The sequence below is a fragment of the Bifidobacterium phasiani genome (assembly GCF_019331775.1).
Lineage (GTDB): Bacteria > Actinomycetota > Actinomycetes > Actinomycetales > Bifidobacteriaceae > Bifidobacterium > Bifidobacterium phasiani.
In genome coordinates this window covers 1-57,536 of the sequence record NZ_JAHBBD010000019.1, presented here as the reverse complement: position 1 = coordinate 57,536, position 57,536 = coordinate 1, and the positions used below count along the sequence as shown (strand labels likewise).

Here is a 57,536-nt window from a genome sequence, read left to right as displayed (position 1 = left end):
GTCGGTCAGGTAGCGGAAGTCCTGCAGCAGATAGAACGCGAAGCGCTCGCGCGCCAGCGTGCCCGCGCCGAGCTCGCGCAGGAACGGCTGCCGGTAGCCCTGCTCCCAGACCAGGTCGGCGGCGTCGCGCATGCGGCGGGCGAACGGCGGCACGTGGTCGGGCGTCATCGACGCGACGTCGAACGGTTCGGCGACGCCGGACGCGCCGGGACGGGATGCGGTGGACGGGGATACGGTGATGTCAGCCATGGATGTCTCCCTACGATGGTGTTAGCCAACAGGTTCAAAGGGTCAGGCGGCGCCTATCTCAACCCGGCCGCGCGCGGTGGCCGGGTACCCCTGCATTACGGTGACGATTATCGCATCACTCGGCGACCGGGCCGCCCGCCCGCCGCCGACACGTGACGCCGGCGCGATTCTCCCGGCCTTCACGTACCGTAGAGAGGTTGATTTCAGGAAAGCGAGAGGCATCATGGCGTTGACGAAGAAGCAGATCAAGCAGCTCAAGGCGATGGCCCACCATCTCAATCCGCTGATCCAGGTCGGCAAGAACGACCTGACCGACGCGGCCGTCAGGCAGGCGGACGAGACCATCGAGAAGCGCGAGCTGGTCAAATGCCAGGTCATGGACGGCTCCGGCCTCACCGCCAAGGAGGCGGGCGAGGAGCTGGCCGGCCGTCTGCACGCCGAACTGGTGCAGGTGATCGGCAACCGCTTCGTGCTCTACCGCGCCTCGCACCGCGACGACATCGAGAGGATCAGGCTCGTCCGGGGCTGACGCCCAGCCGGTCCAGCTCCGCGCGGATCGCGTGCATCTTGGCGTAGGCCTCGTTGCGCCGCTCGGTCGTCCTGGCCCGCGCGTGGGCGGCCTGCAGCTTCTCGTATTCGGCGGTCAGCGCCTTGGCCCGGTTCATCGCCGCGATGCGCCCATCGACGTCCGCGCCGTCCGTCTCTCCCAGGATCGTCTGCGCGCACAGCGAGTCCCACAGCTCGTCCATCGTCGCCCCGGACAGCGCGATCCGCGCCTGCGACGCGGGCTTCCACTCCCCCGCGTACACCTTGGTCACCGGCGTGTGGCCGGCGCGGACCGGCACGTTGCGGCGGACCGCGAACGCGCACTGCTCGCCGCCCTCCCCGGCCGAGGCGGCGCCGCCGCCCTCCCCCGATTCCGACGCCGCCGCGTCGCGCACACAGACGAACAGGATGCCCGACGCGCGCTGCGCCGCGATGTGGTCGATCACCTCCACCGGCACCGCGACGCCCGGCGCCACGTGGATGCCCAGCACCAGGATCTCCCGGCATGCCCGGCCCTCGGCAAGGCCGGTGTTGGCGGGCCGCAGGATCGCCATCATCGCGATGGACTCGACGTCGTGCGCGAACCGCTGCCTGAGCTTCGACGAGATCGGCGCGCGCCCGACGAACATCTGCTTGGGCAGCGTCCCCTTCGCCGCCGGCACGGTCACGCCGAGCGGCAGGCCCAGCCCCGGCGCGGTCACGGAACCGCAGGATGTGGCAGTCGCCATCGACCATCCCTCCTTCGTTTCTGGGATACGTACTACCCGCCATCGTAGCGCGGCGGCGGCTCCGCCGGCGCGCACGCCCGCATGATGGGCCGGCAGGGCGCCGGGAGCCGTCCGCACCCGCTGCTTCGCGCGCCGCGACCGGACGGCATCGGCCCCTCCTGACACTCCCCCCGAACGCGCCGCCGTGTCCGCTCGGCATGGCGCGGTCGTTTTGGCTAAGCTGATGACAGACCCGGGCTGCGAATCGCCCGTACCGCACGTGAAGGAGTTCACCCATGGGCGTTGGGCGCGCACCGAAAGGCTTCGCCGTCGTCGATTTCGAGACCACGGGCATCAACCCGGCGCGGGGCGACCGCGCCATCGAGGTCGGCATCGTGCACGTGGCGCCGGACGGCACGCTCGAGGACGAGGCGGAGACGCTGATCCGCGTCCAGGGCGACCTGGGCGCGCAGTCGCTGCACCACATCCACGCCGCCGACCTGATCGACGCGCCGGACTTCGCCGGCATCGCCGCCGAGCTGCGCGACCGGCTGGACGGCTACGTGTTCGTCGCGCACAACGCGGTGTTCGACTCGCGGTTCCTCAACGCCGAGTACGGCCGTCTCGGCTACGTGACGCCGGTCGACCGGTCGACGTCGATCTGCACGCTGCGGCTGAGCAGCCGGTATCTGGGGCTGCGCAGCCTCGACGACTGCTGCCACGAGCTCGGCATCCGCAATCCCGACGCCCACAGCGCGCTGGGCGACGCGCACGCGACCGCGCTGCTGCTCAGCGGCTTCCTCGCCGGACTGCCCGACTGGGAGGGCTGGCGCCCGGCGTTGCAGAGCGCCGCCGACCATGAGTGGCCGCGGATCGACGAGAGGCGGCACGCATGGATGCCGCGGCAGACGCATGCCGCCGCGAAGCGCCCCGCGTCGGCGTTCCTCGACCGGCTGCAGTCGCGCAACCCCGCCGCGCAGGAGGTCGGCGACGCCGACGGCACGATGCGGGACGCGGCCTCGGAGTACGTCGGGCTGCTGGACATGTGCCTGGTGGACGCGCGGCTCACCGACCACGAGAAGACGGCGCTGTCCGACATGGCCGAGGCGCTGCGCCTGTCCGATGAGGACCGCCGCGCCATCCAAGAGAACTACTTCGCCGACATCGCCGAGGAGGCGTGGATCGACGGCGCGCTCAGCGCCGAGGAGGAGCGCGAGCTGCGCCAGGTCGGCGACCTGCTGTCCATCGATCCGGCGATGGTCGAGTACGCGCTCACCGACCGGGGGCATGCGGAGTCCGGCGCCCGGCACGCGCGCAGGGGCGACGGCGCCGTCGCCGCGTTCGACGGCCGACGGCTGGACATGGGACCGGACGGCGCGATTCCGGCGGGAATCGGCGACGGCGGCGCCCGTCCCGACGACGCCGGTGTCGCCGACTCCGGCAGCGAAACCGACGACGATGGAACCGGTGCCGGCGGAACCGGCGACGGCGTGAAGAAAGGCAAAGGCGGCGGCAAGACGAAGGACGCCAAGGGCAGGAAGAAGCACAAGAAGCACGGCAAACATGACGACGATCCGAACGGCGTGACGCTCGGCAGGACCATCAAACGGGTCAAGCACGATCGCAAGCGTCTGGAGCGCAACCCGCACGCCGACGACATGGCGGGGTTCCGTCTCAGGCGCGGCGATCGGGTCGTGGTCGCCGGTCCGCTGCGCCGGCCGGTCGACGAATGGATCTACCGGCTCGAGGGGCTCGGGCTGGTCGCCTGGCCGACCGTGACCGAGCAGGTCCGGCTGGTCGTCGCCCCGGAGCCGGACGGCGATTCGCCGATCACGCGGCAGGCGCGGGAGTTCGGCGTGCCCGTGGTCGACGAGCAGTGGCTCGACGCGGCGGTCGGGGCCGGCCTGGTCGACAGCTGATGCCCGTCCGTCCAACGGACGCCGCCGTTTCCGCCATCGGCCGAAACGGCGCGGCGCAGGACAACGGCATGCGATAGTGTCGCTTTCGCGAATCACCGACCGACGGGCTAGGGGGAACGCGATGAAGCCACAAGCGACGCAACCGGCACCGCAGACGCCCAAGCGGCCTCGGGGCGCGGCCGGCGGGCGGCCGCGGCTCGGCGAGCGGCTGCGCGGCCTCGGCGAGGCGATGCGCGTGGAGATCCGCGAGCACCGCAGCACATTCGTCGTGTACATGCTGCTGCGGGTGCTGGTGCTCGTCATGATGGTGCTGCAGTGCTTCAACGGCAACTACGAGAACGTCTTCCTGTGCCTGCTGACGCTGGTGCTGTTCGCGATGCCCGCCTTCATCCAGGTCACGTTCCAGGTCGAGCTGCCGTCGACGCTGGAGATCATCGTGCTGCTGTTCATCTTCGCCGCCGAAGCGCTGGGCGAAATCAGCGAGTTCTACGTGCTCTTCCCGTTCTGGGACACGGTGCTGCACACGCTCAACGGGTTCCTCGCCGCCGCGATCGGGTTGTCGATGGCCGACCTGCTCAACCGCAGCGAGACGGTCAAGTTCCAGCTGTCGCCGCTGTTCCTGGCGTTCAGCTCCTTCACGTTCTCGATGACCATCGGCGTGCTGTGGGAGTTCTTCGAATTCGGCATGGACCGCCTGTTCGGGCTGGACATGCAGAAGGACGCCGTCGTCCACTCGATCCATTCGGTGCTGCTCGACCCGACGAACAGCAACATCACCGTGTCCATCAACGGCATCACCACCACGTCGGTGAACGGCGCCGACCTGGGCGTGGACGGCTATCTGGACATCGGGCTGATCGACACGATGAACGACCTGCTCGTCAACTTCGTCGGGGCGCTGGTGTTCTCGGTCATCGGCTTCGTCTATCTGCGCAACCGGGGACGCAGCTCCTTCCTGCGGCGGCTGGTCCCCCGGCGCAAGCGCAGGCCCGCGCAGGCGGAGCAGGCGTAGACGATCAGGGCTTGGCGGGGCGACGACCACGGGCGCGCCGGCCGCTGGCGCCTGCCGGGGGGCCACAGGGGATGGTTGCCGCGGACTTCGGATGACGGTACGCCGTCGAAGCCGCGCATGGCCTCCGGCATGACAGCTGCCGCGGACTTCGGGCGGTGGCGCGCGGAGAACGGCGGAAAATCGCCGAGGTCCGCGGACCATCTGCCGAAGTCCGCGGCCTGGCCGTGCCCGCCACGGCCGGATCGACCGGTCGGGCACGGCCATCAGGGACGAGGCATGCCTTGCCAAGAACGGGTGCGCGATCCGTCAGGGTACGAGGCACCGCCCGTCAGAATATAAGGCACCACCCAGTCGGAGACGGGGCCGGCCCCACCAAGGACGGGGCACGGTCCGTCGGGAGGCAAGGCGTGCCCGCCAGGGTACGGTACCGAAGGCCGCATCTTCCGGTGCCGCCGTGCACCCGGGTCACGACCCGCTAAGGGCACGGCACGGCCCGTCAGGCGTCCTTGGAATGGCGCGCGCCGACCTGGAAGTCATCCGCGTGCTCGAACATGTACCTCACCGTGATCGGCTCGTCGCCGGTGAGCCTGACGAAGTCGTCGGTCTTCACCGCCATCTTGCCCTCGCGGATGGCCTGTGCGAACGTGACCATGCCGTCGGACGAGAACGGGGCCTCCGAGCCCTCCTGGAACACGCCGTCGGTGGTGCGCGGCACGCCCATCGCGTCGAAGACCTGGTAGTTCTCCTCGTCGGTGATCTCCTGATAGGTGACGTGGTTGCCGGTGGCCTCGTTGCCGATCTCGACGAACCGCGAGATCGTCATCAGCTCGGCGCCGTTGATGTCGAGGATCGCATGGTGCAGGTCCTCGGCGACCAGCGCGTGCGACACCGCCTTCGCGCAGTCCCTGCGGGAGATGTAGGCCATCAGGCCGTCGCCCTGGCTGTTCTTGAGCACGCCGTCGCCGTGCACGTACGTGAAGTAGTTCGTGATCATGGCCTCGGCGTACTGGGAGTTGCGCAGGAACACGTAGTCGAGGCCGGCGGCCTTGATGTACTCCTCGGTCCAGATGTGGTCCTTCTTCTCCACGCTCGGATTGGTCGGATCGGCCGCGTTCACCAGCGACGTGTACACGATCCTGGCGACGCCGGCGGCCTTGGCCGCGTCCACCGCGTTGCCGTGCGCGCGCTGGCGCTTGGCGCCCACGAACGGCATCGAGATCAGAGCCAGCACGTCGCCGCCGGCGAACGCCTCCTTGAGGCCCTCGGAATCGTTGAAGTCGGCGACGCGGGTCTCGACGCCCTTGGCCGCGTACTTCTCCAGCGAAGCCGGGTCGTAGCCGGTGAAGATCAGCCGGTCGGGCTCGGTCAGCTCCAGCAGATAGTCCGCCGCCTGCCCGCCGAGGTTGCCGTCGACACCGGTGAGAATGAGTTTGCCCATAAGAATCCTCCTTGATCGCCGCAGATGCCGGAACATCCGCATGGTTACGGGACGGTTCCATTATATTGGGAGCGTTCACATGCCGCGTCGAGACCGCCGTATGCGAATACGCCCGCCCTGTCTTGGAGCTCGCCGAGCATATATGAAAAACGCATCGCCATGCCGACGGCCGACCAGCCAAGTCCGTCCCGGGCGACCGCCGGCCGCGCATGGAAGCGCATCATCATGCCGGCGGCCCGCCGAACCCGCTCATCGGGCCGCCGGATGCGAACGGTAGGCACATGTTCGCTTCCGTAGGCAGGTGCCGTCCGGTCCGCGTCGACGGTCTCCCGCGGCATTCCTGTCATTCCGCCACGCCGCCATGCGGCGATCGGCATGCATGGTGCCTACGGAAGCGAACATGTGCCTACCGAAGCGGGCATGTGCTCGACGATGCGCGACACCAGTCGATCGACGCTCGGCATCGCCCCGGTCGTGGGCGTGCCGCGCCATGAAGTCCGGCCGCCCCACGTGCTTGGGTGAATCTGTTCGCCGATTTACCGTTTGCTGGGTTCAGCCCGCCCGTCCCACGTGTTTGGGCGAATCGGCCGCGTGGTGCGTCCGTCACGCATTCGTATGCCGACCGCCACACGCGCGTGGGCGAATCGGCTCAGTGCGTGGGCATGCCGCGCGCACGGCATATCATCCGTCGGCCATCCGCCTACCGTCGTGCGGACCGGTCGCCTCGTCGCCGGATGCCGCAGGTCGGGCGGCGGCGATCAGCCGTGCGACGTTCTCGGCGGTGCGTTCCAGGTTCGCGGCGGCATGCTCCACAGCCTCGCTCATCGTGGCGACGCCGGGCATGATGCCGAAGATCGCGTCGAATCCCAGATCGTACAGTCCTTCGCTTCCCTCGCCGACGGTCCCGGCCAGCGCCACGACCCGGCATCCGGGAGCCGCCTCGCGCACCGCCCTGGCCACGCCCAGCGGCGTCTTGCCGTATCGGGTCTGCGCGTCGATGCCGCCCTCGCCGGTGATGCACCAGTCCGCGCCGGCCGCCTTGGCCTTCAGCCCGGTCGCCTCCGTGACGATGTCGATGCCCGAGGCCATCGTGGCGTCGGTGAACGCCAGGAATCCGGCGCCGAGCCCGCCGGCCGCGCCCGAGCCGGGCACGGCGTCGATCTTACGCCCGAGACGGTCGCGCACCACCGCGGCGTAATGAGCCAGGGCGCGGTCGAGCCGTTCGACCATCACAGGCGTCGCGCCCTTCTGCGGGCCGAACACCGCCGACGCCCCGCGCGGACCGGTCAGCGGATTGGTCACGTCGCAGGCGAGCCGGACGTCCGTTCCCGCCAGTCGCGGGTCCATGCCGGAGCAGTCGATGTCGGCGAGCTCCGCCAGCGCCGCCCCGCCGAACGGCAGGTCGCGGCCGGCGCCGTCGAGCAGCCGGACGCCGAGCGCCTGGGCCATGCCCGCGCCGCCGTCGTTGGTGGCGCTGCCGCCGAGCCCGACGATGATGCGGTCCGCACCGTGGTCGAGCGCGTCGCGGATGAGCTCGCCGGTGCCGTAGGTGGTGGCGGTCAACGGGTCGCGGTCGGCGGCGCCGACATGCTGGATGCCGCTGGCGGCGGCCATCTCGATGACCGCGGTGCGCCCGTCGCCGAGCATGCCGTAGACGGCGTCGACGGGCGTGCCGAGCGGACCGGTGACGCGGGCGGTGACGAACGCGCCGCCGGTGGCGTCGACCAGGGCGCGCACGGTGCCCTCGCCGCCGTCCGCCATCGGAATCGTGACGCATTCGGCGTCGGGGATGGCGCGCAGCACGCCGGACTCGATGGCGTCGGCGGCCTGGCGCGCGGTGAGGCTGCCCTTGAACGAGTCGGGGGCGATGACGATTCTCATGTGTGGTCCTGCCTTTCCGCGATGCGCCCGGACGTCGCGTGCGCGCCGTGCGCGGGCATACGATGAACACTACGCGATCGGATGCGAATGTGAAGGAGCGTGACCCATGCCGTTGCACGTCGTACGCCAGGACATCACCACGATGGCCGTCGACGCGGTCGTCAACGCCGCGAACACCTCGCTGGCGATGGGCGGCGGCGTGTGCGGCGCCATCTTCCGGGCGGCCGGGGTCGGGCCGATGCAACGGGCATGCGCGGCCGCGGCGCCGGTGCCGACGGGCGAGGCGGCCGTCACCCCGGGGTTCGGCCTGCCGGCAAGGTACGTCATCCACACGCCCGGACCGGTATGGCGCGGCGGCACCCGCGGCGAGAAGAGGCTGCTGCGGTCGTGCTACCGGCGTTGTCTGGCGGTCGCGGACGAGCATGGCTGCAGCAGCGTCGCGTTTCCGCTGATCTCCGGAGGCATCTACGGCTATCCGGTCGACGAGGCGGTGGCCGTGGCCGTCGACGAGATACGGACGTTCCTCGACGGGCATCCCGAGATGACGGTGTATCTGACGCTGATGGACGATCATGCCTTCGAGGTCGCGTCGGCGCTGCTGGGGCCCGATGCCGCCGCGCGATGAGGGGCCGATGCGCCGGGCGTTCCGCCCGGGGCCGCCGTCCGTGCCCGCCCCACATTCGCCGTCCATATTCGCTGTCCGTATTCGCGGTCCACGTTCGCCGTTTGCGTTCGCCGTTTGCGTTCGCCGCTCGTGCTTGCCATCCGTATTCGCATCCGCATTCGCCGTCAGCGTTCGCCGCTCGCATGCCTGTTGCACTTGAAGCGCTCGAAGTCCCTACCATCGGTATGTAATGCCCGGAACGCATGGCATTCCATACGGATTCCGCACAGGCACAGGAAGAAAGGGACCGGTTATGGCAGACAACTCCATCATCGTCGTGTTCGGCGGCACGGGAACCATCGGACGGCAGGTCGTCAGGCGGCTCAAGGCCCGCGGCGCGCATGTGCGCGCGATGACCCGCCGCGTGGGCGCGGCCCACCGGCTGTTCGACCGTTATCCGGGCGACGGCGTGGTCGATGTCGTCGAGGGCGACCTGACGGTGCCGCAGGACGTCGCGGCCGCGCTCGACGGGGCGACGGGCGTCGTCATGACGCATGGCGCGCCGTACGGCTTCGAGGACGGCTACAAGGCGGTGGACTACGGCGCTGTGGCGAACGTGATCGATGCGCTGAACGGCTCGCAGGAGGGGCGGAACATCAAGGTCGAGCTGATGTCGTCGATCGGCACGTCGCACTCCGACCAGCCGGTGCTGGCGTGGAAGTTCCGCGGCGAGGAGGCGCTGCGCGACAGCGGGCTCGATTATGTGATCGTGCGCCCGGGCTGGTTCGCCGACGGCAACGAGGGCGGCGTGCGTCTGCGGCAGGGCGACCGGGTCGAGTACGGGCAGGCGAACACCGACGACATCGCCGAGGCGCTGGTCGAGGGATTGTTCAGCGATGATGCGACCGGCACGACGTTCGAGGTGTTCACCGAGGTCGGAGCCCCGGGAATCGCCGAACAGTTCGCGGGGCTGGAACGCGACTGAAGCGTCGCCGCATGTGGTCATGGACGCTCGCGAAGGCAGGCCGGCCAGGACGTCCATGACCGGCGAATGGAGCGATTCATGACGGATCTTTCGGACGATGCGACCTATCTGATGCTGGGCGACGCGATGGTCAAGGCCATGACGGCCGCGGACGCCGGCGCGTTGCGCGAGATCTGCGACGACGGGTACACGCTCACGCACATGACCGGCCGCGTGCAGTCGGCGGCCGAATGGATCGGCGATGTGGCGAGCGGTGCGATGGCCTGCCATCATGTGGATGTCGTCTCCGCCGATGTGGCGCGCGACGGCGACACCGGCGCGCCGACGCTGGTCATGCGGCTGCGGGTCAAGGCCACCATATGGGGTGTTCGCGGCACGTGGAATCTGCGGCTTGATTCGACGTTCCGGGAACGAAACGGTTCGGTGCGATTCGCCGAAACCGTGGCCGGCACCTGGTGACAACGCGCCGGCACATCGCAGTTCGGCGATGGGATGCGCCGTGGCCGATGCGGAATCCACCCACGGTGCGCTTGGAATGGTGCGCTTGGATAAGGGTGGCGCTGGCTTCGTTTCGACCATGTCCGACGCCTATACCGTGACGCGAAGCGTGGATTCGCCATCGGGACCGTCGCGCGTCACGCTGATGCGTTCGGCGATCTGGTCCTTGAGCTGGCCGACATGCGAGATGATGCCGATGTCGCGCGTCTTGGCGATGCCGCGGAGCACGGTCATCACGTCGTCCAGGTAGTCGTCGGACAGCGTGCCGAACCCCTCGTCGATGAACAGCGTCTCCATCGACAACCCGCCGTTCTCCGCCTGGATGATGTCGGCGAGCGCCAACGCCAAAGCCAGGGAGACGAAGAAGGTCTCGCCGCCGGACAGACTGCTGGGCGGGCGCAGCTGGTCGTTGCGCCGGTCGAACACGTCGATGGGCAGGCCGACCTTCGTGCCGCCACGACCTTCGTGATCGCCGAGCCGCAGTTCGTAGACGCCTCCCTGGATGTCCTTGAGGATCTCGTTGGCGCGCATCAGCACGTCACGGAACCGTTCGGTGACCGCGTAGGCGACCAGCGTGAGCTTGCGGTCGGACGGCGAGTCCTTGCCGCCGTTGGCCAGCAACGCCATCGTGCGCACCGGTTCGTATTCGCGCATGGCCTTGTCCCATTCGCGGGCGGTGTCGGTCATATCGTCGGAGCAGCGGACACGTTCATGGTCGAGTTCCGTCAGGGTGCTCAACCGCGCCTGGGCGGCATCCTGCGCCTGTTCGGCTTCGGTGACGGCGCGGTCGAGCGCCTCGATGTCGATGCCAGCGATTTGTGCACCCAGCACAGTCGGTGAACCATCATCGGTATAGGCCACCGGCATGGTTCCGGACGTATCAGGTGTGCCGACGCCTTCCGGTTCAGGCACGCCATCGATGACGATGGACGAGGCGAGGCTCCGACGCGCGTCTTCCAAACGCGCCGCATTCGCCGCGCATCGCCGCTCATGCTCCTTGGCCTCCCTTTGGAAACGTTCCGTTTCCGCCGGTTCCAAGGCGCACGCCTTGACTTGATCGATATCGGCGAAATCATGGTCATCCAGCATTTCGTGTACGACCTGTTCCAGCTCCTTGACCTGCGCCGACAGGGTGCCCACGCGAGAGGACAGTTCGGTCTGCCGGGTTTCCAACTGGCGACGTTCCTTGATCGTCGTCGCCAACCGTTCGGCGGCCTCGGCTTGCCGCCGCGCTTCGTCAAGCTGGTGCTGCGCCTCCGTCCGCTCCTGTTCCACGGATTCGCTCGTGTGGCCGGCGGCTTCGGAGACCGCCGCGGCATTGGCGTCCCGGACATGATGCAGTTCCGTCTCGGCCTGCGCGCAGCGGCGCTGTGCGTCGTTCAACGCCTCCTTCGCCTGGCGTATCGTCTGCTGCTCCCGCTCGGCGTTCTTACGTTGTTCGGCGACCTTGTCCAACTCCGCCAGTGCGGCGTTGACCTGGTCGACCGCTTCCTGGGCTTGTTCCGGCGTTTTGCCGTCGGACTGCTCCTGTTCGGATTCCAGTCGTGCCTGCAGCTTTGCCAGTTCCTGTTCGGCCTTGCTTAATTCGCCTTCACGCCGACGCGATTCCTTACGCAATGCGTCCACATGCTTTTTGGTCGGCGCATCCGCCGGCGATTGGTACGGATGAGGATGTTCGACGCTGCCGCATACCGGGCAAGGTCGCCCGCCCTCCAACTCGGAGGCGTATTTGGCCGCACCGAGCATCTCAAATGCGCGGTTCGCCTCATCGTAGGCGCGATTGGCGGCCTCGCTGAGCACGTGCGCCTCATCGACCGATTCCTGCCGCCGTTTTACATCGGCCTCCAGCGAAACGGCTTTTCGCGCATGGTCGAGCGTATCCTCCGCCTGTCGACGCTGGGATTCCAACAGATCCCTGCCGGCAAGGCGTTCGATCAGTCGTGTCAGGCGTTCGGCGACTTCGGTGTCATCAGGAAGTTCATCGAGCACGTGTCGGCGCCGTTCCACCACAGCCTGGCTGTCCTTGAACCGTTTGTCGGCATCGGCCACGGCATTGGCCGTCGATGCCACCTTGTCCAGCAGCTGTTGATGCGTCTGCGCCATCTTCAGTTTCTGTTCGGCGCTTTCCTTGTTTCCCGCCGCTTGCAATGCCTCCCGGTGCTGGTTCTCAAGCTCCGTTTGCGACGGGAACTCGGCGAGCCCATCCTGTGTATGGTTCAGTTCCTTCACCGCGGCGTCGCGTTCCTGTATCCGCTGTTCCAGCTCACGATGCTTCGCCAGAATCGGCTCGGCCTCCGCCGATCGTTCGACAAGCGCCTGATGTTCCGCAACCGCGGCACTCTGTGCGACAAGGCGGATATGTTCCTCGACCAGCCGATGTTCCTCCTCGACCTGATGCATCACCTGCCGGCAGAGGTCCCTACGCCGTTTCCGGTCCGTCACGGCGGTCTCTTGAACGGCCACATCGTGCCGCGCATTCTGAAGCATGTCCCTTGCCTGCGCACCGACGCATTCGACGGCGAAGTCCAATTGTCGGACGACGGCTTCGGACGTATGGGCGGGCTCGGCGATGGCGCCCGCTTCGTCCATGCCCCAGAACCAGGGATCCGACTCCGGTACCGTATCCGAACTCGTTATCGTGTCCGCCTCCGGCTCCGCCGCCATTCCCGAATCTCCATCCGTCGCCGAGTCCGTGTCAGCCCCTGCCGCCTTGTCCGGTTCCGGCACTTCATTCGATTTCGTCGTCTTGCCTGAATCCGCTTCCGCATCGGTCTCTCCGGTACCCATATTCCCCGAAGATTCCACATGCGTTTCGATATCACGCATGGACGCGAATCGCTCGGCGTTGCGCCGCGTCCGCTCGATACGCTCGGTCAGCCGCTCACGTAAGTCGGCGACCCCACGCCCACGCTCCTTGCGCATATCGTCGAGAATCTGCTGGATATACCGGTACTCCTGCGCGGAGAACAGCTCTTCGACCAATGTGGTCCGTCTGTCAGGAGTCATCCGCAGGAATTCGGAGAACCGCCCCTGGGCCAGCATGATGGTCTTGGAGAACTGCTCGCGTTTCAGGCCGATCAGCTGGCCGATCTCCGCCCCCACGTCGCTGGCCTTGATGGCCAGCGACGTGGTGTTGCCCTCCCCCTCAACAAAGGTGAAATACCGTTCGGCCGTACCATCCGGTTCGACGTCGGCCGTCAGTTCGGCGATGCGTTCGTCCACGCGCCACAGCTTCGCCTTCGCGGTGTGCGTGCTGACGCCGCTGCCGTTCTTCTTCGCGTACTGGTACTCCGGTTCCCGCAACACGCGGTAGTACCGTCCGTTCAACTCGAAGATGAGGTCGACGTATGAGCGTTCGTTCCGCAGACCGAGGAACCGCGAGCGCAGCCTCGTCTTGTCGGCGCCATCCACCGATGGGCCTCCGTACAGCGCATAGGTGATGCAGTCGAGGATGGTGGTCTTGCCCGCGCCGGTCTCCCCTTCGATCAGGTACATATGCGAACGCGACAGCGCGGCGAAGTCGATGGAGTATTCACCCTCGTACGGACCGATGCCCTTAAGCTTCATGCCGATCAGTTTCATCGCGCAGCCTCCTCGCCACTATTACCGTCCACGTGTCCGCCATCTGCTCCCGCGTATTCCTCTGACGACGCACGCGCACGCTCCACCGCCGCACGCAGCACCGCGGCCTCGTCGTCGTGCGGCGCGCGCCCCAGGGTGTACCGCACGAACCCGTCGAGCACGTCCATCTCGTCGTGCACCTCGCGCAGATCCACCATCGACCGGCCCGCACCGTCACGCTGCGCGACGCACACCGCCTGTTTCTCCAGCGCATGCGGATACCGGCCGTCGATCTTCTCGTACAGTCCACGCGGGTATTCGTCGTATTCGACGGTGACGGACACCCAGTCATCCCGGTGCTCGTCCGCCACGTCCCCGAGCACATATTCCAGGTCGCCACGCACCGTGACCAGCGCGGGCTGTCCAGACTGCACGTCCGGCGTGGCGACATCGCGCACTCCGGTCCCGCCGGCGTTCGAAGCACCATCAGCGGCAAAATCCACGATGGCGACCTGCTTGCCGTTGCCGAGTCGCGGTACCGCCGGGGCCTCCGAGAACGAGTACGACAGCAATGAGCCGCTGTACCGCGCCAGTGGAGTGCGCCCTAGACGGAACGTCGGCTCATGGTCCGCATCGGGAAGCGGAATCATCACACGCTGGGGCCGATGCAGATGGCCGAGGGCCAGATAATCGAGGCCGCAGTCGGTGAACAGTCCCGCAGGCACGCTGTCCACACCGCCGACCGTGATGGTCCGCTCCGAGTCGGAGGGCATGGCTCCGGAGACGAACGCATGCGCCATCAATACCGCACCGAGCCGCGGATTGCGACGCCGACGCTCGGCCAGATCGCGGGTGACCAGCGTCATGGCGGCGGTCATCACACCCTCGTGCGAGCGTGGGATCAGAAGATCGCTGTCATTCTGCAGCAGCAGGGAAGGAATGCCGTACACGTCCGGTTGATCGCTCCCAGTCTCGGCAACGGTCGCCTTGACGTCCTCTGATCCGACGCGATCCGACGCGACGCCGCCCCGGTCCTCCCGCAGCCGGCGCAGCATGCCGGTCAGCACCGGCCGGGCAGCATCGGGGTCGAGATAGGGCACGGCATATATCGCCAAAGTCTCGCCGCCGCGCTCGACGACCACAGGCGTGGCCACGTCTTCGATGCGGCACCGCATATGCATGTTGGACACCATCGCACCGGCGCCGAACCCCAGCCGCTCCGCGGAATCGTGGTTCCCCGGCGTGAACACCACCTCCAGCGGCCGCCCGTCGACACGCATCGAAGCCAGGCGCTCGAACACCGGAGCGAACAGCTGCACGGCCGCCGCCGAGGGCCGCGGCTGGTCGTAGACGTCGCCGGAGACGCACAGCACGTCGACGTGCTCGCGCTCGATGGTGTCCGCCACCCAGTCCAACGCCCGGCGCTGGTACTCGCCGAGGTCCATGCCTTTGAAACGCCGCCCGATATGCCAGTCCGACGTATGCAGCAGCCTCATGGCCGGCCTCCTTTCCGTGTCGTTGCGCCGGTGCCACGATCCGCGCCACCGTGTTCACGCCCCATTGTTCCACGCGACACGAAGGGGAGGTACATATCTACCTACCCCTGTGTGGCACCGATAGGCTGGCAGGCACTCGGGCATACCCCGCATGTCCGGCGATGACGACATGCGTCGCTTGCGCAGAGCTGCGCAAGCCCCACGGCGCCCCACACCGTTGAAAGGAGGCCTTGACGAGAACAAGCAAACGAATATTGCCTGTTATGCCTATTCGATGACGTGTTCAACACCGTCGTCCGAGAACCGCATCCAACCCGGTTCGCCGGTGCGCGCGAATCGCCCCCATATGTCGCGCATCTCGTGACCGACGCGGCGCGATTCGGGATCGTCGACGGTCAGCCGGCGCGACGGTTGGCCGAACAGCACCGGCAGTTCGCTGGCGTGGAAGCAGCCCAGTCCGGCAGCACGGCCGCTCGGCGTCTGGTACCGATACTCGTACTTCCATGCCGGACCGGCGTAATCGTGCAGGATGCCGTACAGCGGCCGGCGGTAGAGGTGGCCGGTCGCGGCGTCGACCACCCGTCGGCGGTACGCACGGATGCCCCGGTCTTCTCCGATTCCGCTCCCCCGGCGCGGATGCAGGCCGTACAGCCGCACCAACAGCGGGTAGAGACCGACGGGTATGCCGCGCACGAAGCGTTCCGCCTCCTCGCTGACGTTGCCGATCAGCATGGGCATCGTCGAACGTGCGGCCGCGCGTTTGGGCTCCTCGCATACGGTGATGCCGTCGATGGTCGGCGAGAACGCGCACCGCATCTCGCCGCCCAGCAGCATCGAGGCGTCGTAACGGCGGCACGCCCGCCGAACGCGCGCCGGGTCGAGACCCATCAGGTCGTCAAGACGGTCCGTTCGCGCGCCGAGAATGCGCAGGAACCGGCGGGTGTTCCGCTCGCTTTCCTCTTCGGTGAAGAAGTGCTCGACGCATGCCGACTGGATGATGCACTTGTCGAACAGTCCCGCGGCCTGTGGCATGCCCATCAGCGCGAGGATGCAGGCCGCGCCGGCGGACTGGCCGAACACGGTCACGTTATCGGGGTCGCCGCCGAACGCGGCGATGTTGTCACAGACGAACCGCAGCGCGGCGATCTGGTCGAACAGTCCGCAGTTGGGATCGAACCGGTCGCTCAGGTAATGCAGGTTCAGAAACCCGTACAGGTTGAGCCGATAGTTGAACGTGACGACAATGGTGCCGGTCTCGCGCGCGAACAGCGCCATGTCGTATTCCAGCCGCGTCGGGTCGCCGTCGAGCATGCCGCTGCCGCCGTGACTATACGAGCCGCCGTAGATCCAGACCATGACCGGCAGCGGCCTATCGTCACGGCCCGTCGAACCGTCCGGCAGCGGCATCGTGGATACGCTGAAGTCCTTGTCCATGGAACCGTCTCCAGTCGAATCCCGGCAGCCGGTCCGAACATCCGATCCGGTGTCGTGGCGATTCGGAACGAACACGTTGAGATACAGGCAGTCCTGGCTCTGGCCTGCCGGATGTTCGCCGCCACGCGGTTGGATCGGGTTGCATCGCGCATGGTCGGCACGCAGTGTGCCCTTCCACGGCTCAGGCGGGACCGGGTGGCGGAACGCCAGGTCGCCGATCGGCGGCGCGGCGAACGGAATGCCGAGGTATTCGATGCAGCCGTCGCGCTCGATGCCACGGACCGGACCGTAGTGTGTGCGTACCGTGTTCGACATGACTCCCTCCGTTCCGTGTACCGTCGAGGTTCCGACCGTCACACGACCCTACGATACGACGGCCGTCCACACAGAACGACACACGGCGCGCGATGCGTGGCGCCGCGCGGCACACGATGCATGGCACGTCAGAGGAGGCGGGCCGCACCGACTAGAGGACGCCGCCGAGAAGCAGGCCAACAAGCAGCACAATGTGTAGGACGACCATGCACGGCAGACCGATCGTGAAGCGCCGCACCGTAGTCTTGTGCCGCACGGCACGCATGGCGATCAGCCCGCCGAGCGCACCTCCCGCCAATGACAGCAGAAGCAGTGTGGATTCACGTATCCGCCACCGGTGATGCCGCGCCAGCCACTTGTCGCGGACGAACGCCGCGAACGTGGCGACGTTGATCGCGATCAGATAGACGACGAGCGGGATGAGCACCGCCCCGCCGATTGGTGCGATAACCGCCGACAGCGGGCCTGCCTCGGCGAGCGGTGCCACAGCACCAGCGTGCAACGAAATCGATGGGAAAACCTTCATAGCGATGACGATACGCTATACCTATAGCGATGCAGTACAAGCGGCATCACCCATATACTGCATGCCGACGCATTGCAAGTCATCGACGGGAACAAATCCGGACCGTTTGTAAAACAAGATGTTCGCATCGGTTCGCTCGGTCAGCAGAATCTTCTGGTAGACATCGGCGAACCGGTGCAGCACCTCGCCCAGCAACCGCGTTCCGATGTGTTGCCGCTGGTATTCCGGCAGCACCAATAGGTCCTGGATGTAGATGATGGAACAACCATCGCCGACCGCACGCACGATACCGACCAGGCGGTCGGCGTCGAATGCTCCCAGCACCAGAAGCGAATGCGCATACGCGCGCCGCAGCATATCCCTACGGTTTGTGTAATTCGTCCATCCGACAGACCGGTACAGTTCCATGATTTCCGACTCACGATAATCGGTATATTCACGTATTGAAATTCCATCCATACGCCCCCCTGCTCAATGGTGTAAGATATCGCGCCGCTCAAACCATCGCGTGGGGCCATGCTCCCGCAGCCACGTCGCGGATTCCGACCGCTGGTGCGACCAAACAACCTCTTACGACCAAACAACGATACGACCATGTGTCGTGCAGTCGTGCACCATCGCCTGCCCATCGGCGGTCGCCAACGCCGCGGCCCGCAATGCGGCGACAGTCGACGGCGCTGCCGGTACCGGGTATGCGAAGACTATGCGAAGGCCGCACCCCTCACCATACGGCAGGAGGCGCGGCCTCGGCCGATCACCAGTCGGAACGCCGCCGTTCAAACGGCGCGCCCTGCGGCAATCGTCGATCAGCGGTGCCGGCGGCGCTCCACGGTCAGCGCAAGTCCGGCGCCTGCGACCAGCACCGCGAACGCAGCGGGCAGCGCCATGTCGACACCCGTTTGCGCCAGCGGCTTCGAGTCCGTCGCATCGGCGTCGTTCTTGCCAGCGGAGGCCTCGTCGTCGGCGGGCTGCTGCTCGCCGTTCTGATCGGAACCATCATCGGTCGACGGGTCGGTGTCGCCGCCCTGTTCCGGGTTCTCGCCGCCCTGCTCCGGGGAACCGCCCTGCTGGGTATCGTCGGACTGGACGGTGACGGTCGGCGCGGCGTTGCCGAACGTGATGTCGAGAATCGTGGAGCGATCCGACGACAGCGTCACGTTCGCGCTGAACGCCTTGGCCAGATTGATGCGCTGGTATCCCTCGGACGAGGCATCCAGCGGGTAGCCGGAGTCGATCTCCGACGCGGCGAGCACCTGGCTGCGCTGCTCGTCGGTCAGCTCCGGGAACGCGGTGAGCAGCAGGTTGGCGGCGTTCTCCGGCACGCGGGCGGCCTGGCCGGCGTCGCCGGTCTGCGTGAAGCCGTAGGTCATGCGCGCGGTGTACGCGGCGATCATCGAGGCGCGGTTGGGCACCGGTTCGGTGCTCACCGCGTCGGTGAAGGAGTTCCGGTAGCCCTCGCCGTTGGCGCCCACGGCACCACGGCCCAATCACGACGTCGTCATCCCCGTCAGATGTCGGAACAGCTCGGGGTCAAGAGGGCGGGCCAGGCGCAGGTTGGCGACGGCTATCTTCGTTCGCTTGCCGTCGCCCGTGGTCCGGTCGGTCGTGTGCAGATCGCTGAATGCCGTCACATGGCCCACATAGTAATACCGCGCTTCGCTCTTCTCCTCCTTGCGCATCACGAACAGCGGAATGAAGTGGTCGTCCTGCCACCGCGGCGTGCCGTAGCCGTCCCTCATCCACAGGAATTCCGGCGAGTCGGCCGTGCGGTTGTTCTTGCTGAAATAGCGGAGCTCCTGCAGGCCGAGGAACCGGTCGTCGTACTGGCTGTTCGCGTACTTGACGAAGATCGGCATGGTGCCGGTCTCGCGGTGGCGGAAGTAGCCGCCGACGTTCTGTCCGTTCATTTCTCTGTCCCAGCCGAGCAGGCGCATCACGTCCGTCATCTTGTACTTCTGCTCGTACAGGAATCCTCGGTCGAATCCGCGACCACTGGCTCGGGCGCGGTCGACCATGTCGCGGCAGGCCAGCAGCCCGCACCGGATCGTGTCGGCGAAGAAGATGCGGAACGTGCGATTGCCCGCCAGCATCGCCGCAAACTCCGCGGACAGCCTTACACGCCGCTGATCGCCGCCGTCGACCGCAATCAGCGGCGTCCCGCCGTACCCGGACCGGGTCCTGTCCAAGAAATACGAATAGTCCAGCACACGCAACGCGGATTGCAGTTGCTCACGCGCCAGGTACGCGTCGGGGAACCGCCGCGCGATCGCCTCCTGCAACGTCGCCACGGGCAGCGGGCCGACGGGACGCCACACGTCGTCCATCACGTCGCTGATGCGTTCCTTGCCGAACCCGCACAGTTCGTCCAGAATCACCAGTTCGTGCGGACGCAGCCCCGGCAGCAGCAGTTCGGTCGCCATCTTCAGTATGGCCGACTCCGTCGTACTCACCGGTTCCAGCTGGTCGAGGAACGACATGCCGTCACCGCGGTCGCGGCTGCGGCTAAGGCTACGTTCGCGGGATCTGACGAACGACAGATAGTCGTGATTCTTCGAAGCCATCGTCGACGGCAGCGAGGGATCGCGGGCGTAGACATCCGTCAGCATCGGGATGCGCGCCAGCTCGTAGCGCAACTGCCGATAATGTTCGGTGAGCTTCTTCATTTCGGACCAGTCGGCCTGATCGAGCGCGCGCAGCACGCGTTCGCGCGCAATCCGGTCGAAGCTGATCGAGCTCAGCCCGACCGACCGCCGCTGCAGGTTCCGGCGCGCCACGTCGCGGTCGCCGGTATTGCCGTACAACGCCACCGGAATCAGGTAGTTGTTCGCGTAGTTGCCGATGAAGTCGATAACGATGACGCTGTCCTTGCCATCGCATTTGCGCAGGCCTCGACCCAGCTGCTGCGTGAACACGATGCTGGACTGCGTGCTGCGCAGCATGACGATCTGGTTGAGCGACGGTATGTCGATGCCCTCGTTGAACAGGTCGACGGTGAAGATATAGTCCAGTTCGCCTTCCTCCAGGCGGCGCACCGCATCCTCGCGCTCCTGCGCGGAGGCCCCGCCGGACAGCGCGATGGTACGGTACGCTCGCTCCGCTTGCTGGTTGATCTGCGTGTTGAACAGCGCAGACAGCCGTTCCGCCTCGTCCACGCGGCTGCAAAACACCAGCCCCGTGACCTGCTGATGGTACGGGGTGTACGTCTGGATCATGTCGATGATGTATCGGACGCGCTCCGGTGACGCCAGCTGGCCGATCTCGTAGCGCAGCTGTCCGTCGCCTCCTTCCGGCGCAAGCCGCGTGCCATCCTCCCCCAGGTATTCGGCCACGCCGTAATAGTGGAACGGGCAGAGCATGTCCTCGTCGAGCGCCCGCTGCAGGCGGATCTCGTAGGCGATGTTGTGGCCGAAGCAGGAGTAGATGTTGTATCCGTCGGTGCGCTCCGGCGTAGCGGTCATGCCCAGCAGAAAGCCGGGATCAGTGAAATGGTTGAGGATCCGCTGGTACCGGTCGGCGCCGACATGATGCGCCTCGTCGATCAGGATGTAGTCGAACTCGTCGACCGCGAACCGTTCCAGTATGTCGGGTTTGCTCAGTGTCTGGGCCATGGCGAACACGTACCTGCATCCGAGGTCCTTGCGCGTGCCGGACAGCAGACCCAGCTCGGACTCGGGGCAGCCGAGCACCGTCCGATAGGACGCCATCGCCTTCGTGAGGATCTGCTCCCGTTCGGCCACGTACAGCATGCGGCGCGGACGGCATTGCCGCACGTCGAATGCGGACAGGTAGGTCTTGCCGGTGCCGGTGGCGGAGATCACGATGGCGCGATGCTCGCCCTCCGCTCGCAGCCGCGACAGGCTGTCCAGGGCCTCGCACTGCATGGCGTTGGGCTCGATCGGACGGCGGTCGCGTGCGTCGAGCATGTCGCGGCGGGAAGGCGCATGGTGACGCAGCTCCCGTTCGTACCGTTCGAACTCCTGCTCGTATCGGGTGATCCACTCTTCGGTGAGCGGCTCGGATTCGGCGATCTGGGAGTCCAGCTCCGTTCGAATCTGGTCGACCAGTTCGCCGCCCTCCAGCGATGAGACCTTGAGGTTCCACTCGCGTTGCGCGCCGAGCGCCGTCTGGGTCAGGTTCGAGCTGCCGACGTAGAGGTTGTAGTAGGGCCGGCCGTCCGACAGATGCCGCGCGAACATGTAGCCTTTGGGGTGGAATGGCTGCCCCTGCGCTCCCGTATGTGGTGCCGGCGAGCTCCCGGCCCCGCCGGTGCCGCCGTTCCAAATGCGCACGTCGACGCCGGCGACGCGCTTGAGACGCAGCAGATCCCAGAACGCGGCCGGGGTGTTGAAGTGGTTCTTGGTGGAGGTGATGAGGCGGCTGCGTCGCGCGCCGTCATTGCGTTCCGCATTGGTTTTGAAGTCCTCGAACAGCGACCTGACCGCTCCCGCGGAGACGAAGGCGACGGACATGTCGAAGCCGTCGCTGTTGTCGAGTTCCTCGCCGATGACGTCGCCCATCGTGCTGCCGTCATGGTTGGCGATGAGCCGGGGTGCGTAGATGCCGGGAGCGTCGGCGCTGCGTTCGATCAGCCCGGACATGACGTCTTCGAGCACCGACGCCGTGCCATCGTACGACCGGTCGGTGGCGGGGTCGCTAGTGCCGTCCATATTGGCGGGGTCAGAACGCTTGCGGAACGCCGGGTCGGTCATTGCGGTCCTTCTTGTCCTGGGAGTGCTGTGACATTGTTCGCTGTTGCTGTTATTGCCGCCGCTCGTCGCGGTGCCTGGCTTTCTATCGCCGTGCGAGATCCATGGACGCGATCAGTCGCACGGCCTCGCGGTCGGCCGGCGCCCAGTCGAGTGACGGCATGTCCTTCGGATGCTCCCATCGAATCTCCTGGTGCTCGGTCAGGTGCGGCGTGCCCGATTCCAGATGGCAGATGAACGTGGTGAGTTGCACGGTGCCGAAATCGTAGCGCTGCACGGAGGTACACACCTCGTCGGCGATGATGACCTCGCACAGCAGCTCCTCTTCGATCTCGCGGCGCAGAGCCTCGCGGCGGCTCTCCCCCGGCTTGACCTTACCGCCGGGGAACTCCCAGTAGCCGGCGAGGGACTTGCCGTCGCCGCGGCGCGCGCAGAGCACCCTGCCGTCGCGCACGATGGCGGCGCCGACCACGTCGACGGCGTCGCTGACGGTTGCAGCACTGCTAGTGTCGATGGTCGTGCCATGTTCTTCCGCCATAGATCGCTCTCCCTCCCGTTCCGCCGGAGATTATCGGACCAGATCCAGGATACAGCGGAAGCACCATGGCCATGGCATCGACGAAGGTGATCGACAGTATTCCATTCGCATGACAACGATAAGAACCAGATTTCTGTTTACGTACCTTGTCGTGCGAACATCTCTCTCAAGGTTAGGAACAGTTGCCACAGTCGAACGATGCAACGACACGCATTTTCGATTGACCATACTCCGCATCCTTGGTATAAAGAAGGTGCTTTCACCAGAGATGGGAAGGCTCCAAGACGCCGGGGGTATTCCCCCGGCACTTCGTTATTTGACCTGTGGGGAGGCCGAATGACCGAGATGAGCATCATGTGCGACGAATCCGGAGAGTGGGGGAAACGCTCCGAATATTACCTGATCACGCTGGTGTTCCATGATCAGTCCGCTTTGCTGGGAGAGCACATCTCCCGATACGAAACCCATCTGTCGAGCGCACGGCTACCGGATATCCCCTTTCATGCCGGACCACTGCTCAATGGACATGACGACTATGAAGGTATGCCGTTGGAGGAAAGGAAACGGTTGCTGCTGGCATTCTTCACCATGTGCAGGAATCTGCCGTTCACATACGTCACCTTTGCCCACAGAAAAGATGTGTTCGATGGCGACAAACTCCGGTTCGAGGCGCAATTGAAGCGTGATCTTGCAAATCACCTGTTGACACATCTTGATGTGTTTCAGCAGTACGACGCCATCAAGGTCTATTACGACAACGGTCAGCAGATCGTTTCCAATGCCCTTCATGCCGCAATAGACTATGCGTTGTCGAAAGACGCGATCATCTATCGGAATTCCTCCCCCAAGGACTATCGGCTCGAACAGGCCGCGGACTTTCTGTGCATGATAGAACTCACCGCCCTGAAGTACCAGGCCGGCAAAGACACTGCCACCGACCGCAAAGTGTTCGGTACATGGCGCCAATTCAAGCAAAACTATTTGAAACCGATGCGACGCAAACTCATTCGATGATACGCGTGATTTATTTGTTCCAGAGTCAAACACAACCCCTGAGCGAAAGCTATGTACACCATTACACCTGCGATAAATCCGTTCTTCGTCGCGGCCATGTTCGACCCGGCCTGGCAAAGAACGGAAAATCGAACAAACGGCCGTTCAACACTCAAGAATTCACAGAACCAGCGATAGCAGTGTTTCCACGACGCACCGGCGCCGCATCATCTATATCAGTCAAAACAAGCGCCAAAACGATGTACACATTATATGCTCATCGTATTGAAGCAGAGCACGACAAATCTTTCAAAAAAAGCTCATTCTTATTGCAGAAACCAGCCGCCTCCGCAACTCCTCATCCACCGCAAACAAATACAGTCCATGCACGCCACGCTTGAGCAGCACATTCAACTCATTCCGCAGATTGGCCTCACTGTAGTCAATGACGCTGCCGCGCTTCTGCGTGGCCTTGTCATTCTTGCTGGCTGAGCCATCGAACACAATCCGACCGTCACGGTACTTCACCGACGGCCCGATAATCACGCCGACATAGTTCAAATCAAACCCTTGGATGGTATAGGTCGAACCCACTTCCTCGATGGTATGCGGCTGCTCCGCCCAAGCCGCATCATCATGCACGCCTCTTTTCCGGTTCGGATTCGGCAACTGATAATTCCACGGATGGCAGAAGCGATCAGGATCTCCGTCCGGATCATCCGCATCAAAGCCACGCCGGTCATCCGGATCCAGGCCCATCACCCAGACACCGTCGGCATTGCGATGCATTTCGACGTCCCATCGTCCGTCCGGACTGTCGGGATTCGGTTTCCCATCCTTATAGGCCCAGTCGTACGTCGCCACCACGCGCGACAGGCCATGTCCATCCACTCCGCCAGCTTTCAACTTCGACTTCTCCCTGATGGCTTTGAACAGCTCCACCGGCGAATCGAACACCTTGATGTCATAGGCGTGACGCTTCACCGACCCATCGGGGTTCAACTCATCCGTGTCCCGAGGAATCGGGCCAATGCCCACTCCCCCGGCAAAATCGTCCACCCATGTGATGGTCGGTTCCCCGGCAGCGATACGGAACTGATGGCGAAGGCGGATATGGCTGACATCAAACGTACGGTCTTCAAGGGTCACCCGCTTGAACGGCTGCAGCGCGGCGCCTTCCGAGTCGGAATCCGAACCATCACAAGACGGTAGAAGCACATCAAGCTGATCCTTTGTCCATCGTTGCGCGCTCTGCAGAACCTGGTTCGGGTCGAACACGGCGATGACGACCTTGGCTCTGCGCAGTATGTCAAGCAGCATATACTTGCCCGAATACCCTTGGCTTCCTTGTGTCAGGAGCAGGTGCGCCTCATCGATCAGCACCACATCGGCCTTGCCTCGCGGTTTGTCGGGGTCGCCGCGATTCGTCAACGTCCCCTTCTCACTGATCAGCGGTTCGCTGAATCGGTTGATGAACTGCGACGGCAACATCACCACGTCGTCGGATTTCTTCTGCAGCCCGAGTTTGGTGGCGATCTGGTTGTACACCTTCTCCTGCTGTTTGTGGTTCACCAGGATGTATGCCTTATATTGTTCCCCGGACGCCGGCATCGCCGGTTCGGTTCCATTCAAACGGTTCGGGAAGTCCTTCCAATCGTCTTCGCCGGCATCGTCGATCAGGCCGCGGATTCCGAGTTCCGTCGACAAACGATAGAACAGATGGCTCAGCAGAACCGTTTTACCGGTACCGGCCGCACCTTGAACGAATATCAGCCGCGGAACGGGATCTTGCTTCTTGGTTGTCCCCGCATCCGATGTCGTCTGAACGTCATCGTGCTCATTCCGAGCATCGGTATCGGACGGTTCAGCATCCGGCTGCAGTATCCGCTCCAAGGCGTTCAGTATGGTTTCCTCGGCCTCGATCTGTTCGTCGCTCAGTTGGTGGAACGGCGAGGCCTTGAACAGCGCCGAATCGCGAATGATCTGCTCCGACGGGAACAGATTCGGATCCTGCTTGTGCAGATCAAGCCATATCTGCGAGAAAAGGCGGTCGAATTCCTTCTGTGTATAGTAATCGCCCTGAGCGTTGGTACGTCTGTTGTTCAGGCTCCTGACCGCTTCGCTGCTCAGCAGAAAATGCATCAGTTTGTTTTCGACGTCCAACGTCAGCGATTTGTTGAAATGCGCGTTGCCGATGATGTACTGCCAGACCGAATCCGGATCTTCGTCCAGCCGCCTCGCCAAGTCACGCCAATCCTCTCGGTTCGCGGCATCCGCGCGCCGATGCTGCAACGTCCGAGCGCGGATGTTGTTGGTCTCCCCCACATAAACCGTATATTCGGGACGACCGGAATACTTATTACGCTCCTGCGCATACACGATGTACACCGTCGGGTACCCGAACAGCAGGTGGAGCGTCATGCGCTCCACCTCGCTTTCCGCACTGCTCCGACCGGTCGCCGAGGGAAACAGTTGGGCATGAATGCTCGTCTGAATCTTCTCCGTATTGATGTCGGCATAGGGGACGCGCACGATAACGGGAAGAGGCAGGTCGTTGTCGGACATGCATTCATTGTATGCCTCCCGCCCCGGCCATACGGTAACGACGCCGACATCCGCCGTAACCGACCGGCGGCCCACCGCCATAATCGCCATATACTTATCCCATGATTCCCGACTCCACTATCGATCTCATCCGCACCTTCGTCCGCGAGCGTGATTGGGCCCGGTACCACACGCCCGGCAACCTCGCCAAATCCGTAAGCATCGAGGCGGCCGAACTGCTCGAATGCTTCCAATGGAGTGACGAACCGAAGGACGGCGACCTTGAGCACGTCCACGAAGAAATCGCCGACGTGATGATCTACAGCATCATGCTCGCCGACAAACTCGGTTTCGATCTGGATGACATCATCCGGGACAAGATGGCCAAGAACGCGCGCAAATACCCGATCGACACCGACGACTGAAGCGCAAGCCGATTATGGCGGCTCCCCGTTCCCGGACATCCAATGGATTAAGCCAAACGACACGATTGTCGCGCCGCGCGTATGACAGTGGAAAATACCGGCGAAATGCGTCCGAACCACCCGCAACTCCTATGATGGTGAGCAAGGAGGTCGACCATGGTTCCCATCGAAGACGTGTATCGACAAATCGCTGAATTCGCAGCCGATGCTGAGGCGAAACAGGTGCTTCTGTTCGGTTCCCGTGCGCGCGGTGATAATCGGCCGAAAAGCGACATCGACCTCGCCATTCGCGGCTGCGCCGATTTCGATGCGCTGAAAACCAAACTCAATGATGAACTGTGGTCCCTGCTCAAACTCGACATCGTCAACATGGACGAACCGATATCCTCCGAGCTGAGGGACGAAATCGACCGGGACGGGGTAGTGCTTTATGAAAAAATATGACAATTATGCGGCGGCCTTGTCCACACTCGAGCAAGCGCCACAGCAGGACCTGTCCAATGAATTCGTGCAAAGCGGCATCATCGACAAATTCGAGTTGCAATTCGAACTGGGGTGGAAACTATTTAAGGCGCTACTCGCCTACGAGGGAGACCCTGTCGCCGCATCAGGATCCCCGCGCGACACCATCAAGGCGGCGTTCCAATACTACGAATTCATGGACGAGCAACTCTGGCTACGCATGCTGCGCGACCGCAACGATTCCGCGCACGTGTACGACGGAGACAAGGCGGCACGACTCGTCACCGTCATCATCAACGATTACATCCCCGAATTCAAACGTGTGGACGCCGGCCTGAACGCGCGCTACGGCGATATCTTGCGGCGATGAAATACCTCTGAATTACGGTTCATAGATATGTGGGTGTTACCCGCAATCGAATCCCCCACCGTTCAGTCGATTACATTCAGCGTTACCGACCGGCATGTACATTACAGAGCCGATTCAGCGCATCGATCGTAACAAAATCAAACCGATTTCAGGGTCCCAATGTAACAAAACAGAGCCATCTATACGGATTTACGGTACATCACCCCAACAAGCGTCAGTATTCCGGCCCCGCACTACCGCCCGCGATAGCGCGCGCCCCCGTCGTCGTCGCGCTCGATGCGCCCGATGTCCTCGCCGTTCTTCGAGACGATCCGGTCCGAGCCGAGCACCGCGCCGCACACGCGGTATTCGTCGTCATCGATCGTCACGCGCGGGTCGCCGAACAGCCCCTCGTCCACATGCCCGATGGTCCGGCCGTAGCGGTCGGTCACACGGGTGCGGAACAGCGGCGAGTCGCTCTCCTCGATAATGGCGAGCTTCCGGCCGTAGCGGTCGCGCACCGTCGTCGACCGCCCGCCCGATCCGAAGGACGCGGCCCCGCCGATACCCCCGCCGGCATCCCCACCGGCACCGCCACCGGCAACCGCGCCGCCAATCGTGGCGCCGCTCCCGGCAACCCCTCCCCCGGCGAGCCCAGCCCGCCACCGCCGCCCGACATCACCGCCAGCACCACCGCCAATCCAAGCACCACTGCCACGGCCGCCGCCACGACGATCACGACCATGCCCCAATGGTTCGGCCGCGCGAGCGCCCCGCCAATCGCATCCCGCACCACGACCATCACAGCCTGCAGCGACCCGTTGACGACCGCCCGTCCGATGCCGGCGACAAACAGCGCCGCCACCGCACAGAACGCGGCCAACCGCACCAGCCAGGCCGCGCATCGCACGACCAGCGGTCGCGGCGTCGGCCGGTCGCCCCGATAATGCGACGCAATCCACACCTGCAGCGGCGCGTCACGCCACCGTTGGTACGCCCGCCATCCATACGTCACCACGTACGCGCACGCCACCGCGCCGACCATCGCCGGCGAGAACACCACCGAGCGAACCAGCGCCGGCAGCAGCCAGTAGACTATAGCGTCCGGGTACATCAGGTACACCAGTTTGCACAGCGCGGTCGCCGCGAACCACGCGTAGGTCAGAAAGCGCGCCGCGTGCAGGGCGCATTCGATCCAATGCCACATGGCGTTCCGTCCGTCGCCGCGTCCCGACGGCCAGATCCAGACGGTCGAGCACGACCGCGCACACCGCCCAGAGTACCAACGTGCCGAGCGTGCCGGATGCGGCCAGCTGCGAGACAAGCGCGGCGATGCTGTCCGTCCAGCCGCCCTCGAACCACAGCGTCCAGCCGTCGGTCAAACGGGTGTACAGCATGAGCGCGGAGGCGCTGACCGCCATGACCGCGAACCCGTACAGCGCGTGCCGGCGACCGAGTCGCCCCACCACATCGCCTCGGACGGCTCCCAGCGGGCGGACAGGCTGCGGTACAGCCGGTCCAGCAGCCGCACCACGGGGATAAGCGGCACGGTGGCCGGCAAACCGGTCGACAGGAATCCGCCGACGACCGCCCCGCGCACCGCCAGCCATGCCGCCGCGAGTTCCGGCGTGCCAGACAGGGACGTCCGCGCGACGAACCAGCATCGCGCGACAAGCTCCGTCGCCAGCATCATCGCGACGCAGCATAGTATGGTGCGCAGCACGGTCACCGCATGCGGGTGGTCCTGCCCCGACTCCCCGCGCCACCGCGCGTAGTACCAGTGCGCCAGCCGGACCACACCGACCGCGGCGGCGAATCCGATGGCGTGCGTGGTGGCGACGAGCGGGCCGACGGGTGCGCCGTACGTCAGCGCGCAGGCGAGGGCCACGGCCAGACCAAGCCGCAGCACGACGGCCCAGACCGCGTCCTTCACCGGAATGTGCGGCGGCGTGAACGGCGCGATCTGAAAGCCGAGCAGGGTGACGGCGCCGTGCGGCGGCTGCCGTGCCCGTTGCGAGCGCCGCGCGTGCCGCGCCCGTTACGGCGGCTGCGTCTGGCGCGGCTGTTGCGTCCGTCGCGCGCGGAGTGCGGTGTCCGGTCATCGATGATCTCTCCCTGGAGTACGTCGGTTGTGCTGCGGTGCTGCGTCCCATTGCAGGAAGCGCGCGGGAGGGCGGCCCCCTGCGTACACCGGAGATGCCGCGCACCGTCGTCGTTCCGCAACGCGTCCGGTTCCCGGCCTCGCTATCATGGAATCATCACCCACCGTCCACCCGGCAACGACGCCGGAAAGGAGGGCCGCCCCATGACGACAGGCAACCGACGACATCGTTCGGAAATCATCGTCGCCGCTGCGTATCTCGCAGTCTGGGCGCTGATACTGGTCATATTCTGGTGCTTCACCAGCGGTGCCGACGCGATGGGCTTCACCATCCTCTTCCTATGGATCATCCTGCCGCTGACTACGGTGATCACATCGCTGGCCATCGGATTGTACGATTCCTTCGGCACATGGAAATGGCTTGGCCTGCTCGTGTTCGGCGTCATGTACATGCTCGCCGAATACGGAACGTTCGCGATGGCCAACACGGTGGTTACCGGCAATATCAATCCGCCTCAGCTCATCATGATTCCGCTGGGAGCCGCCCACTCACTCATCGGCATGGGCCTGGGCACGCTGATTCGCCGGATCAACGCCCGCGTCCGCCGCTCCGACACCCTCGTCTCATAAGAATCTCATAAGAAAAGGAAAACCGTACATCTCAGCGACCTGAGATGTACGGTTTTCAGAGAGGAGGGAGGGAAAGTGCGTCAGATCACGCCTTGCCGGCCTTCTTCGCGGCGCGCTTGGCGGCGCGACGCTCCTTGCGGGCGGCCACGCGGCGGATGGTCCACGGCAGCCAGCGCCACACGGAGAAGAACGCCAGCAGCGCCAGCAGCACGCCGCACACCACGTTGAAGATCACCTGGATCACCGTCATCTGGTTGTAGAAGGTGAACGTGGCGCCCGGCAGCGCGCCGTTCATGCAGTTCGTGTTCGCCACGACGTACAGCAGGTGGTGCATCGCCTCGCGCGCGTAATGGTAGGTCGCCGGATCGGACAGGTCGAGGCTCTCGCCGGTCGGGTCCTCGGCCACGTTGAGCAGCTTGACGTCGGCGCCTGCCTCGAGCATCTGGTACGGGCTCATGAACACGCCGGTGTTGGCGTTGTCGGTGATGATCAGGCCGTTGAAGCCCCACTCGTCGCGCAGCAGGTCCTGGATCAGGGCGTGCGAGCCGCCGGTCCAGGTGGCGCCGATGCGGTTGAACGAGGTCATCACGCCCATGCTCGCGGGGACCGTGGCGGTGGCGTTCTCGTAGGAGCCGTCGTCGTTGCGCTGCACATAGCTGATCTCCATGTCGTCGAGCTTCATGCACATCTCGAACGGCCTGAGGTACAGCTCGCGGATCGCCTGCTCGTTCGACCACGTGGCCACCGAGTAGTTGCCGGGGCGGTCGCCGCGGTGGTTCTCCTGGTCGTTGAGCGCGAAGTGCTTGATGTAGCTGTACACGCCCTTGGTCGCGGCGCCCTTGACCTCCAGCGAGGCCATCGCACCGGACAGGAACCCGTCCTCGGAGTAGTACTCGCCGTTGCGCCCGGTGAACGGGGTGCGGTGGATGTTCATGGCCGGGGCGTACCAGCCGTTCGCCCCGCCGAGCAGCGCCTCGTTGCCGATGATCTCGCCCAGCCGCTCGGCCAGGTCCTGGTTGTAGGTCTGGGTGAGCATCATCACGCTGGGGAACGAGTGCCCGGTGCCGCCGTAGACCCAGCCGGTGGCCGAGTCGGCGTCGGTCTGGAACGGCTTCTGCACCGAATCGATGTAGTCGATGCCGTAGCCGGAGAAGATGATCAGCTGGTTGTAGTCGTCGGCGGTCAGCTGGTCGAGCAGGTCGTCCCAGCGCTCGTCGTCGTAGTCGGCGCCGCGCAGGTCGGCCACGGTCAGCCCGTTGTCCTCGCCGAGCACCGGGGTGTCGTCCAGCGTGGACGGGTCGACGTCGGTGCCCGAGTCGGTGCTGTCCAGCTGCGCGATGAGCTCGTCGCCGGCCTGCCTCACGTACGTGCACGAGGCGTTGTTGCCGTCGGCGTCGGTGCAGTTGATCTCGTTGCCCCACGTGTTGATCTCGTCGGACGGCTCGCCGTAGTGCTTCGGGAACGTGCCGGTCCAGTCAGAGCGCGTCAGGTAGGTGACCTCGGGGTCGTTCGCCGCGTCGAACACGTTGGTGATCGCCGCGCCGGTCTTCGTGTCGGTCGCGTACGTGGTCGTGTCGACCTCGTCGTTCTCCGGGGTCCAGCGGGCCACCATCGCGGCGTCGCCGTCGGCGGTCATGCCGTCGGCCTCGGTCATGCCCTTGTCGGCCAGGATGTTGTTGGTGGCCTCGTTGGCGTTCGCGGCCGCGGTGAAGCGGTAGTCGCCGGCGTCGAGGATGTAGGTCTTCGCGGTCGTGTAGTCGTACGACTTGAGCTGCTCCTTGTCGAACGCGATCTCGACGCTCTGGCTCGCGCCGGGCTCCAGCTCCTGCGTCTTGCCGAAGCCGACCAGGCTCACCGACGCCTTCTCCACCGCGTTCTCGCGGTCGTAGTCGGTGTACGGGCTTTGCGCGTACAGCTCCACGACGTCCTTGCCCGCCACGTCGCCGGTGTTGGTCACGGTCACGCGCGCGACGAACCCGTCGCCGTCCTCCTCCACGGAGAAGTCGCTCCATTCGAAGTCGGTGTAGCTCAGGCCGTAGCCGAACGGATACACGACCTCGCTCGCGTAGTCGTAGTCGCCGGCGTTGCCCTGGCCGAGCACCTTGTCCTCGTAACGGGTCTCGTAGTACTTGTAGCCCACGTAGATGCCCTCGGCGTAGTCGACGTAGTTGTACTTCGTCATCTCGCCGTCGCCGTCGACGTACCGGTAGCTGCCGAAGTTCTGGGCGGCCGGCGAGGCGAGCGCGTCCGCGACGAAGGTGTCCACGGTGCGGCCGGAGGGGTTGATCTCGCCGGAGAACACCTTGGCGAGCGCGTTCGTCACGTTCTGCGAATAGACGACGGCCTTGATGCTGGGGTACTCGTCGAGCCAGTCGAGCTCCATCGCGGCGCTGGACTTGACCAGCAGGACCACGTCGTCGTAGTGGTCGTTGAGGTATCCGATGAGCTCGCGCTCGGTGGAGTCGAGCTCGATGTAGCTGCGCTCCTTGTCCTCCTGCGAGTCGGCGTGGTTGTACATCGAGCGCGGCATGTCGCGGCCCTCGCCGACAACACGGCTGAGCACGTACACCGGCACGGTGCCCTCGACCGACTCGAGCAGCCCGTCCTCGGCCTCGAGCGCGGACAGCGGCGCCTCGTTGATCCGGAAGTCCTCGGCGTCGCCGTAGTTCACCGAGCCGGACGCCAGTCCGTACTGCTCGCCGGCGCCGGTGGCGTAGAAGTCCCAGAGCCGCTGGTTGACGCCGAAGCCCGCGGCGGTGAACGCGCTTTGCAGCGTGACGGTCGAGTCCGCCGAACCGCCGAGGAAGCCGGCGGCCGTCGACGTGCCGTCCACGCTGTTCGCGCTGAAGAAGCTGAACGTGGTGCCATTCTGCATCGGCAGCACGTCGTCGTCGTTCTTCAGCAGCACGGTGCCTTCGGCCGCGATCTGGTCGTACAGCGCGTCCTCGGCCTCCTTGATCGTCTCGGCGGTGTAGTCGGCGGTGTAGTACTCGGCGTCCACGCCCTCCGCGCCGGCGGGGTTGTTCACGCTCTGGTGGTTGTAGCCCATCAGGCTGGAAATCAGCTTGTTCGTGCTCAGCTGCGGGTTGATCAGCGCCATCGCCACGATGATGACGGCGGCGAGCGCCACCGACACCACGGTTTTGACGATGCGCACGATCAGAGCCTTCCGTTGCTCCTTCATGCTTCTCCTTGTCGTTCTGGATCCTGCGGCGCTCGTCAGCGAAACGCCGCTACCGGAACTCTCCCAGATTCGCGGTCCGGGCGGGCGCCGCCGTGCAAGAAACGACGGTTTCGGCGCGTGAACGACATCGGACACGCCACCGCCCCGCGGCTCCCGCGGGTCCGCGGCCGGCGGCGCTAGCGCAGGGGCAGCACGATGTTGACGAGGAAGACGCCCCGCTGCGCCGTCATGGTCATCGCCCCGCCGTAGCGTTGGGCGATCATGCGCATCGAACGCGTGCCGAAGCCGTGGTTGCGCGTGTCGTCCTTGCTGGTGCGCGGCAGTCCATCGACGAACCGCACCTGCCCGGCGAACGGGTTCTCCACGTGGATGAGGGCCATGCCCCGGTCCCGGCGGACCGTCAGCCTGACGTAGCGCTCCGCGTCGCCGTCCAGCCTCTCCACCGCCTCGATCGCGTTGTCGACGGCGTTGCCGACCAGCGCGTAGACGTCGGTCGGCCGCATGAACCCGAGCGCCGTGCCGTCGACGACGCGCTCGAACGCGATGCCGTGCTGCCCGCATACCAGCGAGCGGTTCGTCAGCAGCACGTCGAGCGCCTCGTTGCCGGTGTGCGCCGAGGCGTCGTAGAGGCCGACGGTCCGGCTCAGCTCGTCGATCTCGTCCTGCGATATGCGGTTGCCGAGCAGCGACAGCTGCCGTTTGATGTCATGCGCCTTGACGTTGATCAGGTCGATGGTGGCCTTGTCGCTTTCCAGCTGGGAGCGCTGCTGGCGCAGCATGCCGCGCAGCATCGCGTCGTCGCGTTCGGCCAGCTCGCGGTTGACGATGTCGTCCAGCAGCACGAGCACGAAGACGCACATGAGCATGCGCGTCAGCATCGTCAGCGCGTACGCGCCGGAGGACACCTCGCCCAGGCCGGCGTAGTAGTCAAGCTGGCAGGAGAACACGTCGACGCACAGCATCACGCCGACGAACACCATCACCAGCCGTGGACTGCCCCCGTAACGTTCCAGCGTGCCGTGCAGCGGCCGGGCGAACAGCACGTAGCCCACGGCGAGCAGCGCCGCCGACACCGCCAGGAACGCCAGCGACTCGTCACAGCGCGTCGAGGCCGACCAGGCGCGCGGCGGCCACGTCGTCAGCAGCCGCGTCGCGCAGTACACGGCGTGCTGCAGCGACACCGCGGCCACGACGACGAACACCGCCTGCCATCGGCCGATGTCGAAGCAGCGGCGGATCGCCGCGTACAGGCACGCGTACAGCAGCACGAACCGGAGTGCCATCGCCGGGGTGGCGGCCCATGGCGCCGTGGACGAAATCATCGCGTACGGGACGACGCCCACGCGGTAATGCGTGAGCACGGCCACGCCGACGAGTCCGGCCGCGCACAGCGCGACACGCACGGCGAACCGCCGCCGTCGCGGCGCCCCGTGCACGAACATGGCCGCGCACGCCATGAGTTCGACGACGAACCCGTTGAGCAGCGGCAGCACGACGCGCAGCGCCACGTCAGCCCACATGCGCGTTTCCCTCGGCCGCCGCGAACCCTTCGAGGAACGCCCGGCGGTACGCGCGGCCGATCGGCAGCTCCGTGCCGTCGTCCATCGTCAGCGAGGCCGCGCCGATGTCGGCGATGTGCAGTCGGTTGGCCAGATACGCCTTGCCGCAGCGCAGGAACCCGTGCTCCCGCAGCCGCCGTTCGATGTCGCCCATCGTCCCACCGACGGCGGTCTCGCCGCCGTCGCGGCTGTGGAAGTGCAGCGTGTGGCCAGTCACCTCCACGTATACGACGTCGCGCAGCTGGATGCGGCGCATGCCGCCCCGGACGGTCAGCATCAGCGAGTCCTCGTCGCGCCGGCAGCGGATCGCCGCGCCCCGCAGCTTGCGTGCGAACGTGCGGTAGTCCACGGGCTTGACGATGTAGTCGTACGCGTCCACCTCGTAGCCGCGGATCGCCAGCCGCGCGACGTTGGTGACGAAGACGAGCACCGCGCGCCGGTCGATCCCGCGCAGCCGTCGGGCGGCCTCCATGCCGTCCATGTTCGGCATCTCGATGTCCATGAACACGATGTCGTAGTCCGGCCGGTACGTGTCCAGGAAGGTCGTCGGCTCGCCGTAGACCGTGATGTCGAACTCGACGCCGCTCTCCTCGCCGTAGCGTTCGACATACCGTGCCAGCAGGTCGGCCGCCGGCCTCTCGTCCTCGATGATGGCCACCTTGAGCATGCTCCGCCTTTCTCCCGGTACCGAATCTAGCACGCTCGCACGGATGGTCCCGAAGCCCGGCCACGGGGGTTCGGGGTCTCTCCGGGCTTCGGCGGGCGCGGCGGATCAAGGCATTCGGCGCGGCCGGGCGACCGGCGATCCGTCGTAGAGCAGCTGTCCGTCGATCTCCGCCCGCCGCGTCAGCCCGCGGTGGTCGTAGAACCCGACGTCGCAGCCGCCGTCGGTGTACAGGAAGTACGCGCGCACACCCGCCTGGAGGAACCGGGCCATCATCCAGTCGAACAGCCGGCCGCCCAGGCCGAGCCCGCGCGCCCACGGCTCCAGGATCAGCAGCACGACCTCGGCGTCGTAGCGTCGTCCCCGGCGTGCGGCCGCGGCGGACAGCGCCCGGTTGGTCCGTTCGGTGCGCAGCAGCCGCGCAAGGTCGCGGCGGCCGTCGCGCGTGGCCGTCAGCGGCAGCAGCAGGCCCGCAGCCCGCAGCAGGTGGCGGTTCGGAAGCGTGGCGCGGCCGCCGGCGCCGCGCACACCGCCCAGGATGACGCCCGCCACGACGCCGTCGACCTGTGCGACGGCCGCGTGCGTGGTGCGGGCCAGGCACGATTCGAGGTCGGCGGCCGCGATGCGCCGCCGGTTCGCCGCCGCGTCGCCGCCATGCCAGGTGCGCAGCAGCAGGTCGGCCAGTACCGGGTAGTCGGCGCGGCGCAGCCCGCGCAGTATCGTTTCGGCCGATGCAGACCTGGCTGGCGCCGCTTCGACCGACGTATCGCACGATGCCGCGGACCGCTGCGCCGTGCCATGCCGCGTCGTGTCGCGCCGCACCGCGGCCCACCGCATCGTGTCGTCCATCGCCGTCTCCCTCCGCCCCGTCGCGGTCCCACCGGCCGCCGCGATTCCACGGTCCGCCATGGACAGCGGCGATCGCCCGGCCATGCCGTCCGTTCCGGCCACGCCGTTCGCCTCAGCCACGGCATCCGACTTGACCATGCTACCTGCTCCGACGTTTCAATCGCGCCGTCCGTTCCAGCCGCACCGTCCGGCCCGGTCACGCTCCGTGCAGACCGCTCATCCGCCCGACTCGACGTCCGGGCGCCGCCGAACCGCCGCGCCGAATCAGCCGACGGCCGAGGCGATTGCGGACACGCCGCCGCCATGCCTACGATGGCGCCATGACCACGACCGATGACACCACCGCTGCACCGACCCCCGAACCGCTGCCGGAGCACCTCGCGCCGGGATGCGCCGCCCCGGATTTCACGCTGCCCGCCGACGACGGCGGCACCGTCACGCTGTCCGCGCTGCGCGGCCGCAAGGTGATCGTGTACTTCTACCCGGCGGCGATGACACCGGGGTGCACCGCCGAGGCCTGCGACTTCCGCGACAACCTCGCGCGCCTGACCGCCCTGGGCTACGAGGTGCTCGGCATCTCCAAGGACTCACCGGACAAGCTGCGCCGCTTCCGCGAGCGCGACCATCTGACCTTCCCGCTGCTGTCCGACGCCGATCTGGCGGTGCACCGCGCGTACGGCGCCTACGGCGAGAAAAAGCTGTACGGCAGGACGCACGTCGGCGTGCTGCGTTCGACGTTCGTCGTCGACGAGCACGGGACGATCACGGTCGCGCGGTACAACGTGCGCGCGAAGGGGCACGTGGACTCGCTGCTCAGGGCGATCGACGCCGCGTCGCGCTGAGCGCCGCTGCTCAGAACACCAGCGAGAACAACGCCGGCAGCGCCGGGAGCGTGATGGTGCCGCCGACCAGCACCAGCAGCAGGCCGAGGAACAGCAGCGGCCGCACCGCGCTCCCCTCCCACGCCGGCTTGGCGCACAATGTGCGCACCCCGTAGGTGATGCCGGCGAGGCCGAACGAGACCAGGCCGAACAGCAGCATCGGCCCGCCCAGCACCAGCAGTCCCATCTGCGAGAACAGGTTCACATCCAACATCGTCGTACCATCCTTTCCTTGTCCGGGGCGTCGCCGTCCGTCCATAACCCGCCGACCGGCCGCGGGCCCCGCCGCCTGCCACCGCAGGAAGCGGTCCGCCCGCCCGCCGTCACCGGGCCGGCTGACGCATCCGTGGCGGAAGGCGGCGTTCGGCCGGGCGGCCCATCACTCGCGCACCCGGCCGATCGCCGTTCGCCGCCGGTCGCCGCCCGTCCGCGCCTCGGCTTCGGATCGGATCCGGAACCGCGGCGGTCCGTAACGGCGCCGCCCACCGGCGGTGTGGTTCCAGCATCCCGCGCGGACCGCCGCGCCGCACTCATGCGTCGGAATGACGGTTCGCCGGCCCTGTCCGTTTCGCCGGCGCCGCATCATCCTTGAGGATTACGGGATGTCCCGGCGCTCCGGGCGGCACCCCGCGATTCGTTGGCCCGCGGCCGGCCAACGCCCATGGCCGAAGCGGCGCCGTGCCCTGCGACACCGCGGCCCCGCGCCCTGCGACACCGTGATCCCATGCCCGGTCCGGCGCCGCCGATGCGGCGCATCTCCGACATGGCGCCCCATGCGGCCGACGCCCCCATGTAGCCCGACGCCCCCATGACCCGTGGCGAACGCCCGACGGGCGGGTTGCCCGTCCTCCCCATGCGGCACCCTCCCGGATTCGCACATTTCGCATAGCAACCACACAATCGGCGAACAAATCGAACAAACGAACAACACATAAATCTCACGCGACACCAACCGAACATCACTTATGTTATTTTTCATGGAATTTACATGGATTCCCAAAGCCCGGGATTCCGCCGAAAAGCGGGCCCAAATACCTTCCGTTAGCGATAACAACATTGTGTTTGCTTACTTTTCAGCTCACAGACCGTGCTATTGTTGATCACGGACGTCAACGGCGGACACAGAAAAACTTCCTGTGAGGTTTATCAAAACTGTTGTTCGTTTTCACGTCGAAACGAACACATCATCATGACCGTCGGCTCCCACCCGACGGCAGAAAGGTCCAGATATGGCAGACGAAAACAACAAGAAGGTCATCACCGTCGATCTGGCGATGTTCGGCGAGGACGCGGCCGCCAAGACCGCCGCCGCCAACAAGGTCGCCAAGGAGCTGGGCATCAGCGACGAGGCGCTGGCCCAGGTCGAGGACTTCAAGCAGCAGCTCACCGACCACGACGCCTGGGATCTGCCGTTCATGGGCTACGTGAACGAGGACGGCTACGGCTACGCCTACGTGCCGGACGCCGCCATCTGCCACACCCCCTATTGGGATGCACACAAGGCGTTCATGGACCTGCCCTACGACGTGCAGACCGCGTTCGCGATCCGCATGCTGTTCACCCACCGCCCGGTCGACCGCTACGGCGCGGACATGTTCCTGCACTACCATCGTGGCTTCGAGGTCCAGTTCGTCGGATCCGGCGCCAACAAGTACTGATTCCACGGCCTTCCATCCCACCGGCGGAATCGACGGCGAACAAGGGTGGTGTGCGGCGCAACGGCGCGTCGCACGCCACCCTTTCCTTATATCCCTTTCCTTCACACGCCTCGTCCCCGGATCCGCCGCCGGCCATCGCCGACGGCGGATGCGGGGACGACGCGGGGTCCGCACGCTCAGGCGCGCCGCTGGCGGCGGGCGCGGAACATGAACGCACAGGCCAGCGAGGCGAGCGCGATCACGCAGATCAGCACCATCACCGCGAAGGTCCAGGCGCCGCCGACCGCGGTGGCGTGCACGAACTCGGCGCTGCCCTCCGCGCCGTGGCCGGCCTGGGCCACGGACAGCACGGTGGAGAACAGCGCGGTGCCGGCGGCGCCGCCGAACTGCATCGAGGTCTGGAACACCGCATTGCCGTCCGGAGTGAACGCCGGCGGGACCTCGCGCAGCGCGCTGGTCATGATGTTCGAGAACTCGAGCGCGTAGCTGAAGTTGAAGACGAAGTAGAACACCATGAGCAGCATCGGGCTTAAATGCATCGAGAAGATCAGCATGAGCAGCGGGCCGACGGTCGCGACGGCGAACGCGGTCAGGATCGGGCGGGTCGGGCCGAACCGGTCGTACAGCATGCCGCCGATCGGGGCGCAGATCGCGCCGATCAGCGCGCCCGGCAGCACGAGGGCGCCGGCGAGGAACGCGTCGGCCCCCAGCGACAGCTGCGCCAGGTTGGTGATCACATAGCCGTAGCCGATGCCGACCATCGGCAGGATCGCGTACGGCAGCAGGTGCAGCAGCACGACGCGGTTGCGCAGCCAGCCGAGGCGGATCAGCGGCGAGAACGACCTCCTGGACGACCAGCCGAAGAACAGCAGCGAGCCCAGGCCGACGACCAGGCTGGCCACGGCGACGGCCGACGCCGTGGCCGCATCGCCGCCGCCGACCATGGCGCCGATCGCCACGCCGCCCTGGTTGAGGAACAGGATCAGCCCGGACAACGCCAGCACGATGGCCAGGAACTGCAGCGGGTTGAGGCGCGCCTCCTCGGTCGGGCGCTTCTGCTCAATGCACTTCAGGCCCACCGGCAGCGAGACGAGCAGGACGATCGGGATGACGATGACGTAGATGGCGCGCCACGGCAGCACGCTGGTCACCGCGCCGCCCACGGTCGGGCCGATGGCCGGCGCCACGGTGATGACCAGCGAGCCGACGCCCATCAGCCGGCCGATCTTGGAGCGCGGCGACTGTTCGAGGATGATGTTCATCATCAGCGGGGTCGCCATGCCCGAGCCGACGCCCTGGATGACGCGCGCGACGAGGATCAGCGGGAAGGCGTGGCCGACGATCATGATCGCCGAGCCGAGCACCGCCAGCACCAGCGCGGCGACGAAGATGGATTTGTTGGTGAACCGGCGCTTGATGAACGACGACAGCGGCATCGTGGCCGCGACCGCCAGCAGGTAGATCGTCGTGATCCACTGCACGGTCGCCGTGTCGACGCCGAATTCGCCCATCAGCTCCGGGAAGAGCACCGTCATGACCGTTTCGGTCAGGATGCCGATGAACGCCAGCGAGCCCACCGCCACGATGGCGCCGATCAGTTTCAGCGGGATGCGCTCGTCGACCGCACCCTGCCGGTTATCCCCCTGTTGGTTGGTTGCCACACTCGTTTCCACGAATCTCTCCTGTTGTTCCGTCGTCAGTGCACATGCCGCCGCATACCCGCGGGCATCGTCGGCATCATTGGTATCTTGCCCGCGCGTTTCCATGGCGCATTTCGGGTCGGATTCGGGCCTGGTCGCGCTCCGCATGCGTTACGTATGACGCTCATGCTTCACGTTCGCGTATGGCGTTCAGGCCAACTACAGAGTGTAACCCATGGCTGGACCATGTCTCGGCTTACGAGACCTGGTTATGGACATCAGGACGACGATACACCCCGGAGGGGGGCACCGCGGCCTCCCCCGGGGGCGTCCGGTCGGTCCGCCGGACCGGTCAGATCAGGCCGAGCTCCTTGAGCTTGCCGGTCAGCTGCGGGTTCGTCGGCTCGACGAACACCGTGCCGTCCTCGAACAGGATGACCGGGATGTGCTTCTGCCCGCTGATCTGCTCGGCGCGTTCGGCCGCGCCCTCCTCCGACTCGATGTCGTGGTGGCGGTACGCGACGTGGTACCGGTCGAACACCTGCTTGGCGCGGCGGCAGTCGCCGCACCAGTCGGCGCCGTAGAACTCGATGGTCGGTTCGCTCATGGTTTCCTCCTGTCGGATGTCTGTTGTCTGTTCTCGGATGCTAGAAACGGCCGCGCGCCGCGGAATCACGCCACGCTAGGCGTGCCGCCCGTCGCGCGCCGCGTCGACGAAGGCCCTGAAGATCATGCGGCTGCGCGCGTCGACCTTGTGCAGGAACTCGGGGTGCCACTGCACGGCCCAGCAGAAGCGCGACTCCGGCCGGTACAGCGCCTCGACGACCCCGTCGTCGGCCTTGGCCATCACCGTCAGCCCCGGCGCGACCACGCGCACCGCCTGGTGGTGGTAGCTGTTCACCGCGATGCGCCCGCCCTCGCCCGCCGCCGCCATCAGCTCGGCGAGCGGCGTGCCCTCGACCAGCGTGACCTCGTGCCCGAGCAGGTCGTACGGCGGGTTCGGCATGTGGTGCTCCACGTCGCTGGGCACCTCGGTCGGCAGGTCGTGCCACATCGTGCCGCCCAGCGCCGCGTTGATCAGCTGGATGCCGCGGCAGATGCCCAGGATCGCCTTGTCCGCCCGCAGCGCCTCGCGCAGCAGCACGGGCTCCATGCGGTCGCGCTCGGGGCTGAGCTCCGGCTTGGTCGCCAGGTACGCCTCGGTCACGGACTCGCCGTACAGCTCCGGCGAGACGTCCTGGCCGCCGGTGAACAGGATGCCGTCGCACATGCCCACGAGTTGGCGGATGGCCGCCTCGTCGTCGGTGAGCGGCAGCATGACGGGCACGCCGCCGGCCTCTATGACGCCGTCCATGTAGCCGGGCAGCATCCACAGGCTCTCGCGGCCGTAGTCGACCAGCGGCACGATACCGATCAGCGGACGTTCGTTCATGGGGTCACCTCGCAATGCGTCATCGTACGTGTCGTTCGCGGCCGACACGGGCGTATCGCCGCCCGCCGGCCGGCATGGCCACGGACGCGGGCCGTCGCCCCGCCCGCCATACCGCCCCATGATACGGAGCCGAGCCGACCGGCGCGGCGATTGAGCCCGGGGCGCAAGGCGCATGCCCACAGCCGCCGGCATGCGGGTCCGCCCGTGCCCCGCGTCGCCCTAGGCGGCGCCACCCGGCGACCTTCCGTCCGACGCCCCGCCGTCCGGCGCCGCGCCGCCCTGCCCGGAGTGCAGGATGCTCCGGATCCGCTCGAGCCGCGGGCCGACCTCGCGCTCGTAGCCGCGGTCGTTGGGATGGTAGTACTCCCGCCCCGCCAGCTCGTCGGGCAGGTACTGCTGCGGGGCGACCGCGCCTGGCCAGTCGTGCGCGTACCGGTAGCCCTCGTGGTTGCCCCAGCTCTTCATCAGCGTGGTGGGCGCGTTGCGCAGGTGGCGAGGCACCTCGCCGATTCGGCCGGCGTCGACGTCGGCGAGCGCCTGGTCGATCGCCAGATAGCTGGCGTTGGACTTCGGCGCGGTGGCGACGGCGACGGTCGCCTCGGCGAGGATGATGCGGGCTTCGGGCATGCCGATCATCGCGACGGCCTGCGCGGCGGCGACCGTGACCTCCAGGATCTGCGGGGCCGCCATGCCGACCTCCTCGGCGGCGGCGATCATGATGCGGCGCGCGATGAACCGCGGGTCCTCCCCCGCGCGGATCATCCGCGCCAGGTAGTGCAGCGCGGCGTCGACGTCGGAGCCGCGCATCGACTTGATGAACGCGGAGATGACGTCGTAGTGGTCGTCGCCGCCCTTGTCGTAGCGCACGGTGGCCACGTCCATGACCTGGCCGACGACCTCGGGGGTGATCACCGGCCGTCGGGCGCCCTTGCGGCGCTCCCTGTCCCCGGTGAGCGCGCCGGCCGCCGCCTCGAGGATGGTCAGCGCCTTGCGGGCGTCGCCGCCGGCCATGCGGACGATCTCGTCCACGGCCTCGTCGCTGGCGCGCACCTCGCCCTTCAGGCCGCGTTCGTCGTTCAGGGCTCGTTCGACCAGCGTCCTCAGATCGTCGGGCCCCAACGACTCGAGCTTGACGACGACCGACCGGCTCAGCAGCGGCTTGATGACCGAGAAGCTCGGGTTCTCCGTGGTGGCCGCGATGAACGTGACGTCGCGGTTCTCGACGCTCGGCAGCAGCGCGTCCTGCTGGGACTTGGAGAAGCGGTGCACCTCGTCGATGAACAGCACGGTCTCCCTGCCCTCGGCCACAAGGCGGCGGTGCGCGCGGTCGAGCACGGCGCGCACGTCCTTGACGCCGGAGGTGACGGCCGACAGCTCCTCGAACACGCGGCCGGACTGCCTGGCCACGATGTAGGCGAGCGTCGTCTTGCCCACGCCGGGCGGCCCGAACAGGATGATCGAGCTCGGCGCGGTCAGCGAGCCCTTCGAGGCGGGGTTCGCCAGACGTCGCAGCGGCGAGCCGGCCCCCAGCGCATGCGACTGCCCGACCACCTCGTCGAGGGTGGACGGGCGCATGCGGACCGCCAGCGGGCGGGTCACGTCGTCGGGCGCGTCGGTGGCGGCGAACAGGTCATCGGTCATGCCCACCAGTCTACTCACCCCGCTCGAACAACTGTTCGACCGCGTCGCCCGTCCGGCGCGGGCGGCGACGCGGTCGACGCGCCCGGTCAGTCGCCGACGCGGTAGTCGTGGAAGACGACCTCGCCGGACTCCTGCGTGGCGTCGAGGTCGACGACGCCCTCGATGGCCCAGTCGTGGTCGCCGTCGGAGTCGTCGATGATCTGGCGCACCTTCCAGGTGTGCTCGTCGCGCTCGTGCGCGTCGTCGAGCATGAACAGCTCGGCGGAGCGCGCCCGCGCGTCGGTGTTCACGTATTCGTGCGCGTCGTAGAAGTCGTCGAGCGCGTCCTCCCACTCGTGCACGCCGTAGCCCCAGTCCTTGTCGAGCGCGCCCAGCTCATCGGGGCGGTCGAGGTCCATGAGCCGCACGCGGCGGAACATCGCGTTGCGCACCAGCACTGTCAGGCCGCGGCGGTCCTCGACGACGGCGTCGCGCGCGCCCGGCGCGGCGGCGTTCAGGGCGGCGCGCTCGGCGTCGGCCGACGATCCGGCGTTCTCCCACTCGTCGACCAGGCTGGAGTCGATCGAGCGGACGACCACGCGCAGCCAGGCGATGATGTCGCGCAGCTGCTCGTCGCGCTTCTCCGGCGGCACGGTGCGCGACAGGGCGCGGTAGGCGTCGGACAGGTAGCGCAGCAGCGTGCCCTCGGAGCGGGCGATGTTGTAGCGGGCGATGTACCCGGTGAAGTCCGAGGCGGTCTCGACCATGTCGCGTACCACGGACTTCGGGCTCAGCCAGTAGTCGTTCGCCCACGGCACGTCCTGGCGGTAGCGGCGGAACGCGGCGTCGAGCAGCTCCTCCAGCGGCTTGGGGTAGGTGATCTCGGCGAGGCGCTCCATGCGCTCGTCGTACTCGAGGCCGTCCTCCTTCATCTCGGCCATCGCCCTGTCGCGCGCCTGGCGCTCCTGCGCGCGCAGCACCTGCTTGGGGTCCTCGAGCGTGGCCTCGACCATCGAGATCACGTCGAGCGCGTACGTGTCCGACTCGGGGTCGAGCAGTTCGAGCGCGGCGAGCAGGAACGGGCTGAGCGGCTGGTCGAGCGCGAAGTCCTCGGGCACGTCGACGGTCAGGAAGTAGTCCCTGCCGCCGTCGCCGCGCTCCTCGGTCTCGATGACGCCGGTGTCGAACAGCGTGGCGAAGATCTCGTCGGCGCGCCCGTGCAGCCGCTCCTTCTGGTCGGGGGTCTGCGAGGAGTCGTCGATGAGCCGGTCCACGCGCCGGCGGGCGTCGCCGCCCTGCGCTACCTCGTTGAGCACCATCGAATGCGTGATCTTCAGGTGCGGCGCCAGCGTCTCCGGCGCGGCGTCGATGAGCTTGTCGAAGGTGGACCGGTTCCAGGTGACGAACCCCTCCGGCGGCTTCTTGCGCTTGATCTTCCTGAGCTTCTTCGGGTCGTCGCCCGCCTTGGCGATCGCCTTGGCGTTCTCGATCTCGTATTCGGGGGCCTCGGCCACGACCAGCCCCTCGGTGTCGAAGCCCATGCGGCCGGCGCGGCCGGCGATCTGGTGGAATTCGCGGGCGCGCAGGCGGCGCATCCGCGAGCCGTCGAACTTGGTCAGCGCGGTGAGCACCACCGAGTGGATCGGCACGTTGATGCCCACGCCGAGCGTGTCCGTGCCGCAGATGACCGGCAGCAGACCCTGCTGGGCCAGCTGCTCGACCAGGCGGCGGTAGCGCGGCAGCATGCCGGCGTGGTGGATGCCGACGCCGGTGCGCAGCAGCCGCTGCAGGATCCTGCCGAACGCGGTCGTGAAGCGCGTGCCCTTCATCGCCTCGGCGATCGCCTCGCGCTGCCGCTTGCTGGACACGCCCGTCGAGGCGAGCGCCTGCGCGGTCTCCAGCGCGGCGTCCTGGGAGAAGTGGACGACGTAGATCGGCGTCTCGCCCTTGTCGAACAGCAGCTCGACGGTGTGCTCCAGCGGCTTGTCGGTGTACTCGTAGGCGAGCGGGACGGGGCGCGGGGCGTCGGCGATGATGTCGACGTCCGTGTCGGTCATGTCCTCGAGCTTGTCGGCGATGGCGTCGACGTTGCCGAGGGTCGCGCTCATGAGCAGGAACTGGGTGTCGGGCAGCGTGAGCAGCGGCACCTGCCACGCCCAGCCGCGTTCGGGGTCGCCGTAGTAGTGGAACTCGTCCATCGCCACGCAGCCGACGTCGGCGCGGCGCCCCTCGCGCAGGGCCTGGTTGGCGAGGATCTCGGCGGTGCAGCAGATGATCGGCGCGTCGGCGTTGATGTGCGTGTCGCCGGTGATCATGCCGACGTTGTCGCGGCCGAACACCTCGACCAGGTCGAAGAACTTCTCGGAGACCAGCGCCTTGATCGGCGCGGTGTAGTAGGAGCGCCTGCCGGTGCACAGCGCCGCGAAGTGCATGCCGAGCGCGACCAGCGACTTGCCGGAGCCGGTCGGGGTGTTGAGGATGACGTGGTCCCCGGCGAGCAGGTCCATGATGGCCTCCTCCTGGTGGGGCCACGGATCGATGCCCTTGACGTCGGCGACCCAGCCGAAGAAGCGGTCGTAGATCTCGTCGGTGTCGATGTTGCGCGGGCCCTCGTCCCAGTCCGGGGCCAGCGCCCCGAGCGACCCGTATCCCTGTTCGTCTGCCATAGTCCACGAGTCTATCCGGCGGCTTCTACCGCCGCCGCGGCGAGCCGGGCCGGACCGGGGGCCGCCGGCGCCCCGGCTCAGTCGGCGGCGAGGCGGCGGCGCGCCTCCTCGGGGTCGCACGCCAGCGGCGGCCAGGTCAGGTTCATCGTCTTCAGCGTCGTGCGCAGCAGCTCGGAGACCACGGCGCGCGAGTACCAGCGGTTGTCGGCGGGCACGAGGTACCACGGGGCCGTCGGCGTGGAGGTCTTCTCGAAGACCTCCTGCCAGGCCGCCATGTAGTCGTCCCAGCGTTCTCGGGCGTCGAGGTCGCCGGCGTCGAACTTCCAGAACTTCGTGGGGTCCTCCAGCCGGCCGAGGAAATGGCGTTTCTGCTCGTCACGGCCGAGCACGAGGAAGATCTTCAGGATCGCGCAGCCGTCCGCCGCCAGCTCTCGCTCGAACCGGTTCACGACATCATAGCGGGCCCGCCACACCTCCTCCGGGTAGGTGCCGTACACATGGGGCATGACGATGTCCTCGTAGTGCGAACGGTCGAACACGGCGATCCAGCCGGGCTGCGGCAGCTCGCGCTCGACGCGCCACAGGAAGTCGTGCCGCAGCTCCTCCTCGCTGGGCTTGCCGAACCCGTGGTAGTGGATGCCCATCGGATCGCCCTGGCGGAACACGTGCCGCACGATGCCGCCCTTGCCCGAGGCGTCCATGCCCTGCAGCACGATCAGCAGGCGGCGGCGCACGCCCCTGACGCCGTTGGCGTACAGCAGGCGCTGGTAGCGGGCGATCTCGCTGGAGCTGATGTCGATGAACCGCTCGCCGTCCTCGCGGCCGCCCTCGAACCCCGGCGTCGCGCCGCTGTCCACGTCGTCCACGCGCACCCCGGGATGGAAGACCAGCCGCTGGGCGGGCGGCAGCGACCACACCATGCTCAGCAGGTCGCTCGAGCGCGCGGCCCGCGCCATGCGCTCGGACAGCGTGCCCTCGTTGTCGATGCTGTCCACGCTCTCGCGCGCCGCATCCAGCGCCCGGTCGATCAGACGGCGGTCCAGGCGGCCGCGGCCGTCCTTGTCCCTGCCCTTGCCGTCCTTATCCTTGCCGTCCCTGCCCTTGCCGTCCTTGTCCTTGGCCATCAGCTGCTCCCGTCGTCGGACCGATGGCTTTCAGTCGTACGCCGCGAAGCGCGAACGGGCAAATCGGCCGGGAGTGTCACCGGGCGTCCGCGCTCACGGCGAAGGCCGCCGCCCTCCATGCGAGAGCGACGGCCTTCGGATGCGTCGGCACGGCCCGCCGGCGCGGGCCTACTTGGCGGTATCCTTGCCCCCGTCCTTGGACTCGGAGCCCTTGGACTCGGAGCGGCCGAAGCCGCCCTTGCCCTTGCGCTGGGAGCGCAGGGCGGCGGGGAACTCGCCGGTCAGCGGGTCGACCTGGCTTTCCGGGTGCGTCTCGTCGTAGCCCTGCATGTAGCGGGTGCGCCGCCATTCGCGGATCGAGGCGTTCGAGCCGCGGTGGTGCACATGGTACTGGCGTTCGCCGGCGCCGGCGCTGAACCGCCGCTCCTCGACCTCCTTGGCCACGGCGATCTGGTTGACGTTCGACGGGTCCATGATCGCGATCGGCGCGACGGCCTCCGCCTCGGTCGGGGCGGCGGTGCGCGAGCGCATCTTCTCGGGCAGCCATTCGGCCAGGCGCGACAGCAGCCAGCAGATGACGAAGTAGATCACCGCGGCCACGACCAGCGTCTGCAGGATGTTGAAGTACATCGAGCCCAGACGGCGCGACTCCTGCAGCAGGTCGGTGTACATGATGATCGAGCCGAGCGCGGTGTCCTTGAGCACGACGACCAGCTGGGTGACGGCCGCGGGCAGCATCGCGAAGATGGCCTGAGGCACCTCGATCTGCATCAGCGACTGGGTCTCGGTCAGGCCCAGCGCCAGCGAGGCCTCGCGCTGGCCGCTCGGCAGGTTGCCGACGCCGGAGCGCACCAGCTCGGCGACGACCGAGCCGTTGTACAGGATCAGCGCCAGCACCACCGCCCAGTACGACGAGTTGCCGATGCCGGCGAAGGCGAAGCCGCGCCAGAAGAAGATCATCATGAGCAGCACCGGGACCGCGCGGCAGAACTCGACGACCACCGCGGAGACGGCGCGGGCCAGCGGGTTCGGCAGCAGGCGGCCGACGCCGAACACCAGGCCGAAGACCACCGAGCCGATGACGGCCACGATCGAGGCCTGGATGGTCATCCACAGGCCGGGCAGGTAGAAGTCGGTCCAGGCCTCGCCCTCCAGGGCGGGACGCCACAGCTCCCAGTCGAGCTGGTTCTCGCCGTCCGGCGGATTGTGCAGGCGCAGCAGGATCAGCACGACGACGATCGCGAAGATCACGCCGGCGATCCAGTTGGCGATGCGGATCATGCGACGGCCCTTGGGACCCGGCTGGTCGAACAGGACCGAGCTCTCATTGTTCTTCGATGCCATGCGCGATCACCTCCTCACCGCGAGCTTGTTGGACAGGTACGTGGTCAGCACGCCGATCGGGATGATCATGATGACGTACCCGATGGCGAAGATCAGGAAGATCTGGACGATCGCGTCCGCGTGGAACTCGATCATCTCCTTCATCAGCGACGACGTCTCGGTGGACACCGACGCCGCGGCGGCGACCGTGGAGTTCTTCAGCAGCGCGATCAGCGTGTTGCCCAGCGGCGCGACCGAGCCGCGGAACGCCTGCGGCAGGATGATCAGCGACGCCGACTGCATGAAGTTCAGCCCCAGCGCGCGGGCCGCCTCGGCCTGGCCGAGCGGCACCGTGTTGATGCCGGAGCGCAGCGCCTCGCACACGAACGCGGCCGTGTACAGCGACAGGCCGGTGACGGCGAGCCAGAAGAAGTTCGTCGCGAACGTGTCGGAGAACTCGAGCTTGAGCTGCGCGTACACGCCGAGCACCATGAACACCATGATGATCGTCAGCGGCATGTTCTTGAACAGCTCGACGTAGGCGCCGGCGACCGTGCGCAGCGAGGAGATCGGCGAGATGCGCATCATGACGAGCACCACGCCGAGGATCAGCGAGAACAGCGCCGACCACAGGGTCAGTTCGATGTTCACCAGGAACGCGCCGAGCACGTCGTATTCCCGGAACAGCTCCATGAACGCGTCCATCCTCACTCCTCCCCTTCGGTCGGCACGGGCGGGTTGTAGTCCGGATCCGGGCTGTAGTCGGTGCCCTCGGTGTTGTTCTCGATGGCGCGCTGCCAGGATCCGTCCTCGATCATCTTCTCGATGGCGTCGTTGATCCGCGCGGCGAGCTCGCGCTCGCCCTTTTTGATGCCCACGCCGTAGTACTCCTGCGTGAACGGCTGGCCGACCACCTTGAGCTGGCCGCGGGCGGCGGACGCCAGGCCGGCGAGGATGATGTCGTCGGTGGTCACCGCGTCGACGATGCCGGAGAACAGCGCGGTCGCGCATTCGGCGTAGCCGGGCTGCTCCATGAGCTGCACCTCGTCGGCGAACTGCTCCTTGACCGTGACGGCGGAGGTCGAGCCGGTCACCGAGCACAGGCGCTTGCCGTTGAGGTCCTCGGGGCCGTCGATCTCGGTCTCGTCGGCGCGCACCAGCAGGTCCTGCCCGGCGACGAAGTACGGTCCGGCGAAGTCCACGACCTCCTTGCGCGAGTCGGTGATCGAATAGGTGGCGAGGATCATGTCGACGTCGCCGTTCTGCAGCATGGCCTCGCGCTGGGCCGACGGCGCCTCCTTCCAGATGATCTCGTCCTCCGAGTAGCCCAGCTCCCGGGCGATGTACTTGGCCACGTCGACGTCGAAGCCGACGTAGGTGCCCGACTTCTTGAAGCCCAGGCCCGGCTGGTCGAACTTGATGCCGATGCGGATCTTGCCTTCCTCGTCCGCGCCGCAGCCCGCCAACGCCACGGTGCACACGAGCGCGCACATGGCGGCAAGCGCGCGTGTGATTGCTCTCTTCTTCATACACGTCCTTCGGATATGCCCCGCGGGGCGGCGGCGCGGCCGGTCCGGCCGGATGCGGCGCCATGCGGCCCGTCGGGGGAATCTGGCAGTTAGTGGGTCAGGATCTTCGAGAGGAAGTCCTTGGCGCGGTCGGTCTTCGGGTTGTCGAAGAACTCGTCGGGGGTGCCGGATTCCAGGATCTGCCCGTCCGCCATGAACACGATGCGGTCGGCGGCCTTGCGGGCGAACCCCATCTCGTGGGTCACGCAGATCATGGTCATGCCCTCGTGGGCGAGCTCGACCATGACGTCGAGCACCTCGTTCACCATCTCGGGGTCGAGCGCGGAGGTCGGCTCGTCGAACAGCATGACCTTGGGGCGCATGGCGAGCGCGCGGGCGATGGCCACGCGCTGCTGCTGGCCGCCGGACAGCTGCGAGGGCATCTTCTGGGCCTGCGAGGCGACGCCCACGCGGGCGAGCAGGTCCATCGCCAGGTCCTCGGCCTCCTTCTTGTCCATGTGGCGCACCTTGATCGGCGCGAGGGTGACGTTCTGCAGGATCGTCTTGTTGGCGAACAGGTTGAACGACTGGAACACCATGCCGACCTCGGCGCGCAGCTGGGCGAGCTCCTTGCCCTCCTGCGGCAGCGGCTTGCCGTCGATGCGGATGACTCCGGAGTCGATGGTCTCCAGGCGGTTGATGGTGCGGCACATCGTCGACTTGCCGGAGCCCGAGGGGCCGACGACGACGAGCACCTCGCCCTTGTCGACGGAGAGGTTGATGTCCTTGAGCACGTGAAGGTCGCCGAAATGCTTCTCGACGTGGGTCAATTCGACCAGCGGATGGCCGGCCTCATCCGCCCCGGGCACCAGCGGCGCCAGCGGGCGGGCATTCTTCGTTGCTTCGTTCTTATCTGACATGGGGGTCAATTATACCGGGGGGTCGTTACGAGGCTTCGAAATACACCGGTTCCGCAGGCCCGGGGCACGCCCGACCCATCGGCCGGGGCGGGCGGGGCCGGGCGCCGGCGGTCCCGCCCGGACGGCCTCGCGCGACCATGGCCGCGTGGGGACGCGAGGGCCGGGCAACGGTGTTCGGACGGCCGGTCACGCAACCGCGGACACGTGACCGGCCGTGCGATCGGGGCCGTGTACGGGTTGGAGAAGGCTGCGGCCAAGCACCTGATTGACCGGCCGTGTGATCGGGCTCGTGTGATCGGGCTCGTGCGATCGGACCGCATGACCGGAACCATATGACCGGACCGCATGACCGGGCCGTAGGATCGGCGTCGCGGCCCACGGCCGCACCGGAACTATCATGGGATGTATGGCCGAGCGGAAGACAGTCAGGCAAATGGGACCGGACGAGCTGAAGGAGTACGCGGCCCGCGGGCAGCGCGAGCACGACGAGGCTGAGCAGGAGCTCAGGCGCCGGTGGGACTCCTTCGACGATCTGCTCCCCCATACGGAGTTCCGTTCGATTCTCGACGACTAGCCCGGCGGCGTGGGACTTCGATCGCCCCGACGCCCTTGACGGTTCGCCCGATCGACGTTCACGGCCTGAAACCAACCGTCGCCCGGGCCTCCGTCGCCTCCGGCCGGTTCACGGGATTGACCCGAACAATCCCGTGAACTGACGTCACGATGAAATCGAACATTCGCGCCCGGTATTCCGCGGATACCGATGTGCGAAAACGTGCGATTCCATATCGTTCCGGTTCACAGGATTTCCGGCTTCCATCCCGTGAATTAGGTAAACGTTGCACTTTCGTGAGGAGGCGCGCCACACCCACCGCCGCGCCTCACGCAAATTCCAATCGGACGGCCCACCAGCCCGGCATGGCCACGGATCGGGCGCCGGCGACAGCACCGGCTACGGCCGCGGCGGCCTGCCGACCGCCCGGCATGGCGTCGGGGCGAGTAGGCTGGGAACCGTCAGGGGATCGCACAAGTCCGGCCACGGACGGTCATGGGCGGGCCCGCACAACGGAGCGTGAAGGAGGACCGCGATGATCTGCCGGCGATGCGGCGCCGAACTGGATGAAGGCGCACGATTCTGCACCGAATGCGGAACCCCGGTCTCTGCAGCGCCCGCACAACCGGCATGCGCGGCCTGCGGCACACCGCTGGAACCAAACGCGCGGTTCTGCACCGTCTGCGGCGCACCCGTCGCCGACGCCCAGAACGACGCGCAATACCCCGCCGCGACGCCCTCCGCGCCCGACGGAACATCGACCGTGCCCGATACCGCGCCGACCGCCGCCATGCCGCCGATCACGCCCTCCGGCACGCCGATGCCGCAGCCCGCAATGCCCGACCAACCGCCGGTTACACCGGCAACCTCCCCAATCGGTCCATCGACCATCCCGGCGGCCAACCCATCGTCCGCTCCGACAACCGGCGCATCACCCATGCCGCCGAATCAGAACGCCGCGCCCGTCGTCCCGCCGGGCCGGAACGTCGCGCCCGTCATCCCACCGAACCAGAACGGCGCACCCGCCGTACCGCCATCCGCGCCGCCGGCGAACGGCGACCGGCGCGGGCGGCATACCGCCGCCGTCATCGTCGCCATCATCCTGGTCGTCATCCTGGTCGCCGGCACCGCGATCGCGGCCGCGCTGACCGACGGCTTCGGACTGCTCGGCGACAACGCCTCCACATCGCAGTCGGCGCAGGACAACGGCAACGCCGACAGCGAGAGCGACGCCGACCAGTCCGATGCCAACGACAACGACGACCAGGATGCCACGGCCGGCGACAGCGACGACAAGGACACGGACACCGGCGACGACGGCGCACGCAACCCCGAGGTCCGCGACGCCGTCGACGACTACTCCTGGGAGGAGCTCTCGCGGATCTCCGCGCTCATCGCGGCGGCCGGCGACGACGAGGAGGGCCTGGCCGTCGCCGAACGCTACCACCTGTGCGACTCCGACGGCACGTTGGACGGCTCGCAGCGCAAGACCGTCACGCTGAAGGACGGGACCGAGACCTCGGCGCAGATCGCCGGGTTCCGCCAGGACGAGCGTTCGGACGGCGGGCTGGCGGGCATCACCTTCATCTTCACCGACGCGGTCGCCACGCACGCGATGGACGCGGGCGACTCGAACGCGGGCGGCTGGCGCGACAGCGACCTGCGCGGCTGGATGAACTCCGAGATCCTGGCGCGGCTGCCCTCCGACCTGCAGCGGACGATCGTGGCGGCCGACAAGTACACGAACAACGTGGGGCACACCTACGACGCCGATGCGGTGACCGTGACCTCGGACAAGCTGTGGCTGCCCTCGTACAACGAGATCATCGGCGACGTCGACGCCTCGCTCAGCGACAACCTCGAGGTCTTCAACGCGGAGGGCGACAAGTACCGGCTGTTCGTCGACACCGACGTGCTGTGGAGCGCCGAGAACCCGATCCTGGTCAAGCATCTGGCCGGCGGGTCCGAGCCGGTCTCGTGGTGGCAGCGCTCCCCCTACCCGGACAACGCCGACTACTTCATGGACACCGGCGCCGACGGCATCCCCTTCTACGCGCACGTGCCCGGCAAGGACTTCGGCGTCGTGCCGGGATTCTGCATCTAAGCGCCCGGCCGCGCGGCCGCGTTTCGAAGGCGGCCGCCGGTCGCGACGATGAGACCGTCCGCTTGCCGCCCGGCCGCGCCATCCGCGGCTTCGCCGTCACACGGGCCGTCACGGTCCCGTCCGACGCGCGCGATGCACGCCCGCATCCTTCCTCGCCGCACCCGTGTCGCCGCGCACGGACATGGCACGCACGCGGCGACGCACCACCGATGCGCCGCGCATCGCCGCGGGCACGGCCCCACGGCGGCTGACTGTCGGCGCGGCCATGACGGCCCGGTCGGCGACACGGCCCCGCAGGCGCCGCGACGACGACGCAACAGACGAGCGCCGCCCGCCCGCATCCGGGACGCATGCCGGGGCATGTCGTCGGGATGCGGGCGGGCGGCGCTCATCGGACGTCACCGATCGCAGGTCGCGGCGCGGCCCCTTGGGTCATGCGCCGCGACCGCCGTCACTCGTCCTCGTCCGGGTCGTAGTCGACGCCGGTCTCGGCGCGCTGCTCGTCGCTGATCGGGGCCGGGGCGCCGGTCAGCGGGTCGCGGCCGCCGCCGGCCTTCGGGAAGGCGATGACCTCGCGGATGTTGTCGGCGCCGGCGAGGATCTGCACGGTGCGGTCCCAGCCGAGCGCGATGCCCGCGTGCGGCGGCGCGCCGTACTTGAACGCCTCGAGCAGGAAGCCGAACTTCTCGTCGGCCTCCTCCTTGGAGATGCCGAGCACGTCGAGCACGCGGTCCTGGATGTCGTCGCGGTGGATACGCACCGAACCGCCGCCCATCTCCTCGCCGTTGCACACGATGTCGTAGGAGTCGCTCATCGCGTGCTCCGGGTCCTGGTCGAAGCGGTCGATCCAGTCGGCGGACGGCATCGTGAACGGATGGTGCATCGACGTCCACTTCGAGTGGCCGACGGCCACGTCGTCGTCCTCCTCGTCGGTGGACTTGAACAGCGGGAAGTCCACGACCCAGGTGAACGCGAACTCGTCGGGCCGGAGCAGACCGGCGCGCTCGGCGAGTTCCACGCGCACGGCGCCGAGCAGGTTCTGCGAGGCGGTGCGCGGACCGGCGGCGAAGAACACGGCGTCGCCGTCCTCGGCGCCGACGGCCTGCTTGAGGCCGGCGCGCTCCTGCTCGGACAGGTTCTTGGCGACGGGTCCCTTGAGCTCGCCGTCCTCGGTGAACTGCACGTAGGCGAGTCCCTTGGCGCCGCGCTGCTTGGCCCACTCCTGCCAGGCGTCGAACTGGCGGCGCGGCGTGGAGGCGCCGCCCTTGAACAGGACCGCGCCCACGTACGGGGCCTGGAACACGCGGAACGGCGTGTCCTTGAAGTAGTCGGTGAGCTCGATCAGCTCGTTGCCGAAGCGCAGGTCCGGCTTGTCGGTGCCGTACTTGTCCATGGCCTCCTGCCAGGTGATGCGGCGGATCGGCAGCTGGACGTCGTAGCCGGCGGTCTTCCAGATCGCGGCGATGACCTTCTCGGCCATCGCGATCACGTCCTCCTGGTCGACGAACGCCATCTCCATGTCGAGCTGCGTGAACTCGGGCTGGCGGTCGGCGCGGAAGTCCTCGTCGCGGTAGCAGCGGGCGACCTGGTAGTAGCGCTCGACGCCGGAGACCATCAGCAGCTGCTTGAGCAGCTGCGGGGACTGCGGCAGCGCGTACCAGGAGCCGGGCACCAGGCGGGCCGGCACCAGGAAGTCGCGGGCGCCCTCGGGGGTGGACTTGATCATCGTCGGGGTCTCGACCTCGGTGAAGCCCATCTCGTCGAGGGCCCGGCGCGCGGCGCGGGCCATGTCGGAGCGCAGCCTGATGTTGCGCTGCATCGAGGGGCGGCGCAGGTCGAGGTAGCGGTACTTCAGACGCACGTCCTCGCCCGGCAGCTTGTTCTCGGACTCGTTCTCGAGCGCGGTGGAGACCTGGAACGGCAGCGCGTCGGACTTGGCGAGCACCTCGATGCCCTCGGCCACGACCTCGACGCGGCCGGTGGCCAGATGCTCGTTCTCGTTGCCTTCCGGACGCAGACGCACGGCGCCGACGACGCGGATCACGAACTCGCTGCGCAGCGGGCGCGCCATCTCCTCGTCGTTGATCACCACCTGCACCAGGCCGGAGCTGTCGCGCAGATCGACGAAGGCCACGCCGCCATGGTCGCGGCGACGGTCGACCCAACCGGCGAGCGTCACGCGTTCGCCGACGAGGCCCTCGGTGACTTCGGTGGCATGATGTGTTCTGTAAGCCGTCTGGCTCATTCCTGCTCTCCTTGAAGTTCCACGGTTTGCCGGGCAACCACAGTATCCGGCTCCCACGACTTGGCATCGGCCGGCGTCTGCTCGCCGGTCACGATGTTCTTGACCTCGTCGACGGCGGTCGGATCGGAGCGGTCGGCGGGGAACCACACGTAGGGAATGCCGAGTTTGTCCGCGTACTTGATCTGCTTGCCGAGCTTGGCGGCGGTGGGGGCTACGTCGGCGGCGATGCCGCGGGCGCGCAGCTCGTTGGCGATCGCGTTCGAGTCGGCGCGGTCGGCCTCGTTCCACACGGCGACGAGCACGGCGGCCGGCGAGACGCGGCTGGCGTGGGCGCCCACCGTGTGCAGCATGTACGACACGAGGCGCGACAGGCCGATCGACAGGCCGACGCCCGGGTACTTGCGGTTGCCCTGCGAGGCGAGGTTGTCGTAGCGGCCGCCCGAGCAAATCGAGCCGAGCGAGGCCGCGCCGTCGAGGAACGTCTCGTACACCGAGCCGGTGTAGTAGTCCAGGCCGCGGGCGATCTTCAGGTCGGCGATCACCGAGCCGGGGCGGATGCGGGCGGCCTCGTCGACGATCATCGCCAGCGTGTCGAGGCCCTGGCGGGCCAGCGCGTAGGCGTCCGACTCCTTGGCGATGCCGTGCTTCGCGCACAGCGCGTCGAAGCGTTCGGCCAACTCGGCGCCGTCGGCGGCGGTCAGTTCGGCCAGCTCGAGGCAGGCTGCGGCCTGCGCCTCGTCGGCGCCGCATTCGCCGACCAGCAGCCTGGCCACCTCGTCGGCGCCGATCTTGTCGAGCTTGTCGATCTCGCGCAGCACGCCCTCGACGTCGCTCAGCCCCAGGCCGCGGTAGAAGCCCTCGGACAGCTTGCGGTTGTTGGCGTGCACGGTCGCCTTGGGCAGGCCGAACTCGCGCAGGCGCTCCAGGGCGGAGACCATGACCAGCGGCAGCTCGACCTCGTAGTGCTCGGGCAGCTCGCCGTTGCCGACCACGTCGATGTCGGCCTGGACGAACTCGCGGAAGCGGCCCTCCTGCGGGCGCTCGCCGCGCCACACCTTCTGGATCTGCCAGCGCTTGAACGGGAACGCGAGGTCGCCCGAATGCTCGACCACGTACCGGCTCAGCGGCACGGTCAGGTCGAAGTGCAGGCCGAGCCGGTCCTCGACCGGGGTGTCGTTCTCCTGCCCGACCTCCTGCAGGCGGCTCAGCAGGTAGATCTCCTTGCTGGTCTCGCCTTTCTTCAGCAGGCTCGATCCCTGCTCCACCGCGCGTGTCTCGATGCCGATGAAGCCGTTGAGCTCGAAAACCCTACGGAGCGTGTCGATGACACGCTGCTCCACAACGCGTTCAGAGGGGAGCCACTCTGGAAATCCTGATATTGATGCGCCTTTTGCCACGGTTCCCTATAATAAATGAGGTCGCGGAAAACGCACCGGTGGTTCCGGGGCGTCGACGCGACCCCTCCAACACTCGAAGCTTAAGGAGCTGGCCATGGCCGACGAGAATGTCACCGCACCCGAGAATATCAACGACCCCACCGCGCAGGCGACGACGCCCGCACCTGATGGACAGGCCAGCGTCACGCAGGACACGCCGGCGGAGCAGCCGGAGGCCACGGTCGCCGAGACCGTCGAGGTCGCCGCCGAGCCGAAGGCCGACGCGCCGAAGCCGGCCCCCACCCCGGCGT

48 protein-coding genes, 2 pseudogenes and 1 riboswitch (1 of these 51 running past the window's edge) are annotated in these 57,536 nt (G+C 66.9%); of the genes and pseudogenes, 17 read left to right on the top strand and 33 right to left on the bottom strand.

Annotated elements, in window-relative coordinates:
• Positions 1-168: the 5' portion of a thiaminase II gene (gene tenA / locus KIH73_RS08295; RefSeq protein WP_219082416.1), read on the bottom strand. 540 nt of this gene lie to the left of the window's left edge; 168 of the gene's 708 nt are visible here — the first part of the coding sequence; it begins with the start codon at positions 166-168; its stop codon lies beyond the left edge, outside the window.
• 70 nt (positions 169-238) lie between these two features.
• Positions 239-351, bottom strand: a riboswitch (TPP riboswitch).
• Between the two features lie 121 nt (positions 352-472).
• Between tenA and KIH73_RS08290 the strand changes: the two genes are divergently transcribed.
• Complete coding sequence (locus KIH73_RS08290) at positions 473-778, top strand: YhbY family RNA-binding protein (RefSeq protein WP_219082409.1); 306 nt, start codon at positions 473-475, stop codon at positions 776-778.
• Here KIH73_RS08290 and KIH73_RS08285 read toward each other — a convergent pair.
• Complete coding sequence (locus tag KIH73_RS08285) at positions 759-1,523, bottom strand: DUF4391 domain-containing protein (RefSeq protein ID WP_219082408.1); 765 nt, start codon at positions 1,521-1,523, stop codon at positions 759-761. The two genes, KIH73_RS08290 and KIH73_RS08285, sit on opposite strands and share 20 nt — an antisense overlap.
• Before the next feature lie 275 nt (positions 1,524-1,798).
• Here KIH73_RS08285 and KIH73_RS08280 point away from each other — a divergent pair, with 275 nt between their 5' ends.
• Together KIH73_RS08280 and KIH73_RS08275 are read left to right on the top strand one after the other, a co-directional pair.
• A complete protein-coding gene (locus KIH73_RS08280; protein WP_219082405.1) occupies positions 1,799-3,421 on the top strand; it encodes a 3'-5' exonuclease in 1,623 nt (540 codons plus the stop codon).
• Positions 3,422-3,650: 229 nt separating this feature from the next.
• Positions 3,651-4,433 carry a DUF2238 domain-containing protein gene (locus KIH73_RS08275; protein WP_236022676.1) on the top strand — a complete coding sequence of 261 codons (783 nt, stop codon included), beginning with the start codon at positions 3,651-3,653 and terminating at the stop codon, positions 4,431-4,433.
• 496 nt (positions 4,434-4,929) lie between these two features.
• Here KIH73_RS08275 and KIH73_RS08270 read toward each other — a convergent pair whose 3' ends face one another.
• Together KIH73_RS08270 and KIH73_RS08265 are read right to left on the bottom strand one after the other, a co-directional pair.
• Positions 4,930-5,871 carry an NAD(P)H-binding protein gene (locus tag KIH73_RS08270; protein ID WP_219082403.1) on the bottom strand — a complete coding sequence of 314 codons (942 nt, stop codon included), beginning with the start codon at positions 5,869-5,871 and terminating at the stop codon, positions 4,930-4,932.
• Positions 5,872-6,552: 681 nt separating this feature from the next.
• Complete coding sequence (locus tag KIH73_RS08265) at positions 6,553-7,752, bottom strand: glycerate kinase (RefSeq protein ID WP_219082400.1); 1,200 nt, start codon at positions 7,750-7,752, stop codon at positions 6,553-6,555.
• A gap of 106 nt (positions 7,753-7,858) precedes the next feature.
• Between KIH73_RS08265 and KIH73_RS08260 the strand changes: the two genes are divergently transcribed.
• From KIH73_RS08260 to KIH73_RS08250, 3 genes are all read left to right on the top strand, one after another.
• Positions 7,859-8,377: a macro domain-containing protein gene (locus KIH73_RS08260; RefSeq protein ID WP_219082399.1), complete on the top strand. Its 519-nt coding sequence runs from the start codon at positions 7,859-7,861 to the stop codon at positions 8,375-8,377.
• 292 nt (positions 8,378-8,669) lie between these two features.
• On the top strand, positions 8,670-9,341 hold the full coding sequence (locus KIH73_RS08255) for an NAD(P)H-binding protein (RefSeq protein WP_219082398.1): 672 nt from the start codon (positions 8,670-8,672) through the stop codon (positions 9,339-9,341).
• Between the two features lie 78 nt (positions 9,342-9,419).
• On the top strand, positions 9,420-9,800 hold the full coding sequence (locus KIH73_RS08250) for a nuclear transport factor 2 family protein (protein WP_219082397.1): 381 nt from the start codon (positions 9,420-9,422) through the stop codon (positions 9,798-9,800).
• Between the two features lie 129 nt (positions 9,801-9,929).
• On the opposite strand, the gene KIH73_RS08245 is transcribed toward KIH73_RS08250, so the two are convergent.
• The 8 genes from KIH73_RS08245 to KIH73_RS08210 all read right to left on the bottom strand — a co-directional run bounded on the left by KIH73_RS08245 (position 9,930) and on the right by KIH73_RS08210 (position 22,415).
• Positions 9,930-13,421 carry an AAA family ATPase gene (locus KIH73_RS08245; RefSeq protein ID WP_219082396.1) on the bottom strand — a complete coding sequence of 1,164 codons (3,492 nt, stop codon included), beginning with the start codon at positions 13,419-13,421 and terminating at the stop codon, positions 9,930-9,932.
• Complete coding sequence (locus KIH73_RS08240; RefSeq protein ID WP_219082395.1) at positions 13,418-14,896, bottom strand: exonuclease SbcCD subunit D; 1,479 nt, start codon at positions 14,894-14,896, stop codon at positions 13,418-13,420. The genes KIH73_RS08245 and KIH73_RS08240 overlap by 4 nt, the downstream gene beginning before the upstream one ends.
• A 267-nt stretch (positions 14,897-15,163) precedes the next feature.
• Positions 15,164-16,645 carry a carboxylesterase/lipase family protein gene (locus KIH73_RS08235; RefSeq protein ID WP_219082394.1) on the bottom strand — a complete coding sequence of 494 codons (1,482 nt, stop codon included), beginning with the start codon at positions 16,643-16,645 and terminating at the stop codon, positions 15,164-15,166.
• Positions 16,646-16,796: 151 nt separating this feature from the next.
• Entirely contained in the window at positions 16,797-17,171 is a 375-nt protein-coding gene (locus KIH73_RS08230) for a DUF1294 domain-containing protein (protein WP_219082393.1), read from the bottom strand.
• 21 nt (positions 17,172-17,192) lie between these two features.
• Entirely contained in the window at positions 17,193-17,630 is a 438-nt protein-coding gene (locus tag KIH73_RS08225; RefSeq protein ID WP_219082392.1) for a GNAT family N-acetyltransferase, read from the bottom strand.
• A gap of 347 nt (positions 17,631-17,977) precedes the next feature.
• A complete protein-coding gene (locus KIH73_RS10960) occupies positions 17,978-18,658 on the bottom strand; it encodes a hypothetical protein (RefSeq protein ID WP_236022674.1) in 681 nt (226 codons plus the stop codon).
• The gene (locus tag KIH73_RS08215; protein ID WP_420830225.1) at positions 18,659-21,880 is read right to left on the bottom strand and encodes a DUF3427 domain-containing protein; all 3,222 of its coding nucleotides are present in this window, start codon (positions 21,878-21,880) and stop codon (positions 18,659-18,661) included.
• A gap of 82 nt (positions 21,881-21,962) precedes the next feature.
• The gene (locus tag KIH73_RS08210) at positions 21,963-22,415 is read right to left on the bottom strand and encodes a (deoxy)nucleoside triphosphate pyrophosphohydrolase (protein WP_219082391.1); all 453 of its coding nucleotides are present in this window, start codon (positions 22,413-22,415) and stop codon (positions 21,963-21,965) included.
• 336 nt (positions 22,416-22,751) lie between these two features.
• Between KIH73_RS08210 and KIH73_RS08205 the strand changes: the two genes are divergently transcribed.
• Entirely contained in the window at positions 22,752-23,429 is a 678-nt protein-coding gene (locus KIH73_RS08205; RefSeq protein WP_219082390.1) for a DUF3800 domain-containing protein, read from the top strand.
• Between the two features lie 288 nt (positions 23,430-23,717).
• Here the strand turns inward: KIH73_RS08205 and KIH73_RS08200 are convergent, their stop codons facing one another.
• Positions 23,718-25,973 carry a DUF2075 domain-containing protein gene (locus KIH73_RS08200; protein ID WP_219082389.1) on the bottom strand — a complete coding sequence of 752 codons (2,256 nt, stop codon included), beginning with the start codon at positions 25,971-25,973 and terminating at the stop codon, positions 23,718-23,720.
• Between the two features lie 101 nt (positions 25,974-26,074).
• On the opposite strand from KIH73_RS08200, the gene KIH73_RS08195 reads away from it, so the two are divergent.
• The 3 genes from KIH73_RS08195 (at position 26,075) to KIH73_RS08185 (ending at position 27,209) form a co-directional block, all read left to right on the top strand.
• A complete protein-coding gene (locus KIH73_RS08195) occupies positions 26,075-26,377 on the top strand; it encodes a nucleotide pyrophosphohydrolase (RefSeq protein ID WP_219082388.1) in 303 nt (100 codons plus the stop codon).
• 156 nt (positions 26,378-26,533) lie between these two features.
• A complete protein-coding gene (locus tag KIH73_RS08190; protein ID WP_219082387.1) occupies positions 26,534-26,821 on the top strand; it encodes a nucleotidyltransferase family protein in 288 nt (95 codons plus the stop codon).
• Positions 26,808-27,209, top strand: a complete 402-nt coding sequence (locus KIH73_RS08185) for an HI0074 family nucleotidyltransferase substrate-binding subunit (protein WP_219082385.1) — start codon at positions 26,808-26,810, stop codon at positions 27,207-27,209. The genes KIH73_RS08190 and KIH73_RS08185 overlap by 14 nt, the downstream gene beginning before the upstream one ends.
• A 233-nt stretch (positions 27,210-27,442) precedes the next feature.
• On the opposite strand, the gene KIH73_RS08180 is transcribed toward KIH73_RS08185, so the two are convergent.
• From KIH73_RS08180 to KIH73_RS08170, 3 genes are all read right to left on the bottom strand, one after another.
• Complete coding sequence (locus tag KIH73_RS08180; protein WP_219082384.1) at positions 27,443-27,640, bottom strand: hypothetical protein; 198 nt, start codon at positions 27,638-27,640, stop codon at positions 27,443-27,445.
• Positions 27,637-28,395 (bottom strand): hypothetical protein, encoded by a 759-nt coding sequence (locus tag KIH73_RS08175; protein ID WP_219082383.1) that lies wholly within the window; start codon positions 28,393-28,395, stop codon positions 27,637-27,639. The genes KIH73_RS08180 and KIH73_RS08175 overlap by 4 nt, the downstream gene beginning before the upstream one ends.
• A gap of 171 nt (positions 28,396-28,566) precedes the next feature.
• Positions 28,567-29,121, bottom strand: a complete 555-nt coding sequence (locus KIH73_RS08170) for a hypothetical protein (protein ID WP_219082382.1) — start codon at positions 29,119-29,121, stop codon at positions 28,567-28,569.
• Between the two features lie 372 nt (positions 29,122-29,493).
• Here KIH73_RS08170 and KIH73_RS08165 point away from each other — a divergent pair, with 372 nt between their 5' ends.
• Positions 29,494-29,919 (top strand): hypothetical protein, encoded by a 426-nt coding sequence (locus KIH73_RS08165; RefSeq protein WP_219082381.1) that lies wholly within the window; start codon positions 29,494-29,496, stop codon positions 29,917-29,919.
• An 85-nt stretch (positions 29,920-30,004) separates the two neighbouring features.
• Here KIH73_RS08165 and KIH73_RS08160 read toward each other — a convergent pair whose 3' ends face one another.
• The 4 genes from KIH73_RS08160 to KIH73_RS08145 form a co-directional block, all read right to left on the bottom strand.
• Positions 30,005-33,103, bottom strand: coding sequence for a glycoside hydrolase family 3 N-terminal domain-containing protein (locus KIH73_RS08160; RefSeq protein WP_219082380.1), 3,099 nt, complete (start codon positions 33,101-33,103; stop codon positions 30,005-30,007).
• A gap of 176 nt (positions 33,104-33,279) precedes the next feature.
• On the bottom strand, positions 33,280-34,623 hold the full coding sequence (locus KIH73_RS08155; RefSeq protein ID WP_219082379.1) for an ATP-binding protein: 1,344 nt from the start codon (positions 34,621-34,623) through the stop codon (positions 33,280-33,282).
• Positions 34,613-35,329, bottom strand: a complete 717-nt coding sequence (locus tag KIH73_RS08150) for a LytR/AlgR family response regulator transcription factor (protein WP_219082378.1) — start codon at positions 35,327-35,329, stop codon at positions 34,613-34,615. Before KIH73_RS08150 ends, KIH73_RS08155 begins: the two co-directional genes overlap by 11 nt.
• Before the next feature lie 105 nt (positions 35,330-35,434).
• Positions 35,435-36,175, bottom strand: a complete 741-nt coding sequence (locus KIH73_RS08145) for a GNAT family N-acetyltransferase (protein ID WP_219082377.1) — start codon at positions 36,173-36,175, stop codon at positions 35,435-35,437.
• Positions 36,176-36,495: 320 nt separating this feature from the next.
• Here KIH73_RS08145 and bcp point away from each other — a divergent pair, with 320 nt between their 5' ends.
• Positions 36,496-37,017, top strand: a complete 522-nt coding sequence (gene bcp / locus KIH73_RS08140) for a thioredoxin-dependent thiol peroxidase (protein WP_219082376.1) — start codon at positions 36,496-36,498, stop codon at positions 37,015-37,017.
• 10 nt (positions 37,018-37,027) lie between these two features.
• Here bcp and KIH73_RS08135 read toward each other — a convergent pair whose 3' ends face one another.
• A complete protein-coding gene (locus tag KIH73_RS08135; RefSeq protein WP_219082375.1) occupies positions 37,028-37,270 on the bottom strand; it encodes a hypothetical protein in 243 nt (80 codons plus the stop codon).
• A 1,015-nt stretch (positions 37,271-38,285) separates the two neighbouring features.
• Between KIH73_RS08135 and KIH73_RS08130 the strand changes: the two genes are divergently transcribed.
• Positions 38,286-38,714 (top strand): glycerophosphodiester phosphodiesterase, encoded by a 429-nt coding sequence (locus tag KIH73_RS08130; protein ID WP_219082374.1) that lies wholly within the window; start codon positions 38,286-38,288, stop codon positions 38,712-38,714.
• Positions 38,715-38,890: 176 nt separating this feature from the next.
• Here the strand turns inward: KIH73_RS08130 and KIH73_RS08125 are convergent, their stop codons facing one another.
• From KIH73_RS08125 to KIH73_RS08080, 10 genes are all read right to left on the bottom strand, one after another.
• The gene (locus tag KIH73_RS08125) at positions 38,891-40,480 is read right to left on the bottom strand and encodes an MDR family MFS transporter (RefSeq protein ID WP_219082373.1); all 1,590 of its coding nucleotides are present in this window, start codon (positions 40,478-40,480) and stop codon (positions 38,891-38,893) included.
• A gap of 226 nt (positions 40,481-40,706) precedes the next feature.
• The gene (locus KIH73_RS08120) at positions 40,707-40,961 is read right to left on the bottom strand and encodes a glutaredoxin domain-containing protein (RefSeq protein WP_219082372.1); all 255 of its coding nucleotides are present in this window, start codon (positions 40,959-40,961) and stop codon (positions 40,707-40,709) included.
• 75 nt (positions 40,962-41,036) lie between these two features.
• Positions 41,037-41,786, bottom strand: a complete 750-nt coding sequence (locus tag KIH73_RS08115) for a gamma-glutamyl-gamma-aminobutyrate hydrolase family protein (protein WP_219082371.1) — start codon at positions 41,784-41,786, stop codon at positions 41,037-41,039.
• 219 nt (positions 41,787-42,005) lie between these two features.
• Positions 42,006-43,427, bottom strand: coding sequence for a replication-associated recombination protein A (locus KIH73_RS08110; RefSeq protein WP_219082370.1), 1,422 nt, complete (start codon positions 43,425-43,427; stop codon positions 42,006-42,008).
• An 86-nt stretch (positions 43,428-43,513) separates the two neighbouring features.
• Positions 43,514-46,072: a DEAD/DEAH box helicase gene (locus tag KIH73_RS08105; protein ID WP_219082369.1), complete on the bottom strand. Its 2,559-nt coding sequence runs from the start codon at positions 46,070-46,072 to the stop codon at positions 43,514-43,516.
• A 77-nt stretch (positions 46,073-46,149) separates the two neighbouring features.
• On the bottom strand, positions 46,150-47,196 hold the full coding sequence (locus KIH73_RS08100) for a PPK2 family polyphosphate kinase (protein ID WP_219082367.1): 1,047 nt from the start codon (positions 47,194-47,196) through the stop codon (positions 46,150-46,152).
• 168 nt (positions 47,197-47,364) lie between these two features.
• Positions 47,365-48,540: an amino acid ABC transporter permease gene (locus KIH73_RS08095; protein ID WP_219082365.1), complete on the bottom strand. Its 1,176-nt coding sequence runs from the start codon at positions 48,538-48,540 to the stop codon at positions 47,365-47,367.
• A 6-nt stretch (positions 48,541-48,546) separates the two neighbouring features.
• Positions 48,547-49,224, bottom strand: a complete 678-nt coding sequence (locus KIH73_RS08090) for an amino acid ABC transporter permease (RefSeq protein WP_219082363.1) — start codon at positions 49,222-49,224, stop codon at positions 48,547-48,549.
• A gap of 2 nt (positions 49,225-49,226) precedes the next feature.
• Positions 49,227-50,048, bottom strand: coding sequence for a glutamate ABC transporter substrate-binding protein (locus KIH73_RS08085; RefSeq protein ID WP_219082361.1), 822 nt, complete (start codon positions 50,046-50,048; stop codon positions 49,227-49,229).
• A gap of 89 nt (positions 50,049-50,137) precedes the next feature.
• Entirely contained in the window at positions 50,138-50,947 is an 810-nt protein-coding gene (locus KIH73_RS08080; protein ID WP_338023984.1) for an amino acid ABC transporter ATP-binding protein, read from the bottom strand.
• A gap of 406 nt (positions 50,948-51,353) precedes the next feature.
• On the opposite strand from KIH73_RS08080, the gene KIH73_RS08075 reads away from it, so the two are divergent.
• The 3 genes and pseudogenes from KIH73_RS08075 to KIH73_RS08070 all read left to right on the top strand — a co-directional run bounded on the left by KIH73_RS08075 (position 51,354) and on the right by KIH73_RS08070 (position 53,604).
• A complete protein-coding gene (locus tag KIH73_RS08075) occupies positions 51,354-51,521 on the top strand; it encodes a hypothetical protein (protein WP_219082359.1) in 168 nt (55 codons plus the stop codon).
• Between the two features lie 514 nt (positions 51,522-52,035).
• A pseudogene (locus KIH73_RS11225) lies at positions 52,036-52,167 on the top strand (zinc-ribbon domain-containing protein); the annotation flags it as partial.
• Positions 52,168-52,437: 270 nt separating this feature from the next.
• Positions 52,438-53,604, top strand: coding sequence for a DUF6273 domain-containing protein (locus tag KIH73_RS08070; RefSeq protein WP_236022672.1), 1,167 nt, complete (start codon positions 52,438-52,440; stop codon positions 53,602-53,604).
• 451 nt (positions 53,605-54,055) lie between these two features.
• Here the strand turns inward: KIH73_RS08070 and aspS are convergent, their stop codons facing one another.
• Together aspS and hisS are read right to left on the bottom strand one after the other, a co-directional pair.
• Positions 54,056-55,849: an aspartate--tRNA ligase gene (aspS, locus tag KIH73_RS08065; protein WP_219082355.1), complete on the bottom strand. Its 1,794-nt coding sequence runs from the start codon at positions 55,847-55,849 to the stop codon at positions 54,056-54,058.
• Positions 55,846-57,246 (bottom strand): histidine--tRNA ligase, encoded by a 1,401-nt coding sequence (gene hisS / locus KIH73_RS08060; RefSeq protein WP_219082353.1) that lies wholly within the window; start codon positions 57,244-57,246, stop codon positions 55,846-55,848. The genes aspS and hisS overlap by 4 nt, the downstream gene beginning before the upstream one ends.
• A gap of 94 nt (positions 57,247-57,340) precedes the next feature.
• Between hisS and KIH73_RS08055 the strand changes: the two are divergent.
• Positions 57,341-57,536: pseudogene (locus tag KIH73_RS08055) on the top strand (DUF349 domain-containing protein); the annotation flags it as partial.

Coding starts and splice junctions, on each gene's coding strand:
- KIH73_RS08225 (WP_219082392.1), bottom strand. CDS start 17,630: ATGGATGGAATTTCAATACGTGAATATACCGATTATCGTGAGTCGGAA.
- KIH73_RS08290 (WP_219082409.1), top strand. CDS start 473: ATGGCGTTGACGAAGAAGCAGATCAAGCAGCTCAAGGCGATGGCCCAC.
- KIH73_RS08215 (WP_420830225.1), bottom strand. CDS start 21,880: ATGACCGACCCGGCGTTCCGCAAGCGTTCTGACCCCGCCAATATGGAC.
- KIH73_RS08160 (WP_219082380.1), bottom strand. CDS start 33,103: ATGAAGGAGCAACGGAAGGCTCTGATCGTGCGCATCGTCAAAACCGTG.
- KIH73_RS08155 (WP_219082379.1), bottom strand. CDS start 34,623: ATGTGGGCTGACGTGGCGCTGCGCGTCGTGCTGCCGCTGCTCAACGGG.
- KIH73_RS08250 (WP_219082397.1), top strand. CDS start 9,420: ATGACGGATCTTTCGGACGATGCGACCTATCTGATGCTGGGCGACGCG.
- KIH73_RS08280 (WP_219082405.1), top strand. CDS start 1,799: ATGGGCGTTGGGCGCGCACCGAAAGGCTTCGCCGTCGTCGATTTCGAG.
- KIH73_RS08200 (WP_219082389.1), bottom strand. CDS start 25,973: ATGTCCGACAACGACCTGCCTCTTCCCGTTATCGTGCGCGTCCCCTAT.
- KIH73_RS08120 (WP_219082372.1), bottom strand. CDS start 40,961: ATGAGCGAACCGACCATCGAGTTCTACGGCGCCGACTGGTGCGGCGAC.
- KIH73_RS08125 (WP_219082373.1), bottom strand. CDS start 40,480: ATGGAAACGCGCGGGCAAGATACCAATGATGCCGACGATGCCCGCGGG.
- KIH73_RS08185 (WP_219082385.1), top strand. CDS start 26,808: ATGAAAAAATATGACAATTATGCGGCGGCCTTGTCCACACTCGAGCAA.
- KIH73_RS08105 (WP_219082369.1), bottom strand. CDS start 46,072: ATGGCAGACGAACAGGGATACGGGTCGCTCGGGGCGCTGGCCCCGGAC.
- KIH73_RS08075 (WP_219082359.1), top strand. CDS start 51,354: ATGGCCGAGCGGAAGACAGTCAGGCAAATGGGACCGGACGAGCTGAAG.
- KIH73_RS08260 (WP_219082399.1), top strand. CDS start 7,859: ATGCCGTTGCACGTCGTACGCCAGGACATCACCACGATGGCCGTCGAC.
- KIH73_RS08240 (WP_219082395.1), bottom strand. CDS start 14,896: ATGAGGCTGCTGCATACGTCGGACTGGCATATCGGGCGGCGTTTCAAA.
- KIH73_RS08130 (WP_219082374.1), top strand. CDS start 38,286: ATGGCAGACGAAAACAACAAGAAGGTCATCACCGTCGATCTGGCGATG.
- KIH73_RS08230 (WP_219082393.1), bottom strand. CDS start 17,171: ATGAAGGTTTTCCCATCGATTTCGTTGCACGCTGGTGCTGTGGCACCG.
- KIH73_RS08080 (WP_338023984.1), bottom strand. CDS start 50,947: ATGTCAGATAAGAACGAAGCAACGAAGAATGCCCGCCCGCTGGCGCCG.
- KIH73_RS08150 (WP_219082378.1), bottom strand. CDS start 35,329: ATGCTCAAGGTGGCCATCATCGAGGACGAGAGGCCGGCGGCCGACCTG.
- KIH73_RS08190 (WP_219082387.1), top strand. CDS start 26,534: ATGGTTCCCATCGAAGACGTGTATCGACAAATCGCTGAATTCGCAGCC.
- KIH73_RS08115 (WP_219082371.1), bottom strand. CDS start 41,786: ATGAACGAACGTCCGCTGATCGGTATCGTGCCGCTGGTCGACTACGGC.
- KIH73_RS08255 (WP_219082398.1), top strand. CDS start 8,670: ATGGCAGACAACTCCATCATCGTCGTGTTCGGCGGCACGGGAACCATC.
- KIH73_RS08265 (WP_219082400.1), bottom strand. CDS start 7,752: ATGAGAATCGTCATCGCCCCCGACTCGTTCAAGGGCAGCCTCACCGCG.
- KIH73_RS08090 (WP_219082363.1), bottom strand. CDS start 49,224: ATGGACGCGTTCATGGAGCTGTTCCGGGAATACGACGTGCTCGGCGCG.
- KIH73_RS08100 (WP_219082367.1), bottom strand. CDS start 47,196: ATGGCCAAGGACAAGGACGGCAAGGGCAGGGACGGCAAGGATAAGGAC.
- KIH73_RS08205 (WP_219082390.1), top strand. CDS start 22,752: ATGACCGAGATGAGCATCATGTGCGACGAATCCGGAGAGTGGGGGAAA.
- KIH73_RS08235 (WP_219082394.1), bottom strand. CDS start 16,645: ATGTCGAACACGGTACGCACACACTACGGTCCGGTCCGTGGCATCGAG.
- KIH73_RS08270 (WP_219082403.1), bottom strand. CDS start 5,871: ATGGGCAAACTCATTCTCACCGGTGTCGACGGCAACCTCGGCGGGCAG.
- KIH73_RS08275 (WP_236022676.1), top strand. CDS start 3,651: ATGCGCGTGGAGATCCGCGAGCACCGCAGCACATTCGTCGTGTACATG.
- KIH73_RS08085 (WP_219082361.1), bottom strand. CDS start 50,048: ATGAAGAAGAGAGCAATCACACGCGCGCTTGCCGCCATGTGCGCGCTC.
- KIH73_RS08070 (WP_236022672.1), top strand. CDS start 52,438: ATGCCGCCGAATCAGAACGCCGCGCCCGTCGTCCCGCCGGGCCGGAAC.
- KIH73_RS08175 (WP_219082383.1), bottom strand. CDS start 28,395: ATGTGGCATTGGATCGAATGCGCCCTGCACGCGGCGCGCTTTCTGACC.
- KIH73_RS08285 (WP_219082408.1), bottom strand. CDS start 1,523: ATGGCGACTGCCACATCCTGCGGTTCCGTGACCGCGCCGGGGCTGGGC.
- KIH73_RS08195 (WP_219082388.1), top strand. CDS start 26,075: ATGATTCCCGACTCCACTATCGATCTCATCCGCACCTTCGTCCGCGAG.
- KIH73_RS08135 (WP_219082375.1), bottom strand. CDS start 37,270: ATGTTGGATGTGAACCTGTTCTCGCAGATGGGACTGCTGGTGCTGGGC.
- KIH73_RS08095 (WP_219082365.1), bottom strand. CDS start 48,540: ATGGCATCGAAGAACAATGAGAGCTCGGTCCTGTTCGACCAGCCGGGT.
- aspS (WP_219082355.1), bottom strand. CDS start 55,849: ATGAGCCAGACGGCTTACAGAACACATCATGCCACCGAAGTCACCGAG.
- KIH73_RS08210 (WP_219082391.1), bottom strand. CDS start 22,415: ATGGCGGAAGAACATGGCACGACCATCGACACTAGCAGTGCTGCAACC.
- KIH73_RS08145 (WP_219082377.1), bottom strand. CDS start 36,175: ATGGACGACACGATGCGGTGGGCCGCGGTGCGGCGCGACACGACGCGG.
- bcp (WP_219082376.1), top strand. CDS start 36,496: ATGACCACGACCGATGACACCACCGCTGCACCGACCCCCGAACCGCTG.
- KIH73_RS08165 (WP_219082381.1), top strand. CDS start 29,494: ATGACGACAGGCAACCGACGACATCGTTCGGAAATCATCGTCGCCGCT.
- KIH73_RS08110 (WP_219082370.1), bottom strand. CDS start 43,427: ATGACCGATGACCTGTTCGCCGCCACCGACGCGCCCGACGACGTGACC.
- KIH73_RS08245 (WP_219082396.1), bottom strand. CDS start 13,421: ATGAAACTGATCGGCATGAAGCTTAAGGGCATCGGTCCGTACGAGGGT.